This is a genomic window from Roseovarius nanhaiticus, from assembly GCF_900156535.1.
GTDB lineage: Bacteria > Pseudomonadota > Alphaproteobacteria > Rhodobacterales > Rhodobacteraceae > Roseovarius > Roseovarius nanhaiticus.
On sequence record NZ_FTNV01000003.1, the window covers coordinates 336443 to 393164 of the forward strand.

General features: G+C 64.0%; 53 protein-coding genes and 1 tRNA gene (2 of these 54 cut by a window edge). 37 read left to right on the top strand and 17 right to left on the bottom strand.

The annotated features are described in order from the left end of the window. On the top strand, nt 1-978 hold the 3' portion of the coding sequence (gene dxs, locus BW975_RS14785; protein ID WP_076535078.1) for a 1-deoxy-D-xylulose-5-phosphate synthase. The gene continues 933 nt to the left of window position 1, outside the view; only the last 978 of its 1911 coding nucleotides appear in the window; the start codon falls outside the window, past its left edge; the stop codon is at nt 976-978. 7 nt (nt 979-985) lie between these two features. On the opposite strand, the gene idi is transcribed toward dxs, so the two are convergent. The 6 genes from idi to BW975_RS14815 form a co-directional block, all read right to left on the bottom strand. After that, complete coding sequence (gene idi, locus BW975_RS14790) at nt 986-1504, bottom strand: isopentenyl-diphosphate Delta-isomerase (RefSeq protein ID WP_076535079.1); 519 nt, start codon at nt 1502-1504, stop codon at nt 986-988. After that, nucleotides 1501-2682 carry a geranylgeranyl diphosphate reductase gene (locus BW975_RS14795; protein WP_076535080.1) on the bottom strand — a complete coding sequence of 394 codons (1182 nt, stop codon included), beginning with the start codon at nt 2680-2682 and terminating at the stop codon, nt 1501-1503. The genes idi and BW975_RS14795 overlap by 4 nt, the downstream gene beginning before the upstream one ends. A 2-nt stretch (nt 2683-2684) precedes the next feature. Then, nucleotides 2685-3968 (bottom strand): BCD family MFS transporter, encoded by a 1284-nt coding sequence (locus BW975_RS14800; RefSeq protein WP_076535081.1) that lies wholly within the window; start codon nt 3966-3968, stop codon nt 2685-2687. Then, nucleotides 3965-4873 (bottom strand): chlorophyll synthase ChlG, encoded by a 909-nt coding sequence (chlG, locus tag BW975_RS14805; protein WP_076535082.1) that lies wholly within the window; start codon nt 4871-4873, stop codon nt 3965-3967. Before chlG ends, BW975_RS14800 begins: the two co-directional genes overlap by 4 nt. A 72-nt stretch (nt 4874-4945) precedes the next feature. Further along, nucleotides 4946-6361 carry a transcriptional regulator PpsR gene (ppsR, locus tag BW975_RS14810; protein ID WP_076535083.1) on the bottom strand — a complete coding sequence of 472 codons (1416 nt, stop codon included), beginning with the start codon at nt 6359-6361 and terminating at the stop codon, nt 4946-4948. Between the two features lie 57 nt (nt 6362-6418). Further along, nucleotides 6419-7318, bottom strand: a complete 900-nt coding sequence (locus tag BW975_RS14815; protein WP_083687131.1) for a cobalamin B12-binding domain-containing protein — start codon at nt 7316-7318, stop codon at nt 6419-6421. 215 nt (nt 7319-7533) lie between these two features. Here BW975_RS14815 and bchF point away from each other — a divergent pair, with 215 nt between their 5' ends. The 16 genes from bchF (at nt 7534) to BW975_RS14895 (ending at nt 24409) form a co-directional block, all read left to right on the top strand. Beyond that, on the top strand, nt 7534-8031 hold the full coding sequence (gene bchF, locus BW975_RS14820; RefSeq protein WP_076535084.1) for a 2-vinyl bacteriochlorophyllide hydratase: 498 nt from the start codon (nt 7534-7536) through the stop codon (nt 8029-8031). Continuing rightward, nucleotides 8028-9356, top strand: a complete 1329-nt coding sequence (locus tag BW975_RS14825) for a ferredoxin:protochlorophyllide reductase (ATP-dependent) subunit N (protein WP_076535085.1) — start codon at nt 8028-8030, stop codon at nt 9354-9356. Before bchF ends, BW975_RS14825 begins: the two co-directional genes overlap by 4 nt. After that, a complete protein-coding gene (gene bchB / locus BW975_RS14830; RefSeq protein WP_076535086.1) occupies nt 9353-10891 on the top strand; it encodes a ferredoxin:protochlorophyllide reductase (ATP-dependent) subunit B in 1539 nt (512 codons plus the stop codon). The genes BW975_RS14825 and bchB overlap by 4 nt, the downstream gene beginning before the upstream one ends. Continuing rightward, on the top strand, nt 10881-14423 hold the full coding sequence (locus BW975_RS14835; protein WP_076535087.1) for a magnesium chelatase subunit H: 3543 nt from the start codon (nt 10881-10883) through the stop codon (nt 14421-14423). The genes bchB and BW975_RS14835 overlap by 11 nt, the downstream gene beginning before the upstream one ends. An 18-nt stretch (nt 14424-14441) precedes the next feature. Continuing rightward, on the top strand, nt 14442-15338 hold the full coding sequence (bchL, locus tag BW975_RS14840) for a ferredoxin:protochlorophyllide reductase (ATP-dependent) iron-sulfur ATP-binding protein (RefSeq protein WP_076535088.1): 897 nt from the start codon (nt 14442-14444) through the stop codon (nt 15336-15338). Then, nucleotides 15338-16030: a magnesium protoporphyrin IX methyltransferase gene (bchM, locus tag BW975_RS14845; protein WP_076535089.1), complete on the top strand. Its 693-nt coding sequence runs from the start codon at nt 15338-15340 to the stop codon at nt 16028-16030. The genes bchL and bchM overlap by 1 nt, the downstream gene beginning before the upstream one ends. Further along, nucleotides 16027-17460 carry an MFS transporter gene (locus BW975_RS14850; protein ID WP_076535090.1) on the top strand — a complete coding sequence of 478 codons (1434 nt, stop codon included), beginning with the start codon at nt 16027-16029 and terminating at the stop codon, nt 17458-17460. The genes bchM and BW975_RS14850 overlap by 4 nt, the downstream gene beginning before the upstream one ends. Before the next feature lie 18 nt (nt 17461-17478). Continuing rightward, complete coding sequence (gene puhA, locus BW975_RS14855) at nt 17479-18252, top strand: photosynthetic reaction center subunit H (RefSeq protein ID WP_076535091.1); 774 nt, start codon at nt 17479-17481, stop codon at nt 18250-18252. Nucleotides 18253-18276: 24 nt separating this feature from the next. Continuing rightward, the gene (gene puhB, locus BW975_RS14860; protein ID WP_076535092.1) at nt 18277-18906 is read left to right on the top strand and encodes a photosynthetic complex putative assembly protein PuhB; all 630 of its coding nucleotides are present in this window, start codon (nt 18277-18279) and stop codon (nt 18904-18906) included. Nucleotides 18907-18912: 6 nt separating this feature from the next. Beyond that, entirely contained in the window at nt 18913-19395 is a 483-nt protein-coding gene (gene puhC / locus BW975_RS14865) for a photosynthetic complex assembly protein PuhC (RefSeq protein ID WP_076535093.1), read from the top strand. Between the two features lie 28 nt (nt 19396-19423). Next, on the top strand, nt 19424-19720 hold the full coding sequence (locus BW975_RS14870) for a hypothetical protein (RefSeq protein WP_076535094.1): 297 nt from the start codon (nt 19424-19426) through the stop codon (nt 19718-19720). Then, nucleotides 19717-20847 (top strand): magnesium-protoporphyrin IX monomethyl ester (oxidative) cyclase, encoded by a 1131-nt coding sequence (gene acsF, locus BW975_RS14875; protein ID WP_076535095.1) that lies wholly within the window; start codon nt 19717-19719, stop codon nt 20845-20847. Before BW975_RS14870 ends, acsF begins: the two co-directional genes overlap by 4 nt. Continuing rightward, nucleotides 20847-21656, top strand: a complete 810-nt coding sequence (puhE, locus tag BW975_RS14880) for a putative photosynthetic complex assembly protein PuhE (RefSeq protein WP_076535096.1) — start codon at nt 20847-20849, stop codon at nt 21654-21656. The genes acsF and puhE overlap by 1 nt, the downstream gene beginning before the upstream one ends. Beyond that, a complete protein-coding gene (gene hemA / locus BW975_RS14885; RefSeq protein ID WP_076535097.1) occupies nt 21646-22860 on the top strand; it encodes a 5-aminolevulinate synthase in 1215 nt (404 codons plus the stop codon). The genes puhE and hemA overlap by 11 nt, the downstream gene beginning before the upstream one ends. Nucleotides 22861-22991: 131 nt before the next feature. Continuing rightward, a complete protein-coding gene (locus BW975_RS14890; protein ID WP_076535098.1) occupies nt 22992-23435 on the top strand; it encodes a c-type cytochrome in 444 nt (147 codons plus the stop codon). Between the two features lie 179 nt (nt 23436-23614). Beyond that, nucleotides 23615-24409, top strand: coding sequence for a pyrroline-5-carboxylate reductase family protein (locus BW975_RS14895; RefSeq protein ID WP_076535099.1), 795 nt, complete (start codon nt 23615-23617; stop codon nt 24407-24409). 165 nt (nt 24410-24574) lie between these two features. On the opposite strand, the gene BW975_RS14900 is transcribed toward BW975_RS14895, so the two are convergent. The 3 genes from BW975_RS14900 to BW975_RS14910 form a co-directional block, all read right to left on the bottom strand. Then, on the bottom strand, nt 24575-26074 hold the full coding sequence (locus BW975_RS14900) for an NAD(P)(+) transhydrogenase (Re/Si-specific) subunit beta (protein ID WP_076535100.1): 1500 nt from the start codon (nt 26072-26074) through the stop codon (nt 24575-24577). A gap of 15 nt (nt 26075-26089) precedes the next feature. Further along, nucleotides 26090-27664, bottom strand: coding sequence for a Re/Si-specific NAD(P)(+) transhydrogenase subunit alpha (locus BW975_RS14905; RefSeq protein ID WP_076535101.1), 1575 nt, complete (start codon nt 27662-27664; stop codon nt 26090-26092). A 248-nt stretch (nt 27665-27912) separates the two neighbouring features. Next, nucleotides 27913-28002, bottom strand: a tRNA-Ser gene (locus BW975_RS14910). Nucleotides 28003-28326: 324 nt separating this feature from the next. Here BW975_RS14910 and BW975_RS14915 point away from each other — a divergent pair. From BW975_RS14915 to BW975_RS14940, 6 genes are all read left to right on the top strand, one after another. Next, nucleotides 28327-29034, top strand: coding sequence for a 50S ribosomal protein L21 (locus BW975_RS14915; RefSeq protein ID WP_076535102.1), 708 nt, complete (start codon nt 28327-28329; stop codon nt 29032-29034). An 11-nt stretch (nt 29035-29045) separates the two neighbouring features. After that, nucleotides 29046-29315: a 50S ribosomal protein L27 gene (gene rpmA, locus BW975_RS14920; RefSeq protein ID WP_076535103.1), complete on the top strand. Its 270-nt coding sequence runs from the start codon at nt 29046-29048 to the stop codon at nt 29313-29315. A gap of 220 nt (nt 29316-29535) precedes the next feature. Beyond that, complete coding sequence (locus BW975_RS14925) at nt 29536-30090, top strand: GNAT family N-acetyltransferase (protein ID WP_076535104.1); 555 nt, start codon at nt 29536-29538, stop codon at nt 30088-30090. 99 nt (nt 30091-30189) lie between these two features. After that, nucleotides 30190-31230, top strand: coding sequence for a GTPase ObgE (obgE, locus tag BW975_RS14930; RefSeq protein ID WP_076535105.1), 1041 nt, complete (start codon nt 30190-30192; stop codon nt 31228-31230). Next, nucleotides 31218-32324 carry a glutamate 5-kinase gene (proB, locus tag BW975_RS14935; RefSeq protein ID WP_076535106.1) on the top strand — a complete coding sequence of 369 codons (1107 nt, stop codon included), beginning with the start codon at nt 31218-31220 and terminating at the stop codon, nt 32322-32324. Before obgE ends, proB begins: the two co-directional genes overlap by 13 nt. A 20-nt stretch (nt 32325-32344) precedes the next feature. After that, a complete protein-coding gene (locus BW975_RS14940) occupies nt 32345-33610 on the top strand; it encodes a glutamate-5-semialdehyde dehydrogenase (RefSeq protein WP_076535107.1) in 1266 nt (421 codons plus the stop codon). Between the two features lie 22 nt (nt 33611-33632). On the opposite strand, the gene BW975_RS14945 is transcribed toward BW975_RS14940, so the two are convergent. Then, nucleotides 33633-34232 (bottom strand): histidine phosphotransferase family protein, encoded by a 600-nt coding sequence (locus tag BW975_RS14945; RefSeq protein ID WP_076535108.1) that lies wholly within the window; start codon nt 34230-34232, stop codon nt 33633-33635. Between the two features lie 63 nt (nt 34233-34295). Here BW975_RS14945 and BW975_RS14950 point away from each other — a divergent pair, with 63 nt between their 5' ends. The 3 genes from BW975_RS14950 (at nt 34296) to olsA (ending at nt 36264) form a co-directional block, all read left to right on the top strand. Further along, nucleotides 34296-34481, top strand: coding sequence for a DUF3553 domain-containing protein (locus BW975_RS14950; RefSeq protein WP_076535109.1), 186 nt, complete (start codon nt 34296-34298; stop codon nt 34479-34481). A 134-nt stretch (nt 34482-34615) separates the two neighbouring features. Next, complete coding sequence (gene olsB / locus BW975_RS14955; RefSeq protein WP_076535110.1) at nt 34616-35416, top strand: L-ornithine N(alpha)-acyltransferase; 801 nt, start codon at nt 34616-34618, stop codon at nt 35414-35416. Then, nucleotides 35413-36264, top strand: a complete 852-nt coding sequence (gene olsA, locus BW975_RS14960) for a lyso-ornithine lipid O-acyltransferase (protein WP_335743504.1) — start codon at nt 35413-35415, stop codon at nt 36262-36264. The genes olsB and olsA overlap by 4 nt, the downstream gene beginning before the upstream one ends. Before the next feature lie 6 nt (nt 36265-36270). Here olsA and BW975_RS14965 read toward each other — a convergent pair whose 3' ends face one another. Further along, nucleotides 36271-36891, bottom strand: a complete 621-nt coding sequence (locus BW975_RS14965; protein WP_076535111.1) for a thiamine phosphate synthase — start codon at nt 36889-36891, stop codon at nt 36271-36273. A gap of 174 nt (nt 36892-37065) precedes the next feature. Here BW975_RS14965 and BW975_RS14970 point away from each other — a divergent pair, with 174 nt between their 5' ends. The 3 genes from BW975_RS14970 to BW975_RS14980 are packed head-to-tail and all read left to right on the top strand — an operon-like array spanning nt 37066 to nt 40513. Continuing rightward, on the top strand, nt 37066-37821 hold the full coding sequence (locus BW975_RS14970; RefSeq protein ID WP_076535112.1) for an RNA methyltransferase: 756 nt from the start codon (nt 37066-37068) through the stop codon (nt 37819-37821). A gap of 60 nt (nt 37822-37881) precedes the next feature. Further along, entirely contained in the window at nt 37882-39033 is a 1152-nt protein-coding gene (gene ctaA, locus BW975_RS14975) for a heme A synthase (RefSeq protein WP_076535113.1), read from the top strand. A 1-nt stretch (nt 39034) separates the two neighbouring features. Beyond that, nucleotides 39035-40513, top strand: coding sequence for a carboxypeptidase M32 (locus BW975_RS14980; protein WP_076535114.1), 1479 nt, complete (start codon nt 39035-39037; stop codon nt 40511-40513). Between the two features lie 9 nt (nt 40514-40522). On the opposite strand, the gene BW975_RS14985 is transcribed toward BW975_RS14980, so the two are convergent. Both BW975_RS14985 and gyrA read right to left on the bottom strand, forming a co-directional pair. Next, entirely contained in the window at nt 40523-41113 is a 591-nt protein-coding gene (locus tag BW975_RS14985) for a hypothetical protein (RefSeq protein ID WP_076535115.1), read from the bottom strand. Next, complete coding sequence (gyrA, locus tag BW975_RS14990) at nt 41110-43854, bottom strand: DNA gyrase subunit A (RefSeq protein WP_076535276.1); 2745 nt, start codon at nt 43852-43854, stop codon at nt 41110-41112. The genes BW975_RS14985 and gyrA overlap by 4 nt, the downstream gene beginning before the upstream one ends. Before the next feature lie 222 nt (nt 43855-44076). Between gyrA and BW975_RS14995 the strand changes: the two genes are divergently transcribed. Beyond that, nucleotides 44077-44346, top strand: coding sequence for an usg protein (locus BW975_RS14995; protein WP_076535116.1), 270 nt, complete (start codon nt 44077-44079; stop codon nt 44344-44346). Nucleotides 44347-44385: 39 nt separating this feature from the next. Here BW975_RS14995 and BW975_RS15000 read toward each other — a convergent pair whose 3' ends face one another. Together BW975_RS15000 and hemB are read right to left on the bottom strand one after the other, a co-directional pair. Continuing rightward, nucleotides 44386-44949 (bottom strand): lipid-binding SYLF domain-containing protein, encoded by a 564-nt coding sequence (locus tag BW975_RS15000; protein WP_092746241.1) that lies wholly within the window; start codon nt 44947-44949, stop codon nt 44386-44388. A gap of 133 nt (nt 44950-45082) precedes the next feature. After that, the gene (gene hemB, locus BW975_RS15005) at nt 45083-46078 is read right to left on the bottom strand and encodes a porphobilinogen synthase (protein ID WP_076535277.1); all 996 of its coding nucleotides are present in this window, start codon (nt 46076-46078) and stop codon (nt 45083-45085) included. 168 nt (nt 46079-46246) lie between these two features. Between hemB and BW975_RS15010 the strand changes: the two genes are divergently transcribed. The 3 genes from BW975_RS15010 (at nt 46247) to nhaC (ending at nt 52201) form a co-directional block, all read left to right on the top strand. After that, nucleotides 46247-46771: a component of SufBCD complex gene (locus tag BW975_RS15010; RefSeq protein WP_092746240.1), complete on the top strand. Its 525-nt coding sequence runs from the start codon at nt 46247-46249 to the stop codon at nt 46769-46771. 109 nt (nt 46772-46880) lie between these two features. Then, a complete protein-coding gene (gene mfd / locus BW975_RS15015) occupies nt 46881-50405 on the top strand; it encodes a transcription-repair coupling factor (RefSeq protein ID WP_076535118.1) in 3525 nt (1174 codons plus the stop codon). A gap of 272 nt (nt 50406-50677) precedes the next feature. Continuing rightward, nucleotides 50678-52201 (top strand): Na+/H+ antiporter NhaC, encoded by a 1524-nt coding sequence (gene nhaC, locus BW975_RS15020; protein ID WP_076535119.1) that lies wholly within the window; start codon nt 50678-50680, stop codon nt 52199-52201. Between the two features lie 142 nt (nt 52202-52343). Here nhaC and BW975_RS15025 read toward each other — a convergent pair whose 3' ends face one another. After that, nucleotides 52344-52580: a hypothetical protein gene (locus BW975_RS15025; protein WP_076535120.1), complete on the bottom strand. Its 237-nt coding sequence runs from the start codon at nt 52578-52580 to the stop codon at nt 52344-52346. A 3-nt stretch (nt 52581-52583) separates the two neighbouring features. Further along, nucleotides 52584-53237 (bottom strand): alpha/beta hydrolase, encoded by a 654-nt coding sequence (locus BW975_RS15030; protein WP_076535121.1) that lies wholly within the window; start codon nt 53235-53237, stop codon nt 52584-52586. A gap of 193 nt (nt 53238-53430) precedes the next feature. Between BW975_RS15030 and iscR the strand changes: the two genes are divergently transcribed. The 4 genes in view from iscR to BW975_RS15050 are tightly spaced (at most 49 nt apart) and all read left to right on the top strand, a layout consistent with a single transcriptional unit that may run on beyond the window. Continuing rightward, on the top strand, nt 53431-53892 hold the full coding sequence (iscR, locus tag BW975_RS15035) for a Fe-S cluster assembly transcriptional regulator IscR (RefSeq protein ID WP_076535122.1): 462 nt from the start codon (nt 53431-53433) through the stop codon (nt 53890-53892). A 49-nt stretch (nt 53893-53941) separates the two neighbouring features. Next, nucleotides 53942-54994, top strand: a complete 1053-nt coding sequence (locus tag BW975_RS15040) for a cysteine desulfurase family protein (RefSeq protein ID WP_076535123.1) — start codon at nt 53942-53944, stop codon at nt 54992-54994. A gap of 23 nt (nt 54995-55017) precedes the next feature. Continuing rightward, on the top strand, nt 55018-56568 hold the full coding sequence (gene sufB / locus BW975_RS15045) for a Fe-S cluster assembly protein SufB (RefSeq protein WP_076535124.1): 1551 nt from the start codon (nt 55018-55020) through the stop codon (nt 56566-56568). Between the two features lie 48 nt (nt 56569-56616). After that, nucleotides 56617-56722, top strand: the 5' portion of a protein-coding gene (locus BW975_RS15050) for an FkbM family methyltransferase (RefSeq protein ID WP_244512579.1). Its footprint extends 677 nt past the window's final position; the window shows 106 of its 783 coding nt (coding positions 1-106); the start codon lies at nt 56617-56619; its stop codon lies beyond the right edge, outside the window.

The window sequence follows — 56722 nt, forward strand, 5'->3', positions numbered from 1 at the left end:
GCCAAATCCCGGCCCAATGCGCCCAGTTATACCAAGGTTTTCGGCGCGGCATTGGCCGATGAGGCGTCGCGCGATGCGCGCATTGTAGGCGTCACGGCGGCCATGCCTGCGGGCACGGGCCTCGACATTCTGGCGGATCGATATCCGGCGCGTGTGTTCGATGTCGGCATCGCCGAGCAGCATGGCGTGACCTTTGCCGCCGGTATGGCCGCGAGTGGCCTGAAGCCCTTTTGCGCGATTTATTCGACCTTCCTGCAGCGCGGGTACGATCAGGTGGTGCATGACGTGGCGCTGCAAAACCTGCCGGTGCGCTTTGCCATTGACCGCGCGGGCCTTGTGGGCGCGGATGGCGCGACCCATGCGGGCGCGTTCGATATCGGATACCTGACCGCGCTGCCGAATTTCACTGTGATGGCCGCCGGCGACGAGGCCGAGCTGATGCATATGGTGGCCACCGCCGCCGCGCATGATGCAGGACCGATCGCGTTTCGCTATCCGCGGGGCGAGGGGACGGGCGCGCCCCTGCCCGAGCGCGGGCAGATCCTCGAGATCGGCAAGGGCCGCATCGTGCGCGAAGGCAGCGATGTGGCGCTGCTCAGCTTCGGCGCGCATCTGGGTGAATGTCATGCAGCCGCGGCCCGGCTGGAGGCGCAGGGCATTTCGGCAACCATCGCCGATGCGCGCTTTGCCAAGCCGCTGGACCGCGCATTGATCCGGCAGCTCTTGCGCCATCATAAGGCGCTGATCACCGTCGAGCAGGGCGCGCGGGGCGGCTTTGGGGCCATGGTGCTGCACGATCTGGCGAATGACGGCCTTCTGGACGGGCGCTGCCAGCTGCGCACCATGACGCTGCCCGACCGCTTCATCGAGCAGGCGGCGCCTGACGCGATGTATGCGGATGCGGGCCTCAGATCGGTGGATATCGCGGCGATGGCCGCGCAGGCGATGGGCAGGGATATTCTGGCGGCGCGGCGCTAAACACGCCTCACGCGGCGAAAATCGCCTCGGCGTGATCGGCCAGATAGATGCGAAGCCACGGGGTGAAACGCTGCGGCGCTGCGGCGATCTCGGCGCTAAGCTCCGCAAGGTCGATCCAGCGCGCCTCGGCCACCTCATCGGGGTTCGGCACCAGCGGCATGCTCTTGGGCGCATCGGCGGTATAGATCTCGACGCGCTCATCCTCGATCAGGCCGCCGCCCACATCCGCGCGATAGCTGACGCGGCCCCGATGGCGCAGCGATAGTCCGGTAATGCCTAACTCCTCGCCAAGGCGGCGCCCGGCACAGTCCAACGCGGTCTCGCCCCAATTGGGATGCGTGCAGCAGGTATTCGCCCAAAGGCCCGGCGTGTGGTATTTCGACAGCGCGCGGCGCTGGATCAGCGTGCGCGTGCCGCGCATCACAAAAACCGAGATTGCCTTGTGCGGCAGGCCGCGCCGATGCACGTCCATCTTCTCGACGGGGGTCAGCGTATCGCCGACCCAGGCGGGGATCATCACACTCATGTTCGCGTCACTGCCACCAAACCGGTCAGGTGGGCAAGGTTCTTGATGCCGATCTTGAGATGGGCAAGGGGACGCGCCTTAACCAGCGCCTTGTTCATATAGGCCTCGAAGGTCAGGCGCTGTACGTCGACATCGTGGCACAGCGATACGAACCGCTCGCGCCGCTCGTCCGAGCGGTAATAGGCGCGCTGCATGGCGCCGAGAACGCGAAAAACGCCCTTATGCTCGCGCATGAAGAGCTTGCGGGCGAGTTGCAGATCACTGGCCCGGCCAGAGGTGAGGCATGCTGCCGCCGCCGTGGCGGCGACGCGGCCCCCGACCATGGCGTAATAGATGCCCTCGCCCGAGGAGGGCGCGACGACGCCTGCGGCATCGCCGGCAAGCACCACATCGTGGCCATTGTCCCATTTATCCAGGGGTTTCAGCGGAATCGGCGCGCCCTCGCGGCGGATGGTGCGGCAATGCTCCAGCCCCGAGGCGACGCGCAGCGCGGCGGTCGCCTGTTTCAGATCGACTCCCGGCACCTCGGTGCCCATGCCGACGCTGGCCTGCGCGCCATGCGGGAAAACCCAGCCGTAGAAATCGGGCGAAATGGCGCCGTCATAGATCACGTCGCAGCGCGCGGGGTCATAGCCGGGACCAGCCTCAGCCGGGGCCTCGATGATCTCGTGATAGGCGATCACATAGGGGATCTTGTCGCCGCCCGGCACTTCGTGGCGGCCCACATTCGAGCGCGCGCCATCGGCGCCGATGATCAGTCTGGTGCTCAGTGATTTCGTCTCGCCCGAGGCCTTGCAGCGGTAATTGACATGCGTGCCGCTATCGTTGCGTTCGATGCCGGTATAGGTGCCGGTGATCCGGTCGGCGCCCGCCCCCTCGGCACGGACGCGCAGGAATTCGTCGAAATGCTCGCGGTCGACCATGCCGACATAGCCGTTCTCGATGGGAATATCGACGCGGCGCCCGGTGGGCGAGATCATGCGCGCGGTGCTGATGCGTGCCACGATCTGTTCGTCCGGGATGTGAAAATCGCGGATCAGGCGGGGCGGCACGGCGCCGCCGCAGGGCTTGATCTTGCCCGCGCGGTCGATAAAGGCGACCTTGTGCCCCGAGCGGGCGAGGTCTTCGGCGGCTGTGGCGCCACTGGGGCCACCCCCTACGACGATGACGTCATACATTTTCATTCTCCCGCAACTGCATAGGGGTGGGCCGGCGCACGCGATATGATGCGCATCGCCATGAGGGCGGCCGCGATGAAAAGCGCCGCCTCGATCGTGAATACCGTCCCGAAGGCCTGCGCGTCGCCGATCTGCGCCAAACGCATCAGATCGACCAGCGCCGCGCCGGTCAGCCCGCCAAAGCCCGCAGCCACGGCCTGCGCCGCGCCCCAAAGGCCCATGCGCGTGCCCTCGCGCCGCGTGCGCCCTTCGCCTGCCAGCGCCATCATCGAGCCGATGGCCGCGACCGCGAACATGCCGTTGAAGAAGCCCAGCGTAATGACCAGCGGGCTGAGCAGAGCTACAATGCCGAGCGTACCGATCAGCGAGATCAGGCAGAGCGCCGCGCAAGAGCCGAGGCACCCTGCGATGACCCATGTGCGCAGCGCGCCGCGTTTCAGCCCCGTCGCCACGATGCCGACCAGCAGCATCCCGAGGAACGTGCCGCCGTTCTGCATGCCGCTGAGGCTGGTGGTTTGGCCGGGGGTGAGGCCGAAGACGAGGCCGGCAAAGGGCTCGAGGATCAATTCCTGCATGAAATAGGCGGTCATCGAGAGGAAAACGAAGATGGTGAAGGCTCGCGCGCGCGGCTCGGCCCAGATTTCAGCCAGACCCTCGCGAAAGGGCAGCGCCTCGGGCTCGGGCTGAACGGTCACGCGCGCCTCGATGCCCCAGACGGCGAGGAGGGTTACCGCGCAGACCATCAGCGACACGGCGCCAACGATCTTCAGCAGAAGGGCAGGCGAATAGGGGTGCAAGAGGCTGCCGACGACGCCCGCCGTCATGGCGATGCCGAAGATCATCATCAGCCAAGTGATGGTGGCCGCCGCCGCGCGGCGATGCGGCGCTGTGCCGGAGGCCAGAAGCGCCAGAAGCGATGTGCCCGACGCGCCCACCCCGAGGCCGATCAGCGCATAGGCCAGGATCGACAGCGCGAGGCCCGCCCAGTAGGATGATTGCAGCAGAACGACGCCGCAGGCGGCGCCGAAACCGCCCAGTGCCAGGATGGCCATGCCGCCGATGATGAAACGGGTGCGGTTGCCCCCGGTATCCGAGCGAAAGCCCCATTGCGGGCGCGTCAGCTGGATCCCGTAATGCAGCGCCACCAGAAGGCCGGGCAGGACGGCGGGCAGGGCCAGCTCGACCACCATCAGGCGGTTGAGCGTCGAGGTGGTCAGCACCACGATGGCGCCCAAGGCGGCCTGAACCAGCCCCAGCCGCGCGATCTGGATCCAGCCGAGCGTCATGGCGCAATCCCCAGCGTGCGGATCGCCAGCGCGGTGATCAGCATGCCCGCGACATAGAGCATGACGCCGGTTCCGTTATACCAGGGTGCGAGGCCCTTCGGGTCACGCAGAAGTTTGCGCATCGCCAGCATCTGCAGTCCCAGCACCGCCGCCACGCCGAGCGCGTGCAAGGGGCGGTCCCAGAGCATCAGAAGCGCGATCATGACCGCTTGCGGCACGGCCATGACGATGCAGGCGACGCGGGCCGCCGTCTCGGGTCCGAGAGTGGCGGGTAGCGAGCGGACACCCGTCTCAAGATCGCCTTTCAAAGCCTTGAAATCATTAAGAGTCATAATGCCATGTGCGCCGATAGAATAGAGCAGGGCGGCTGTGATCACATAAACGCTGGGCGCCCCGGCGGACATGACGGCGGCGCCGGTGAACCATGGCAGGCCCTCGTAGCAGAGCCCGACGAGGCCCGGCCCCCAGATGCCCGAGCGCTTGAGGCGCAAGGGCTGGGCCGAATAGGCCCAGGCACCCGCGACGCCGACCAAGGTGGCGCCGAAGCCCCAAGGCCCCAACTGCCAGCCGACGAGCAGCGCCAGCGCTGACATGGCCCAGGCGATCCAGAGGCCCCAGCGTCCGGGGATCTGGCCCGAGGGGATGCCGCGATGCGGCTCGTTGATGGCATCGACATGCCGGTCGCACCAGTCATTCGCAGCCTGACTCATGCCGCATACGATGGGACCGGCCAAGATGACGCCCAGCAGTATCGTGCCCCATTGCCCTGCAGGTGACACGCCCGCCGAAACGCAGCCGATCCCGTAGGCCAGCATGGGCGGCGCCCATGTGACCGGCTTGATCAGCCGCAGGACGGCCAGGGGGCGTGGGTAAGAGAGTGAGGGGGAGGAGGCGAGCGCGGTCATGCTGTAAACTTAGCCTGACATTCGCCGAGTCGGCAAGTGTAAACTTAGGCTGACAGCGGTCGCTCCGGCGGCTCAGCTTTCCTTGGCGAGCATGCCGTATTTGCGCAGCTTGACGTAAAGGGATTGGCGCGACAGGCCCAGCATGTCGGCGGCTGCAACGCGGTTGTTGTTGGTCAGCTGGATCGCCGTTTCAATACACATCTTTTCGACCACATCGGTGGTCTGGGACACGATTTCCTTGAGCGTGGCGCTGCCGACCAGTTCCATGATCGGGCGCGCGTCGTCATCGGTCGTGGGCAGGCCGGCGGGCAGGGGCGTTTCGCTGACCTGTGCATCGCGAAAGACGAACGCAAAGCAGGGCGCGTGGCCGTTGGAGAGGAGCGTGGCCGAGATCGTCACCGGGCGCTGACCGCCATATTCGCCAATCAGGCGTGTCGTATAGAGGCGCATGCTGCCGACGCGGGACGCGTGGTCCATCAGCACCTTCTGGTCGACATTGCCGCGAGACAGGAAATCCGACATCTGGCGGCTGCGCAGGCTACGCCCGTCTGTCGCATCGACAAGGTTCAGGAACGCCTCATTGGCCGAGGTGATCGCGCCCGTTCCATCCGTCATGACGATCCCGTCCGAGCCGTTTTCGCACAGTGCGATCAGGTTGCGGGTGTAGTCGTCATCGCGGGCAGGCTTGCCGCTGAAGGGGGTGAGGCGGCACAGAAACATCCGCTCGCCCGCGGCCCGGAAGAGGCTGGGGCTGATCCGCAAGTGGTCGCCGCTTTGCGCGACCTCGATTTCGAAGCCATCGTTGCCGTCTGTCTGGGCCGTGGAGAAAAGTCGGTCCATCAGATCTGGGCGGCTGAGGCCCTTGAGTTCTTGGGCGAGGCTGGTGTTCTGCAGCGCGTCACGCTTCTTGCCCAAGAGACGGGCGGCGGCGCTGTTCAGCTCGGTGATGCGGCCATCCGAGGCGCTCATGAAGATGATCGCATCGGTGGTGTGGCCCAAAAGAACCTGGAACCGCGTGTCGTATTCGCGGTGGCTCTCATAGTCTTTTTCCAGCGCGATCTGCGCCTTGACCAGCTGCTGTTGCAGCTCGGCCACTGGCTGCATATCGCGGCCCAGCATCAGGATCGTGTTGTCAGGGCCGATCTTGTTGAATGTGTAGTTTATCGGAAACTGCCATTTACGCTCATTGTCGTAATGGTTCAGCTCGACCGCGCGCGATACGGCACCAGCGTCCAGATACTCGGCCAGAGCGCGCTCGAATTTCGGAATGCTTTCTGCGCTCAGAACCTCTCGCACGTCGCGCTTGTCCCAATTCTTGAGATCGGCATAGGCGCGGCGGGACGGATTGGGCAGGACCGACAGTATCTTGCCCGTGGCCGAGATGACGATGGCGATATCTGCCAGCGAGCCGATGATGTCACCCAGAATATCTGGGCCAATCAACGGAATAGCGCCGCTATCCCAATATTTTGTCCCGCGAGACGTCATGTCGACACCAATCCTCTGATCGCATTGCTGATCGGACGTTCCCGCATCCGGTTGGAATTACTTTGGATGGCCGTGCAGTTTGCAAAATGAGAGAGCCTCTTCCAACTTATTAGTGATCTTGTCAACGCCCGAGACCTTGAGCGCCTTTTGCGTGCCTTCCACGATGTAGCCGCCCAGTATGACGGGAGGCGGCGGTGCGCAGGCGCTTTTTATCATTTTGACCACCTCGGTCAGGTCGGCCAGATCGTCCTCCATGCTTGCCGACACGAAGACGGCGTCGAATTGTGCATCCTTGATCGTATTGACCAGATCGACCGCCTCTTCGCCGATTGACAACTTGACCGAGTAGCCAAGACGTCTGAGCTGTCCGGCCAGCACCATTATACCCAACGTGTGATCGGCATCGCGCGACAACAAGAGCAGGACCGAAGTTTCCTGGCCATTCGAGTTCCAGCGCCGGTCGTCCGATTTGCCCGGGCCGATCTCGCGCAGCAGAAACTGAAGCCGCGAAGTGCCGATGGTGACGCTGGTAAAGCTGGCTTCATCCTCGCACCAATCGTCGCCCATGCGGCGGGCCACGGCGGGGATGTAGACATCACAGATATATTCCGCGGGCGTGCCATTCGCCACCAAGCGTTTCGCGAGTGCGCTGCATGCCAATGGGTCGTCGCCGACGGCTGCATCGAACAGCATTTCAATGTTGCGCGCGTCAGGACTGTCCCTCACGGCTTTGGCTCGCATGGCGACCTGCCCAAGCGCGTCTGCCGCGACCTTGCTGTAAGCCGCTCCCTGGCTCTCGGGCTTGGTCTCGGTCTTTCCGGCGTCTGTTTTGCCGGCGTCTGGTGTGCGAGCAGCTTTTCTATCGGACATTCCATTCATGATCGGCATCCCCTCCCTCACTGTGGGCGTCCCTCCTGCCGGGGCCAGAATGGGCCGATGCAGCATCCGCAGCGTCATAAATGATCCCTCGCATCCTGAAAAATGTCAAAGTAAATTGACAGTGAGACGCGCGGCGTCCTGAAGATTCTGGCAGGCCATTGTTTTGGCGAGGATATTTTGATCTGCTTGATTCCGTCTCCGGCTCTTGCCTTACACCCAACCTGTAAATCAAAGTTGACACATTGAGATTGCCGCGGATACTCTGAAACCAGTCAGACAGGTAAGGTTCAGAAATGCTGCCCGATTCCACGGTAACTGCGAATCCCCCACGGCTCTACTCGCCAGAAGAGCGGGCGCGCAGGGATGGGACACGCTGGACGCTGGTTCAGGGCATCCTGGCCCCCGCTCAATTCGCGATCTTTCTGATTTCCCTCGTTCTCGTGCTGAGATACCTCGGCACCGGCGAAGGCTACGGCGCCGCGACCGTTTCGGTCGTGATCAAGACCGCGGCGCTCTACCTCATCATGGTCACCGGCGCGATCTGGGAAAAGGTCGTCTTTGGCCAGTATCTCTTTGCGCCCGCGTTCTTCTGGGAGGATGTGTTCAGCTTCGCGGTCATCGCGCTGCACACTGCCTACCTAGTTGCGCTTTATGGCGGCATGCTGACGCCCGCGGGCCTGATGTGGCTCGCGCTTGCGGCCTACGGTGCCTACGTCATCAATGCGGGTCAGTTCATTCTCAAGCTCCGTGCGGCGCGCCTGCAAATGGCCGCGCCGGGGGTCGCTCAATGACCGGCTCCGCGCCACTTGCAGGCGGCGGTTGCCGCACCGCGCCCGTTCTCAAGGAGCGCGGCCAGCGCGAAGTTTTCTGCGGCCTGACCGGGATCATCTGGCTGCACCGCAAGATGCAGGACGCTTTCTTTCTGGTTGTAGGCAGCCGCACCTGCGCGCATCTGCTGCAATCGGCGGCGGGCGTCATGATCTTTGCCGAGCCGCGCTTTGCCACCGCCATCCTCGAAGAGGGCGATCTGGCCGGTCTCAACGATGCCCATGACGAGCTGGACCGCGAGGTGGCCCGCCTTCTGGCGCGGCGCCCCGATATACGTCAGCTGTTCCTTGTTGGCTCATGCCCCTCCGAAGTGATCAAGCTGGACCTTGGCCGCGCTGCCGAGCGCCTGACAGAAGCCTACGCGCCCAAGGTGCGCGTGCTGAATTACTCCGGCTCGGGCATCGAGACGACATTTACCCAAGGCGAGGATGCATGCCTTGCGTCGATGGTGCCCGTGCTGCCCGCGACGGACAAGCGCGAGCTGATGGTCGTTGGCGCGCTGCCCGACGTGGTCGAGGATCAGATGCTGGGCCTCTTGCGCGACTTGAGCATCAAGAATGTCCGCTGCCTGCCCGCGCGCAGCATCACATCAAACGTGGCGGTCGGGCCCAATACGGTCTTTGCGCTCAATCAACCCTTTCTTGGTGACACATGCGGCGCGCTCGAACGGCGCGGTGCGCGCCACATCCCGGCGCCGTTTCCCTTCGGTGAGGCAGGCACCACCGCCTGGCTGCGGGCCATCGCGGACGAATTCGGCGTCAGCGACGAAAGGTTCGCGGCGGCCACCGACGCCCCGCGCGCCCGTGCCAGCCGCGCCATTGCGCAGGCGTCCGAGCATCTGCAGGGCAAATCGGTCTTCTTCTTTCCCGACAGCCAGCTGGAAATTCCGTTGGCGCGCTTTCTGACCAATGAGTGCGGCATGACCGCTATCGAGGTTGGCAGCCCCTTTATCCACGACGCCATCGTCGGACCCGATCTGGAGCTGATGGAGGCTGGTCCCGTCATCTCCGAAGGTCAGGACGTCGATCTGCAACTGGACCGCGCGCGCGCCGCACGCCCCGATCTGACGGTCTGCGGCCTCGGTCTTGCCAACCCGCTGGAGGCCGAAGGGCTGACGACGAAATGGGCGATCGAGCTGGTTTTTACCCCGGTGCATTTCTACGAGCAGGCGGGCGATCTGGCTGGCCTCTTCTCGCGCCCGCTACGCCGCAAGGGTCTGATCTCTGGCCTTGATAAGCGCCTGGAGGCCGCAACACCTCCAATCTACGCGCAGGCAGGTGCGCGATGAAGCTGACGGTCTGGACATATGAAGGCCCGCCGCATGTCGGCGCCATGCGCGTCGCCACCGCGATGAAGGGCTTGCACTACGTGCTGCACGCACCGCAGGGCGATACCTATGCGGACCTGCTCTTCACCATGATCGAGCGGCGCAATCATCGCCCGCCCGTGACCTACACCACATTCCAGGCCCGCGATCTGGGCTCGGACACCGCGCAGCTTTTCCAGGATGCCTGCCGCGACGCCTACGAGCGGTTTCAGCCCGAGGCGATCATCGTTGGCGCGTCCTGCACCGCCGAGCTGATCCAGGACGATCCCGGGGGCCTCTCGGAGTTGATGGGCCTGCCCGTGCCGGTCATCCCGCTGGAGCTGCCCAGCTACCAGCGCAAGGAAAACTTTGGCGCGGATGAGACATTCCTGCAGATCGTGCGCCGCCTTGCGGGCAAGGTGGAGCGGACCAAGCGGATCTCCTGCAACATCCTCGGGCCGACGGCGCTGGGATTTCGCCACCGCGACGACATCACCGAGTTGACGGCGCTGCTGTACGACATCGGCATCGACGTGAATGTCGTGGCCCCGATGGATGCGACCCCCACCGACATCACCCGTCTGGGCGCCGCGCATTTCAACGTGCTGCTCTACCGCGAGACCGCCGAAAGCGCCGCGCGCTGGCTGGAGCGTGAGCACAAGCAGCCCTATACCAAGACCGTTCCCATCGGCGTCGGCGCCACGCGCGATTTTCTGGCTGAGGTGGCGGACCTCACCGGGCTGCCGTGCCGCGCGGAAGAGAGCCGCCTGCGCCTGCCATGGTATGCGCAATCGGTCGACAGCACTTACCTCACCGGCAAGCGGGTCTTTGTGTTCGGCGACGCCACCCATGTGCGCGCCGCCGCCCGGATCGCCTGCGACGAGATGGGTTTCGAGGTGGTCGGCCTTGGTTGCTACAACCGGGAATTTGCCCGCGATATCCGCGCCCTGGCGCGCGACATGAATGTCGATGCGCTGATCACCGACGACTATCTGGAGGTCGAGCGGACCATCGAGGCGCTTCAGCCCGAGATGATCCTCGGCACCCAGATGGAGCGGCATATCGGCAAGCGTCTGGGCATCCCCTGCGCCGTCATTTCCGCGCCTGTCCACGTGCAGGATTTCCCCGCGCGCTACTCGCCGCAGGTCGGTTTCGAGGGCGCGAACGTGATCTTCGACACCTGGGTGCATCCGCTGGTCATGGGGCTGGAAGAGCACCTTCTGCACATGTTCCGCGATGATTTCGAGTTCAACGATGCCGCGGGGCCCAGCCATCATGGCGGGCACAAGCCCGCCAATACCGGCGATGCGCCGCAGATGCCTGAGGTGGCCGCTGCCGCCGAGGCCGCGCCCGGCGAGATTGTCTGGCTCGACGCCGCCGAGCGCGAGCTGAAGAAAATACCCTTTTTCGTGCGCGGCAAGGCCCGCCGGAATACTGAAACCTTCGCACAATCCAAGGACTTGCAGGAAATCAGCGTCGATACGCTTTACGAGGCCAAGGCCCATTATGCGCGATGACATGAGCCACATCTACCGCGTCGTCATCGTGACGCTGGACCGCCACGCGGCGGGCCCGGCCGCCCGTGTCGCACCGCGCCTGACGGCCGATTATCCGGGGCTGGAGCTGAGCATTCACGCCGCCGCGGAATGGGCCGAAGACCCCGCCGCGCTGCAGGACGCCAAGGACGCGGTCGCACGGGCCGATATCCTGATCGTCAACATCCTGTTCCTCGAAGAGCATATCAACGCGATCCTGCCGGACCTTGAGGCACGCCGCCCGCATTGCGACGCCTTTGTCGGCATGGTGGCGGATGCGCAGATCGTGCGCCTGACGCGCATGGGCGATCTGGACATGGCCAAGCCCGCCTCGGCGACGATGGCCTTCCTCAAGAAGTTCAAGCCCGCGCCCAAGGCCAAGGGCGGGGCAGGCGCATCGCAGATGAAGATGCTGCGCCGCATCCCCAAGATCCTCAAGCTGATGCCGGGCAAGGCGCAGGATCTGCGCCAGTGGTTCCTGAGCATGCAGTATTGGCTGGGCGGCTCGGATGACAATGTCGAGAACATGGTGCGCAGCCTGATCTCGCGCTACGCGTCCAAGCCCGAATGGCGCGGAACGCGCGCGGCGCTGCCGGTGGAATATCCCGAGGTGGGTCTTTATCACCCGGACCTGGGCGCGCGGATCGTCACCGACATCAAAGATCTGCCCGCATGCGATGCGGGGCGTCCGACCATCGGCCTCGTTATGCTGCGCTCCTACATCCTGTCGGGCGATACCGCGCATTACGATGCCGTCATCCGCCGTCTTGAGGCGGATGGGATGCGCGTCATTCCTGCCTTCGCAGGCGGCCTCGATGCGCGCCCCGCGATGGATGCCTATTTTGCTGGCATCGACACGCTGGTGTCGCTGACAGGCTTCAGCCTGGTGGGCGGACCCGCTTACAATGACAGCGATGCGGCGGCGGTCACGCTGAACGGACTGGACGTGCCTTACGTCTCGGCCCAGCCGCTGGAATTTCAGACGCTGGACCAGTGGGCGCGCTCGGGCCAGGGCCTTGGCCCGGTCGAGACGACGATGCTGGTCGCGCTGCCCGAGCTGGATGGCGCCAGCAATCCCACGGTCTATGCAGGCCGCCACGGGGCAGGGGGCTGCACCGGTTGCGCGCATAAATGCGCCTCGGTCAGCCAGACCCGCGCCATGGCGCCCTGCCCCGAGCGGATCGGCGCCCTGTCGAACAAGGTGCGGCGCCTGGCAAAGCTTCGGGCCATGGGCAATGCGGACAAGAAAGTGGCCATCGTCCTCTTCGGCTTCCCGCCCAATGCGGGCGCCATCGGCACTGCCGCTTACCTGAGTGTCTTCGAGTCGCTGCAAAACACGCTTATGCGGATGCAAGCCGAGGGCTATGACGTGACACCTCCGGCGAATGTCGACGCCCTGCGCGCCGCCGTGCTGGAGGGCAATGCCGCCACCTACGGACAGGAGGCCAATGTCGCCGCCACGCTGAGCGCGGACCGGATCGTGTCCGAAACCCCCTGGCTGGACGAGATCGAGGCCGTCTGGGGACCCGCCCCGGGCAAGGTGCAGTCCGACGGGCTCGGCGTATTCATCCTTGGCGCCCAGTTCGGTAATGTTTTCGTCGGGGTGCAGCCCAGCTTTGGTTACGAGGGCGATCCGATGCGCCTTCTCTTCGAGCGTGGCTTTGCGCCGACCCATGCGTTTGCGGGCTTCTATCACTGGCTCAAGACCGACCTAGCCGCCGATGTGGTGCTGCATTTCGGCATGCATGGCGCGCTCGAGTTCATGCCGGGCAAGCAATCGGGCCTCTCAAGCGCCGATTGGCCCGACCGCCTGATCGGCGCGCTGCCCAATGTCTATCTTTATGCCGCGAACAACCCCAGCGAGGCGACGCTGGCCAAGCGCCGCTCGAATGCGGTGACGATCACGCATCTCACACCGCCGCTCTCCTCTGCCGGTCTCTACAAGGGGCTCGCCGCGCTCAAGGACAGCCTGATGCGCTGGCGCGAGATGCCGCAGCAGGATGGCGCGCGCGCCGAGCTTGAGACGCTGATCGCCGAGCAGGCGGAGGCGGTCGATCTCGATGGCACAGATCCCGGCGCGCTCTGGCGGACGCTGATCGAGACCGAGGCGGCGCTGATCCCCAACGGGCTGCATATCGTGGGCCGCAAGATGAGCGCCGAGGCCCGCGCCGACATGATTGCGCTGATGGGCCACTGCACCGAGGCCGAGCGCCGCATGGCCGACGCGCATCTGCAAGAGGAAACCGAGTTGAACGGCCTGATGCGCGCCCTTGCGGGCCGTTTCATTGCGCCGGTGCCGGGCGGTGATCTGATCCGCAACCCGTCAATCCTGCCGACGGGGCGCAACATTCACGCTTTCGATCCCTTCCGCATGCCCACCGCCTTTGCGATGCAGGACGGCGCCAAGCAGGCGCAGGCGCTGCTGGAGACGCATCCCGAGATGCCGCGCAGCATCGCGCTGGTCCTCTGGGGGTCCGACAATATCAAATCCGATGGCGGGCCTATCGCGCAGGCGCTGTCGCTGATGGGCTGCACGCCGCGTTTCGATGCCTATGGCCGCCTTTGCGGCGCGGATCTGATCCCGCTGGAGCAGTTGAGCCACCCGCGCATCGACGTGATCATGACGCTCTCGGGCATCTTCCGCGATCTTCTGCCGCTGCAAACCCGGATGCTGGCCGAGGCCGCGCTGAAATGTGCCGAGGCGGATGAGCCGCTGGACCAGAATTTCGTCCGCGCCCATGCGCTGGACTACGCCGCACGTGTGGGCTGTGACATGGCAACCGCCGCTCTGCGCGTCTTCTCGAATGCCGAGGGCGCCTATGGCTCGAACGTCAATCAGCTGGTCGACAGCTCTGCCTTCGGGGACGAGGACGAACTGGCCGATGCCTACCAGGCGCGCAAATCCTTTGCCTATGGCACGGATGGCAAGGCGGCGCAGAACACCTCGCTGCTGGAAAATGCGCTGAGCCATGTGGATCTGGCCTATCAGAACCTCGAGAGTGTCGAGCTGGGCGTCACGTCGGTCGATCACTATTTCGATACGCTCGGCGGCATCGCCCGCGCCGTCAAGCGTGCGCGGGGCGGGGCGGATACGCCCGTCTATATCGGCGATCAGACGCTGGGCGGCACGCATGTGCGCACGCTGGCCGCGCAAGTCAGCCTCGAGACACGCTCGCGCAGCCTGAACCCGAAATTCTATGAGGCGCTTCTGGAGCACGGCCATGAGGGCGTGCGCCAGATCGAGGCGCATATCACGAACACAGTGGGCTGGTCCGCGACGGCAGGTCAGGTGGAGCCTTGGGTCTACAAGCGCCTCACCGAGACTTTCGTGCTGGACACGGCGATGCGCGAAAGGCTGGCGGCGCTCAATCCGCGCGCCTCGATGCGCATGGCCAACAGGCTGATCGAGGCATCCGACCGCGCCTATTGGGCCCCGGATGCGGACACGTTGACCGAACTTCAGAACGCGGCTTACGCGCTTGAGGATCGGCTGGAAGGCATTGCGGCCGAATAGGCCCGGAAGGAGACCATAATGGCACTCGACAAGACCCCCCCGATGCTGCGAGGCGATGATGGCGAAGGCTCGGTGCAGGTGCATCAGGACGACAGCGCCAAGATCGAAGGCGCCAAGGTGTTTTCCGTCTACGGCAAGGGCGGCATCGGCAAATCGACCACCTCGTCGAACCTCAGCGCGGCGTTTTCCATGCTGGGCAAACGGGTGCTGCAGATCGGGTGCGACCCGAAGCATGACAGCACCTTCACCCTGACCGGCACGTTGGTGCCCACGGTGATTGACATCCTGAAAGAGGTGGATTTCCACCCCGAAGAACTGCGCGCCGAGGATTTCGTGTTCGAGGGCTTTAACGGCGTCAAATGCGTCGAAGCGGGTGGCCCGCCCGCCGGCACCGGCTGCGGCGGCTATGTCGTCGGGCAGACGGTCAAGTTGCTGAAACAGCACCATATGCTGGAGGACACGGACGTCGTGATCTTCGATGTGCTGGGCGATGTGGTCTGCGGCGGTTTTGCCGCGCCTTTGCAGCACGCGGACCGCGCGCTGATCGTCACGGCCAATGATTTCGACAGCATCTACGCGATGAACCGGATCATCGCGGCGGTTCAGGCCAAGTCCAAGAACTACAAGGTGCGCCTCGCGGGCTGTGTCGCCAACCGCTCGCGCGAGACCGACGAGGTCGACCGCTACTGCAAGACGGTGGGATTCAACCGGATCGCGCATATGCCCGATCTTGATGCAATCCGCCGCTCGCGCCTCAAGAAAAAGACCCTCTTCGAGATGCCTGATGACGAGGAGATCGTGCAGGTCCGCAAGGAATACATGCGCTTGGCCGAGACATTGTGGAACGGGACCGAACCGCTGGCCCCCGCGCCGCTGCCTGACCGCGAAATCTTTGAACTTCTGGGATTCGATTGATGGAAAGCGCCGCCACATACGAGCGCACACGCGCCCGGGTCGAGCATTATTTCGACCGTACCGCCACCCGCACATGGGAGCGTCTGACATCCGACGCGCCCGTGTCGGGCATCCGTGCGACCGTGCGGGCCGGGCGCGACCGGATGCGCGCCGTGATGCTGGCGCAGCTGCCGGACGACCTGAGCGGCGCGCGCATTCTCGATGCGGGCTGCGGCACGGGCGCGATGGCGGTCGAGCTGGCCGCGCGGGGCGCGGATGTCACCGCGATCGACATCTCGCCCGCGCTGATCGATATCGCCCGGCGGCGCTGCCCTGCGGATCTGCAAAGCCGCATCACCTTCGAGGCGGGCGACATGCTCAGTCCCGATCTGGGCGCGTTCGACTACGCGCTGGGGATGGACAGCATGATCTATTACGGCGCGGACGATATCGCCTCCGCCCTCGGGCGGCTGGCCCCGCGCCTTGCCCAGAGCTTCATCTTCACCCTTGCGCCGCGCACGCCGCTCTTGATGGCGATGTGGCGCGCGGGGCAGCTCTTCCCGCGGGCTGATCGCTCGCCCACGATGGTCCCGCATAATGTGCGCGGGATCCAGCGGGCGATGCGCAAGGCAGAGGTGCCGGGCAGTCTGCGCGCCATCGAGCGGGTGAATTCGGGCTTCTACATCTCGTCGGCATTGGAGTTTCGTCCATGATCCTGCCCACCAAAACCCTGAAAGGGCTGACAGCCCGCATGCTGCCCTTCGCGGATGCAGCAAGCGAGGGGCTGCCCATGGCGCAGCTTTTGCGCCTGTCGCTCTTTCAGGTGTCGGTCGGCATGGCGGCGGTGCTTTTGCTCGGCACGCTCAACCGCGTGATGATCGTCGAGCTGTCGGTGCCGGCGATGATCGTCGCGTTCTTCATCGCGATCCCGGTCCTCTCGGCGCCCTTCCGGGCGCTGCTCGGATTCCGGTCCGACAATCACCGCTCGGCCATCGGCTGGCGGCGGGTGCCGTACCTCTGGTTCGGCACGCTCTGGCAATTCGGGGGCCTCGCCATCATGCCGATGGGTCTCGTGCTCTTTACCGGGCGGCAGGCCATCGACGTGCCCTTCATCGCCGAGTTGGGGGCGGGCCTTGCCTTCCTTCTGACAGGCATCGGGATGCACATGACGCAGACCGCTGGCCTCGCGCTGGCCGCCGACCGCGCGGATGACGCAACGCGCCCGCGCGTCGTCGCACTTCTTTATGTGATGTTCCTCGTGGGCATGCTGATGTCGTCGATCATCCTCGGCACGCTTCTGCGCGATTTCAGCGAGCTGCGCCTCATTCAGGTGGTGCAGGGCGCTGCTGTCGTGACCATTGCGCTCAACATGCTGGCGCTCTGGAAGCAGGAAAAGATCAAGCCGATGACCAAGGCCGAGCGTGCCGCGCCCAAGCCCGAGTTCCGCGACGCCTGGTCCGATTTCATGGCGGGCGGCGATGCTGGGCGTCTTCTGGTGGTCGTCTTCCTGGGCACGATGGCGTTCAACATGCAGGACATCCTGCTGGAGCCCTTTGGTGGCGAGATCCTCGGCCTCAGCGTGTCTTCCACGACGCTTTTGACGGCGGTATGGGCGATCGGCGCGCTGGTGGCGTTCAGCATGGCGGCCCGCTGGCTGGGGCAGGGGCGCGATCCTTATCGCCTCGCGGGGCGCGGCCTGCTCGTGGGTCTTGGCGGGTTCAGCGCAGTGGTCTTTGCGGCGCCGATGGGGTCCAGCGCGATCTTCTTCGCGGGCGCCGCCGGGATCGGCTTTGGCGGCGGGCTTTTCGCGGTTTCGACGCTCAATGCGGCCATGACCATGTCGGCCCAAGGCGCCGCGGACCGGGGCCTTGCGCTTGGCGCCTGGGGCGCGGCGCAGGCGACGGCGGCGGGGCTTGCCATCTTTGCGGGCGGCGCGCTGCGCGATCTCGTTGGCACGCTGGCCATGTCGGGCCGTCTGGGTGAGGCGCTGACCAGCCCGGCAACCGGGTATTCCTTTGTCTACCACTTCGAGATCGGCCTTCTCTTCATCACGCTCATCGCTCTTGGCCCGTTGGTGCGGGTCCGGGCGCAACGTCAATCGCAAACGCAGCGGCCCATCGGCCTTGCGGATTTTCCGACATAACCCCGGAAGGACACCATCATGTTCAGTCAAACATTCTTCGGCGATTTCGACCTTGCCAGTGCCGCCATCTGGGGCTTCTGGCTGTTTTTCGCCCTGCTGGTCTATTACCTGCAAACCGAGAACATGCGCGAAGGCTATCCTCTGGAGGACGAGACCGGCCATGGCGAGCCGCGCGAGGGCCTTTTCTCACTGCCCAAGGACAAGACGTTTCTGCTGCCCCATGGGCGCGGCGAAGTCAGCGTGCCTTCGGGCCAGCGCGGCGACCGCGAAAACCTGGCGCTTGAGCGGTCTTCGGACAGCGCAGGCTCGCCCTATCTGCCCGTCGGCAACCCGATGGAGGCCGGTGTCGGCCCCGCATCCTGGGCACCGCGCCGCGACATCCCTGAGCTGGATGGCCACGGCCACGTCAAGATCAAGCCGATGAAATCCCTGCCGGAGTTCAAGGTCAGCGCCGGGCGCGACCCGCACGGCAAGCCGGTTGTTGCGGGCGATGGCGAGGTCGTTGGGCGCATCATCGACATGTGGGTCGATGTGCCCGAGGCGCTGGTGCGCTACCTCGTGGTCGACCTCAATCCCGAAGGCTCGGGCGAGACGCGCCTGATCCCGATCAACATGTGCCGCATCAAGAGCGACCGGGTGAAGGTCCGCTCGATCTACAGCACACAGTTTGCTGGCATCCCGCAGACCAAGAAGCCGGGCGAGATCACCATGCTGGAAGAGGAAAAGATCATGGCCTGGTTCGCGGGCGGCACGCTCTATGCCGATCCAAAGCGCGTCGAAGCGCAACTGTGATCCATCGTCAAAAGGAGGCCCGCCATGTCACATGATGATTTCAATTTCGAGCCGATCAGGGGCCTTCCCGAGGCGTTGCCCGAGGGCGAGCACATCTTGTGGCAGGGCCGCCCCAGTGCGCGGCGCCTTGCCATGGAGGCGCTGTCGCTGCCTTGGATCGCGGGCTATTTCGCGGTGCTGGCGCTCTGGCGGGTCGGGGTTTCGTCAACGCAGCTGCCGTTGGCGCAGGCCGTTTGGCACGCGGTACCGTTTCTCGTGATCGGCGCGCTTTGCTGCGCCGTGCTGATGGGGCTGGCTTTCGTGCAATCGCGCGCCACGGTTTACACCCTGACGAACAAGCGCGTCGCGATGCGCATCGGCGCCGCGCTGACCATGACGCTCAACCTGCCTTACACTCAGATCGGCACGGCCAGTCTGGAGGCGCGCAAATCCGGCACCGGGACCATCGCGTTCGAGCTGATGGGCGACACGCGTCTGTCATATGTGATGACCTGGCCGCATGTGCGCCCTTGGTTCATGGCCCGCACGCAGCCGGCGCTGCGCTGCATCCCGAACGCCGCGGAGGTCGCCGAGATCTTTGCCGAGGCGGCCGAGATCCGCACGGCGGTGCCCCAGGTCACACGCGGCGCGCCTGCCGCCATAGCAGCGGAGTAACCCCTGATGTCCGCCACCGAAATTCACCATCACACGCTGGATGCACGGCGCCGCCGCGCACCTGAAAAGGAGTTGGTGCCACGCTTTCTGGTCGTTGCGATGATTGCGCTGATGGGCCTGTCGCTGAGCCTTGTGGCCTATGCGCGGCTAACGGGCGCGCCGATGAGCGGCGCGCTTATCGAGGCGCCGGTCGCCGCCGAGCGCACCATCCGCATGGTCGGCACCCGCGAGGGCAGCGTGACCGTCCTGGGTGAGGACGGCGTTCAACTGGCGCATTCCTCAGACGACATGAAGGGCTTCATCGGGGTCGTCTGGCGCGTTCTGGCGCGCCACCGCTACGTGCAGGGCGTGCCCGACACGGCGCCCGTCACACTGATCCGCCGCGATAACGGGAATATCGCGATCCACGACACCGTAACCGATTGGTCGATCGAGCTGATCGGCTACGGTGCTGATAATGTCGCCGCCTTCGCCGGGCTGGTCGACTGAACCACTACCATCATAGGGAGGGAACCTGATGGGACTGATTACGAGAGAGAAAGAACAAGCGCCGTGCACTGTCACCGTCTCGCACCGCTTTGAGGAGCTGAGTGCGCATGTGCGCTTTGACAACGGCGCGGTCATCAACCCAGGTGACAGCGTGCTGGTCCACGGCGCCGAGATCATGGCGCCCTATGGCGAGATCGTCGAGGAGCACCGCACCGCCACCATCACCCGCGCCAGCAAGCTGGAGCAGCTTTGGACGCGCGCGACGGGCGATTTCGAATTCATGGAGCTCTGCGAGTTCTCCTTCTCCGAAGAGGTGATGGCATGAATACGCAAAACGTACCGCACTCCTCCACCGCCGCGACCGCCGAAGAGGCGATTGCCCGCCAGGAGGCGCTGCCGCCGCCGGATAACGAGGCGGCAACCGATGTGGCCATGCAGAACACGCTGCTGACGCCGCGTTTCTACACCACCGATTTCGAGGAAATGGACGCCATCGACGTCAGCCCCGTCCGCGAGGAATGGGACAAGATGATCGCCGGCATGAAGGCCGACCCCAACAAGGGCCATTTCAAGAAGAACGAGGACTGGGACGAGGTCGATTGGGACGGGATGGAGCCGAAGCTCAAGCGTGAGTTCATCGACTTCCTGATCTCAAGCTGCACGGCCGAGTTTTCGGGCTGCGTGCTCTATAAGGAAATGAAGCGCCGAGGCTCGAACGAGGATATCACGACCCTCTTTCAGCTGATGGCACGCGACGAGGCGCGCCATGCTGGCTTCATCAACGATGCGCTGCGCGAGGCGGGTATTGCGGTGAATCTCGGGTTTCTGACACGGCAGAAAAAATACACCTATTTCCGGCCGAAATTCATCTATTACGCTACCTATTTGAGCGAAAAGATCGGCTATGCGCGGTATATCACCATCTATCGCCATCTCGAGGCGCATCCCGAATATCGCTTCCATCCGATCTTCAAGTGGTTCCGCGAATGGTGCAATGACGAGTTCAGCCATGGCGAGGCCTTCGCCCTTCTGCTGCGCACCGATCCCAAGCTGACGCAAAGCTTTGCCAACAAGCTCTGGATCAAGTTCTTTCTGACTGCCGTCTATGGCACGATGTGGGTGCGCGATCATCAGCGCCCGGTGTTCCACGACGCGCTGGGGGTGGACGTGACCTGGTATGGCCAGGAGGTGTTCCGCAAGACGTCGGAAATCTCCAAGCAGGCGTTTCCCTTTACGCTGGACATCGACCATCCGCGCTGGCGGCCCAACCTGGACCGGCTGCAGGCGGCATCGGTGCAAGTGGCCAAGGGCAAGGCCAAGGGCGGCGTTACAGGCACAGCGTCGCGCGTGGCGGGGATGGCCAAGGCGGCCTTCGCCTTTGCGGCCCTCTATACCATTCCGTCCATCCCGAACGCGCTGCCGGAAACCAGCCGGCTCGAGCCGGCCTACTGATGTTTGCGGAAATCTGGATCGCGGCCTTCACGGCCCTTTTCGTCTGGTGGTTCTCCACCGGAGCGATCCTGATTGCGGTGCGCCGGGCCGACCGGGGCGGGCCGGGCGCGCATCTGATGAACACGCTGCTGGGTCTGCCGCTTCTGGTGCTGGGCCTCGCGCTTGTTTCCACGACATCGGGCGGGGGCGGTATCGCGCCCGCCTATGCGGGATTTCTGGGCGCGCTGGCGATCTGGGGCTGGATCGAGCTGGCGTTCCTGTCGGGCGTCATCACCGGCCCCGAGCGGCGCGGCTGCCCGCCGGGCCTGGCGCCCGGCGCGCGCTTCATGCGGGCCTGGTGGACGGTGGCCTATCACGAACTGGCCCTGCTGGCGGGCCTCGTCATTGTCGCGGTGCTCAGCTATGGGCAGACGACGGATGTGGCGCTCTGGACCTATCTGATCCTCTTCATCGCGCGCATCTCGGCCAAGCTGAACGTCTTTTTCGGCGTGCCGCGCATCAATACCGAATTTGTGCCCAGCCCGCTGGTGCATCTGACCAGTTATTTCCGCCAGCGCCCGGTGACGCTGATGTTTCCCGTCTCGATCACCATTCTCAGCGCAGGGACCACATGCTTCCTGCGTGTTCTCTGGGCCGCCGAGAGCGATGGGGCCATTGTGGCCGCGACGCTGCTTGTCACCCTGTCGACCCTCGCCCTTGTCGAGCATTGGCTGATGATCGTGCCCTTGCCCGACGCGAAATTGTGGCGCTGGATGCTGCCTGCGTCCTCGGGATCCACCTCAAAAGAAAGCAAGACCCATGGACTTTGACAGCCTGTTCCAAGCGCAGATCGACACACTTAAGCACGAGGGCAATTACCGCGTCTTTGCCGAGCTTGAGCGCAAATGTGGCAAGTTTCCTCGCGCGGCCAGCCACGGCGCAGAGGGGGTGCAGGATGTCACGGTCTGGTGCTCGAACGATTATCTGGGCATGGGGCAAAATCCGAAAGTGATCGACGCGATGTGCGAGGCGGTCCAGCGTACCGGCACCGGGGCAGGGGGGACGCGCAACATCTCGGGCACGAACCACGATCATCTCCTCTTGGAGGCCGAGCTGGCCGATCTGCACGGCAAGGAGGCGGCGCTGCTCTTTACCTCGGGCTATGTGTCGAACTGGGCCGCGCTCTCGACCCTTGGCAGTCGGCTGAAGGATTGTGTGATCCTGTCGGATGCGGGCAACCATGCCAGCATGATCGAAGGCATCCGGCACAGCCGCGCGACCAAGATCCTGTGGAAGCACAACGACGTCGCCGATTTGGAGGCCAAGCTGCAGGTGCTGCCCGCTGATGTGCCCAAGATCATCGCCTTCGAATCTGTCTATTCCATGGATGGCGATATCTGCCCCATGCGCGAGATCGTCGAGCTGGCCGAGAAATACGGCGCGATGACCTATCTCGATGAGGTGCACGCCGTTGGCCTTTACGGCCCGCGCGGCGGCGGCATCTCCGAGCGCGAAGGGCTGGCGGACCGCATCACCCTGATCGAGGGCACGCTGGGCAAGGCATTCGGCGTGGTCGGCGGGTACATCACCGGCTCGGCGCCCCTATGTGATTTCATCCGCTCCTTCGCCAGCGGCTTTATCTTTACCACCGCTCTGCCGCCCGCCGTGGCCACCGCAGCGCGCTGTTCGATCGCGCATCTCAAGCAATCCAGCTGGGAGCGGATGCAGCAGCGGCGGCAGGTCGCCAATCTGCGTGCGCGGCTCGACGCGGCGGGCATTCCGCATATGGCCAATGACAGTCACATCATTCCGGTGCTGATCAAGGATCCGGTCAAGACCAAGATGCTGGCCGATACGCTGATGCGGGATTGGGGCATCTATGTGCAGCCGATCAACTACCCCACGGTGCCCAAGGGGACCGAGCGTTTGCGCTTTACCCCGTCGCCACTGCACACCGACGCGGATATCGATTATCTGATGAGCGCGCTTATCATGCTGTGGAAGCAATGCGCGATTTCCCGCGCAGTTGCCTGACACCCTCGGCGCCTCGTGAGGGGCGCCGGGAATATATGGAACCGCAAGCCATCATCGGGGTTTACCTCGTAACCGTTTCCGCTAGCTTCTAGCCATACTGCCAGTCTCGACACATGAACGGAGGACCATACATGTTCAGATCAGCCCTAATCACCACCGCCCTTCTGGCCGCACCGGCCTATGCGCAGGACGTGCCCAGCGGTGACGCCGCTGCAGGCGAGTCGGTCTTCAACCAGTGCCAGGCGTGCCACGTCGTCGAAAACGGCGTCGGCGAAGTTCTTGCAGGCCGCAACGGCAAGGTCGGTCCCAACCTTTATGGTATCTCCGGCCGGACACTCGGTTCGGTAGAGGACTTCCGATATTCCAAGTCGCTGGTGGCTGCAGGGGAAGAGGCAGGCCTTGAGTGGAACGAAGAAAATTTCGTTGGCTACGTCCAGGACCCGACAGGCTGGCTGAAAGAAAAACTCGACGACAACCGCGCCCGCGGCAACATGGCCTACAAGCTGCGCTCTGAAGAAGATGCGGCCAATGTTTGGGCTTACATAGTCTCGCTGGATCCCGAAGCAGGTTCGTAAGAGCTGCCAAGGTTTTACGTGGAAGGCCCTCGGAGTGATCCGGGGGCCTTTTTGCATCTAGGCCTTGGGTGGTGGTGCATGTCGGCCCGGAGCCGGTTTTGGCCACCACTTTTTTTAACATTTGACATGAACTCGCGTTTTTCCAGAAGATAGGACTTAAACGCAAAGAGAGAAACTCAATGGGACCCACTGGCAACGCCATCGGTATCATCGGTGGGTCCGGAATGCTCGGATCGGCGATTACGAGTGCGCTTCTCGGAAGCGAGGCGTTTGCACAGTCGCGTTTTTGGATTTCTAACAGAAGTGGTAATGCTCCTGCGGTCGAACAAAGTTCGATTGTTCACGTCACGAAGGACAATCAGGCGCTGGTGGACGCCTGCGATGTCATTATTTTGTGTGTCCCACCCGCTCGATTTCCTGACATCGACATCTGCGCATCCAATAAGTTGATCATCTCAGTGATGGCCGGTGTGACCATTGATGAACTGAAATCAAAGACAGCGGCTGTTCGTGTCGTACGGGCCATGAGCAGTCCTGCCGCTTCCTTGTTTTTGGCGTACGCACCTTGGACAGCAAGCGCCGAGATTACGCCGGACGACCGAGATATCGTTCCAAAAATCTTTGGAGCGTGCGGGATAACGGATGAGGTTTTCGACGAGCAGCAGCTCGATCACTTCACCGCAATGACTGGCCCGGTACCCGGTTTTGTCGCCTATTTTGCCAAATGCATGGTGGACCATGCCACAAGTCAAGGTATCGCTGCTGACGTAGCTGACCGGGCCATTCGTCAACTTTTCCTCGCGGGCGGAACAATGCTAGCTGCCGATCGCGGCAGCCCTGCCGATCATGTACGTCAGATGATTGACTATGCTGGGACGACTGCCGCAGGATTAACTGCAATGGAGCGATCGACCTTGTCCAAAACAATCAGTGACGGGCTTCTGGCGGCAGCAGACAAGGCAAGAACGATTTAGCAAAACACGGCAATTCAAATGTGTGTTTTGGGATGTGGTAGGAACCTTCAAATAGTTTCCCAACGTTTGCTTCATCCTGCTTTGCTGACAATCCCCACGCTCTCCGCTCCATGGCAAAAGGCCCCCGACTTCCGCCGGGGGCCTCATATTCAGCCGCTCACATTCTCACTCGATCTGCGGCAGCAGCCCGCTGATCGACGCCTTGGCGTCGCCATAGAACATGCGGGTGTTTTCCTTGTAGAAAAGCGGGTTTTCGATGCCGGAATATCCGGTGCCCTGGCCGCGCTTTAGGACAAAGACCTGCCGTGCCTCCCAGACGCGCAAGACCGGCATGCCGGCGATGGGCGAGTTGGGATCATCCTGCGCCGCAGGGTTCACGATATCGTTCGAGCCGATGACGATCACCACGTCGGTATCCTTCAGGTCGTCGTTGATCTCGTCCATCTCCAGAACGATGTCGTAGGGCACCTTGGCCTCGGCCAGAAGCACGTTCATATGGCCGGGCAGGCGGCCCGCGACGGGGTGAATGGCAAAGCGCACGTTCTTGCCCTTGGCGCGCAGCTTGGTCACCAGATCCGACACCGCGCCCTGCGCCTGCGCCACGGCCATGCCGTAGCCCGGCACGATGATGACGCTGGACGCCTCGTTGAGGGCCGTTGCCACGCCGCCCTCGTCGATGGCCACCTGCTCGCCCTCGACCTCCATCGCGGGGCCGGAAGCGCCGCCAAAGCCGCCGAGGATGACCGACACGAAGGAACGGTTCATCGCCTTGCACATGATGTAACTGAGGATCGCACCCGACGAGCCGACCAGCGCGCCGACCACGATCAAAAGGTCATTGCCAAGGCTGAAGCCGATCGCCGCCGCCGCCCAGCCCGAATAGGAGTTGAGCATCGACACGACGACAGGCATGTCCGCGCCGCCGATCCCCATGATCAGGTGATAACCGATGAAAAGCGCGGCCAGCGTCATCAGGAAGAGCGGGAAAAAGCCGCCGGTGGAGAAATACCAGAAGAGGCAGATCAGCGACAGGCCCGCGGCGGCGGCATTGAGGGCATGACCGCCCGGCAGCTTTTTCGCGGCCGTATCAACGCGCCCCGCCAGCTTGCCGTAGGCGATGACCGAACCGGTGAAGGTGATCGCACCGATAAAGATGCCGAGGAAGAGCTCGACCCGCAGGATATTGATCTCGACGGCGCTCTTCTTGGCGACGAGGGCGGCGAAGCCGTTGAAGCCGTCGATCAGTGCCGCACGGTCGGCGATGGTCGCCGCGGTGGCGTCCGCTGCAAGGTTCGGAAAGCTGAGACCGGCATCCGCAAAAATGCCCGCAACGCGTACCAGCTCGATATGGGCGTTGAGGCCCACGATGATGGCGGCAAGGCCGACAAGGCTGTGCATGGCGGCCACCAGCTCGGGCATCTGCGTCATCTGCACCCGTGTGGCCAGTTGCCAGCCGATCACACCGCCAAGCGCGATGAGGATCAGCGACAGCAGCCAAAGGCCCGAGCCCGGCCCGACAAGCGTGGCAAGAACGGCCAGCGCCATGCCCGCGATGCCGTACCAGACCGCGCGCTTGGCGCTTTCCTGGCCGGACAAGCCGCCAAGGCTGAGGATGAAAAGGACGGCCGCGACGACGTAGGCGGCGATGGTGAATCCGTATTCCATTCGGGGCGCCCTTTCTTAGGATTTTTGGAACATGGCAAGCATGCGCCGCGTGACAAGGAAGCCGCCGAAGATGTTGATTCCGGCCATGAATACCGCCAGTGCGGACAGGATGATCACCAGCCACGAGCCAGATCCGATCTGCATGAGCGCGCCCAGGATGATGATCGACGAAATGGCGTTGGTGATCGCCATCAGTGGGGTATGCAGGCTATGCGCGACGCCCCAGATCACCTGGAAGCCGATGAAGACGGCCAGAACGAACACGATGAAATGCTGCAGGAAGCTGACCGGCGCGACCATGCCAACGCCCAGCATCAACAGCGCGCCGACGCCCAGAAGGATGACTTGGTTCTTGGTCTGGGCCTTGAACGCAGCCACTTCCTGCGCGCGCTTTTGCTCGGGTGTCAGCTCGGGCGCCGCGGGCTTCTTTGGCTTGGCCGCGATGGCGTTCACCTTGGGGGGCGGCGGTGGATATGTGATCTCGCCCGCATGCACCACGGTGGCGCCGCGAATGACGTCGTCGTCCATGTTGTGAATGGGCGTGCCGTCTTTCTCGGGGGTCAGGTCCGCCATCATGTGCCGGATGTTGGTGGCGTAAAGGCTGGAGGATTGCGCGGCCATGCGGCTGGGATAATCGGTATAGCCGACGATGGTGACGCCGTTCTCGGTGACGATTTTCTCGTCCATCACCGTCAGCTTGCAGTTACCGCCCTTTTCGGCCGCAAGGTCCACGATGACCGAGCCGCGCTTCATCGACTTGACCATATCCTCGGTCCAAAGCTCGGGCGCGTCGCGGCCGGGGATGAGGGCGGTGGTGATGACGATGTCGATATCGGGCGCCAGTTCGCGGAACTTGGCCAGCTGCGCCTCGCGGAATTCGGGGCTGGAGACCGAGGCATAGCCGCCCGTTTTGGCGCCGTCCTGCTGGTCCTCCTCGAAATCGAGATAGACGAATTCGGCGCCCATGCTCTCGACCTGCTCGGCCACTTCGGGGCGCACATCGAAGGCCAGGGTGACCGCACCCAGTGAGGTGGAAGTGCCGATCGCGGCAAGGCCCGCGACGCCGGCGCCGATGACAAGAACACGGGCAGGGGGCACCTTGCCCGCTGCGGTGATCTGTCCGGTAAAGAAGCGTCCGAAATTGCTGCTGGCTTCGATCACGGCGCGGTAGCCCGCGATGTTGGCCATGGACGACAGCGCATCCATCTTTTGCGCGCGGCTGATGCGCGGCACCATCTCCATCGCGATGACGCTGGCCCCTGAGGCGCGCGCGGCCTCCATGCCCTTGTCATTGGTTGCGGGATTGAAGAACGAGATCAGCGTGTGATCCTTGGTCAGCCGCTTGACCTCGGCCGGGCTGGGCGGGCGCACCTTGGCGATGATGTCCGCGCCCTTCCAAAGCGCCGCGGCGGTCTTGACCACCTCGACGCCGGCCTCCTTGTAGGCGGCATCGGAAAACCCGGCGAGCTTGCCCGCTCCGGTCTCGATCAGGCACTCATAGCCCAGCTTTTGCAGTTGGATCGCGCTTTCGGGGGTCATGGCGACACGGGCTTCGCCGTCGAATACTTCTTTTGGGGCACCGATCTTCACGTGTCTTCACCATCCTTCTTGTCGGCGCCGCAGCAGGGCGCACGTCGCAAGGCCTGCGCGCAGGCTGCTTGCGAAAGTTTCAATGCTTTGACGTATTACTATGCATTTGTTGCGCGTCTTAGCAACGGCTTCACCGCGCATACGACGATGCCGCCGCGCGTTGTGTAAGATAGGACGACACGCTTGGCGAGATAGGCGCCATGGCGGCCACCATACTCTTGCCAAATGATGCGTCTTTGCCTGGAAAATGGCGGAGAGACAGGGATTCGAACCCTGGGAAGGCTTGCACCCTCAACGGTTTTCGAGACCGCCCCGTTCGACCACTCCGGCACCTCTCCGCGGGGGTCTGGTGGCCGCGTCCTAGAATGGATTATGAAGGCCTGCAAGGGGGTTTGTCGATTTTCACATAAAATCGCGGCCCGCACAGTGCGAAGCCTGGGTGCGCACTGACATTCGCGGCCTCGATCCTTATAGAGAAAAGACGGCAAAACCTGCTTGACTTGGACGCGTCATCGCCCGATAAGCCCCCATCCCGGCAGGGGCGAGCCTTGCATGGGGCGATATTCTATGACGCCGAAGAGGCGCGCTGTCCAAGGTGGTCATCAGGCCGCGAACACCCGAGTAAGGGGACCGGCGGACGCGGAAAAGTGAAGGAAAGACAGATGTTTGCGGTTCTCAAAACCGGGGGCAAGCAATACCGGGTCCAGTCCGGCGATTTGCTGCGTGTCGAAAAGCTGGCGGCTGCCGCCGGCGAAAAGGTTCAATTCAACGAGATTCTGATGCTGGGTGGCGACAGCCCCGTCGTCGGTGCGCCTTTGATCGACGGTGCCTGCGTGCAGGCCGAGGTCATTGACCAGGTCAAGGGTGACAAGGTCATCCACTTCGTCAAGCGCCGCCGCAAGCACGGCTCGCAGCGGACCAAGGGCCACCGCCAGCAGCTGACGCTGTTGCGTGTGACCGACATCATGGACAAGGGCGCCGACAAATCGGGCGTCAAGGCCGCAATCGGTGCAGGCTCGGTGTCTGGTGCGGCAGTCGTGTCCGATGGCCAGTATGCCAAGAACAAGACGCAGCAGGCCGAGATGAGCAAGCGCGTGACCAAGGGTCAGGCGGATGAGAAGTCGGCCGAGACCAAAGCCGCGCCGAAGAAGGCCGCCAAGGCGGATGCCGGCGCAGATGATCTCAAGCAGCTGTCGGGCGTCGGTCCCGCGCTGGAGAAAAAGCTGCATGAGGCAGGCGTGACCAGCTTTGCGCAGATCGCGGCATGGTCCGAGGCGGATGTTGCCGAGATGGACGAGAAACTGTCGTTCAAGGGCCGGATCGAGCGTGAAGGCTGGGTCGAGCAGGCCAAAGAACTGACCAAAGGTTAAGGAGAGACCAAATGGCACATAAAAAAGCAGGCGGTTCATCCCGTAACGGTCGCGACAGCGCGGGTCGCCGTCTTGGCGTCAAAAAGTATGGTGGCGAAGCTGTCATCCCCGGTAACATCATCATGCGCCAGCGCGGCACCAAGATGTGGCCGGGCACGGGCGTTGGTCTTGGCAAGGACCACACGATCTTTGCCACGGTCGAGGGCCATGTGAAGTTTCACACCGGTCTGAAAGGTCGCAAGTTCATTTCCGTGACGCCCCTGCAGGACGCCGCTGAATAAGCCGATCTTCCCATTCGGGTAAGCACAGAAGGGATCGGCGCCCAGCGCCGGTCCTTTTTTGTCTTTCTTGGCGCGCCGCTCATCAGCCAGATGCCGCGCAATGGCCTTATTTCAGTGCAACTTTTCTTAGGATCCGTGCGCTATCACGGCAAAGCCTTCAAGGCCTCCTGCCGCACGCCTATATGCATTTCACGACCGCTTCTGGAAAGGGGCTCTGCACATGATCTTTGAACGGCCCGACCTTGCGCCCCATGGTCTCGAGGGTGCGATCCCCGCAGGGGCCTATGACCTGCGGCCCGTGCGTCCTTCGGATACGGGGCTGATCGCGCTTTATACCGGCGATCTGCGCGTGGCGCAGGCGACGTCTTCGATTCCCCATCCGCTGCCGCCCGGCACGACCGAGGCGTTCATCGCCCGCGTCATGGCGCCCGGCAGCATCGAAAAGGCATGGACCATCGATGGCACCCGCGCCGGCATGGGCGAGGTAATGGGCGTGATCAGCCTGACCGAGCTTGATATCGGACAATGCGAGATCGGCTATTGGGTGGCGCCGGTGTTTTGGAACGCGGGCGTCGCGTCCTCTGCCGTTGGCGCATTGATTGCGGCCAACCCGCTGGCGTGCCGCACTATTTTCGCCACGGTGCAGCAGGGCAATCCGGCGTCGGCGCGGGTTTTGACGAATTGCGGCTTTACCTATCTAGGGGATGCCGAATCCTATTGCCTCGCGCGGGGCGGTACCGTTCCCACCTGGACCTATAGCCGGAAACTGGATTGAGCCGGGCCGGCCCTTTGCGTATTGAGGCGCCAGCCGATGCTGCGCGCCTTTGCCGCGCCTTCCTCCGCCGTGCCATCTCTGCCAAGCAGGAGCGATAAGATGAAATTTCTGGATCTCGCCAAAGTCTATATCCGGTCCGGCGGCGGCGGCGGTGGCTGCGTCAGCTTTCGCCGCGAGAAATATATCGAATTCGGCGGCCCCGATGGCGGTGACGGCGGCGATGGCGGCTCGGTCTATGCCGAGGCGGTCGATGGTCTGAACACGCTGATCGATTTTCGCTATCAGCAACATTTCTTTGCCCGAAGCGGCCAGCCCGGCATGGGCAAGCAGCGCACCGGCAAGGATGGCGACGATATCGTGCTGCGCGTGCCCGTCGGCACCGAGATCCTCGACGAAGATCAGGAGACGGTGATTGCCGACATGACCGAGCTGGGTCAGCGCGTTGAATTGGCGCGCGGCGGCAATGGCGGCTTTGGCAACCTGCATTTCAAATCCTCGACCAATCAGGCACCCCGCCGGGCCAACCCCGGCCAGGAGGGGGTCGAGCGTACCATCTGGCTGCGGCTGAAGCTGATTGCCGATGTCGGTCTTTTGGGAATGCCCAACGCGGGCAAATCGACCTTTCTGGCGGCCACGTCCAACGCGCGGCCCAAGATCGCGGATTACCCCTTTACCACGCTCCATCCCAATCTGGGCGTTGTGGGCGTTGACAACGTCGAATTCGTCGTGGCCGACATTCCCGGCCTCATCGACGGCGCCAGCGAGGGCAGGGGTCTGGGCGATCTTTTCCTCGGCCATGTCGAGCGGTGCGCGATCCTTCTGCACCTCGTCGACGGCACCTCGCAGACGGTGGCCGAGGATTATCAGACGATCATCACCGAGATCGAGGCCTATGACGGCCCGCTGGCCTCGAAGCCGCGCCTGACCGTGCTGAACAAGATCGACGCGCTTGACGAAGATGCGCTGGCCGAGGCGAAGGCCGAGTTGGAAGAGGCGTCGGGCGGCCCTGTGATGACCATGTCGGGCGTCTCGGGCGATGGCGTCACGGATGTTCTGCGCGCCCTGCGCAGCGAGATCGACGATGACCGGCTGCGTCACCGCAAGGCCGGCGAAGACGAGCCCGCGCCGTGGCAGCCCTGAGCAAGGCGCGCCGCGTCGTCGTCAAGATCGGCTCGGCCCTTCTGGTGGACCGGGCGGCGGGCCATTTGCGCGCCGAATGGCTCGAGGGGCTTTGCGATGACGTGGCGCGGCTGCGTGCGCGCGGCGTCAATGTGGTGCTGGTGTCGTCTGGGTCCATCGCGCTGGGGCGAGGCACGCTGGACCTGCCCCAAGGCGCGCTGACGCTGGAGCAGAGCCAGGCCGCCGCCGCCGTGGGCCAGATCCGTCTCGCGGGCGCCTATCAAGCGGCGCTGGCTGCGCGCGGTCTGACCGCGGCGCAGGTGCTTCTGACGCTGGAGGACAGCGCGGACCGGCGGCGTTACCTCAATACGCGCGCCACGCTCGAGCAGCTCTTGCGCCTTGGGGCGGTCCCCATCGTCAACGAGAATGACACCGTCGCCACGGACGAGATCCGCTACGGCGACAACGATCGCCTTGCGGCGCAGGTCGCGGTGACGGCGGGGGCCGACCAGCTCATTTTGCTGAGCGATGTGGACGGGTTCTATTCCGGCAATCCCGGCCTTGATGCCGCCGCGCGCCGTTTCGACAGGGTCGACGCCATCACCCCCGAGATTGAGGCAATGGCGGGCGATCCGCTCTCGGGGCTCAGCAAGGGCGGGATGAAAACCAAACTGATGGCCGCCCGCGCCGCGATGGCAGCAGGCTGCGACATGGCGATCACCCAAGGCGACGTATTGCGGCCCATCGCGGCGCTTGAGGCGGGCGCGAATGCGACCTGGTTCACCGCCCAAGGCACGCCGCAGCAGCGCCGCAAGGCCTGGATCGGTGCGATGAAGCCCAAGGGCCGCCTGGTGATTGACGCCGGCGCCCAGCGGGCCATCCACGGGGGCAGCAGCCTGCTGCCCGCGGGCGTGACCGGCGTGTCGGGCGCGTTTCGGCGCGGCGACGCCATCGAGATTATCGGCGAGGCGGGCGAGACGCTGGGTCTTGGCCTGACGCGCTATGACGCGGCCGATGCGGGCCGGATAAAGGGCCTGCGCTCGGATGTCATTGAGGATGTTCTGGGCTATCCTGCGCGCGCCGCACTGATTCACCGCGACGATATGGCGTTCTGACGCCGCAAGGAGCCCGACGCATGGCACAGACCGAAGACATCCCAGCCCTGATGGCCCGCATCGGCGCCTGCGCGCGCGCCGCCGCCACGGAAATGGCCGTGACCGAGGCCGGCCGCAAGGATATGGCCCTGCGCGGCGCGGCAGATGCTGTCTGGGCGCGCCGCGCGGCGATCATCGAGGCCAACGCCAAGGACATGGCCGCCGCCCGCGACAAGGGACTGAGCGCCGCGATGATCGACCGCCTCATGCTGGATGAGGGCCGCGTGCGTGCCATCGCGGACGGGCTGCGCGCCGTGGCGGATCAGGACGATCCGGTGGGCCGCGTCTTGGCCGAGTGGAGCCAGCCGAGCGGCATCAATATTCGGCGCGTCTCGACGCCTCTCGGCGTCGTCGGCGTCATTTACGAATCGCGCCCGAATGTCACCGCGGATGCCGGCGCGCTTTGCCTCAAGGCCGGGAATGCCTGCATCCTGCGCGGCGGATCCGAGAGCTATCACAGCTCCCGCGCCATTCATGCTTGCCTCAAGCAGGGCCTGCGCGAGGCGGGCCTGCCCGAAGAAGCGATCCAGTTGGTCCCTACGCGTGACCGGGCGGCGGTACAGGAAATGCTGACCATGACAGGCAGCATCGATGTGATCGTGCCGCGGGGCGGCAAGGCGCTCGTCGGGCTGGTGCAGCGCGAGGCGCGTGTGCCGGTTTTTGCCCATCTGGACGGCATCGTGCATATCTATGTCGACGCCACGGCGGATGCCGAAAAAGCGATGCGCGTCGTGCTGAACTCCAAGACGCGGCGCACGGGCGTTTGCGGCGCAGCCGAATGCCTGCTGATCCACCGTGATCTGGTGGGCGGTCTGGGCAATGACCTGGTGCGCGCGCTGATCGAGGCGGGCATCGAGGTGCGCGCGGACGAAGCCTTGAGCGCGATCGAGGGGACCGTGCGCGCGAGCGAAGCGGATTGGGGCTGCGAATATCTGGACAGCATCATCGCGGCGCGTGTCGTCGGTGATCTGGGCCTCGCCATCGGCCATATCGCGGAATACGGCTCGCACCATACCGATTGCATCATCAGCGAGGATCCGGCGGCGGTGCAGAAATTCCAGGCGGAGGTCGACAGCGCCATCGTCATGCACAACGCCTCGACGCAATTCGCGGATGGCGGCGAATTTGGCATGGGCGCCGAGATCGGCATCGCCACAGGCAAGCTGCATGCGCGCGGCCCGGTGGGCGCGGCGCAGCTGACCAGCTTCAAATACCTGGTGGTCGGGGATGGCACGGTTCGGGGCTAGCCCCGCCGCAACGCTCGCTTGATCAGAAACTGACCGACACGCTGCCGTTCATCTGCACATCCGCGCGGCGGCCCATCTCGGCCAAGAGGCCCGGCAGCAGGGCGAATTGCACCTGCGCGGCGGGTAGATCATCCACGTCCAACGGCTCGGGCGCGGTCAGACGCGCCCAGTATTCCGGCTTTGGCTCGGCACGATCTCCGATGGCCGTGATGCGCAGTGCGTCGGCACCGCCCTCGACACGGATCGTGCCACCATAGGGGATCGCCTGCTCGGCGCATAGAATGGCAAGAAAGGCCGCCTGCGCCATCTGGCGCGGCAAGGCGCCGGGCACCTGCCAGTCGCACGCGATCTTGGCGGTGTAGACGCCATCGACAATGCCACGCATTTCGCGCTCGGCCATGCTTTGCCCCTCGGATGTGAGGCCGAAGGCGACGCGAAAAAAGCGCAGCCGCGCGTTGGCATTCGCGGCGCTGTCCGCAACGAGCGCCATCTCGGGGCCGTCGGGAACGCCGGCCATGCCCAAAAGCTCCAGCCCGTTCGAAATGGCGCCGACGGGGCTGATCAAATCGTGGCAGATACGCGAGCCTATCAGGGCGGCCAAATTACGGTTAGGCTGGGTCATGAGGATCCTTTCGGACGGGCCGCTATTCGGCCCCGGCGGGGGGCCAAGGGCAGAGGCACACAAATGAGTGATTTCGCGGCATTTCTGGAGCCGGGCATGCGGGTCGAGGCGCCCAGCCAGCCCGAATGGGGTGTGGGGCAGGTACAATCGAATGTCGGGGGCAAGGTCACGGTCAATTTCCCCGATGCGGGCAAGGTGGTGATCGATACCAGCCGCGTCATGCTGCTGCCGGTCTTTGATCCGTCATGATGGTTACGAAATGATTAACTGATCCCGATATTTGCGCAACCCACGCGTGTATTTCCTTTCGTTCCATGGCAATGTTGCCTTTGGCGCGTGCCGGCCATAGAAACGGGGGTCAAATGAATTGTCGCCGAGGCGCCATGCAGAACGCCGCGTCCAGCACCGGGCCAACGCTTCGTCACGTCCCCGATTTTCAGCTGCGCCTCGCGGCGGATGTCGCCGAGGTGCGTGCGGCGCAGCGCCTGCGCTATCGCGTCTTCGTGGACGAGTTGGGCGGCGGCGGCCCGATGGTTGACCATGCGGAGGGGCTGGAGGCGGATTCCCACGATGACTGGGTCGATCATCTGCTGCTTCTGGATCGTGCCTTGCCCGGCGACGCGGCCGATCAGGTGGTCGGCGTCTATCGCCTCTTGCGAGCGGATCAGGCGACGCGTGCCGGGCGGTTCTACTCGGAATCCGAGTATGACCTCACGCCCTTGCGCCAAAGCGGACGTACCCTGCTGGAGCTGGGGCGGTCCTGCGTCGATGCGCGCTATCGTGGGGGCAAGGCACTGATGCATCTGTGGCAGGGTCTTGGCGCCTATGTCGAGGAGCACGGGATCGACTTGCTCTTCGGGGTGGCCAGCTTTCACGGAACGGACGTGACCGCGCTGGCCGAACCGCTCTCGCTGCTGCATCACCGCCATCTGGCGCCGCCCGAGATGCGCCCGCGCTCGCTGCGTCATCAACCGATGGATTTGATCGCACCGGAGGCGCTGGACCGCCGCCGCGCGATGGTGCAGGTGCCGCCTCTGATCAAGGCGTATCTGCGGCTTGGCGGTTATGTCGGTGATGGCGCCTATATCGATGGCGATTTCAACACGGTCGACGTGTGTCTTGTGATGGATACCGAGCGGCTGGGGGCTGGGCACCGCGCGCTTTATGCGGCGGACCGCGGATGACCATGTCCCAGCGCGAGGCGCCCATCCCCGACTGGCCCCGGCGTGACGGACCTGAGATGCCGCCCATGACGCTTGCGGCCAAGCTGCGTGCGGGGCTTCGCATGACAGCTTTGTTAATCGTACTGATTGTACTCTTGCCGACGCTTTTGTTGATCCGAGCGGTGGAGCGGCCGATTTGCGGGCAGGGACGCCCCGTCTCGCCTTATATCGTGCAGGCGTTCTTTCGGGCGTGTCTGTTCATCCTGCGGATCCGCGTGACGGTCGACGGGCGGCCCATGCGGCTGCCGGGGGCGGTGGTGGGCAATCATGCCTCATGGCTTGACATCTTTGCGCTGAACGCGTGGCACCGGGTGTTCTTCATCTCGAAATCCGAGGTGGCCGGCTGGCCCGGTATCGGTTTTCTGGCCAAAGCCGCCGGAACACTCTTTATCCGGCGCGCGGCGCGCGAGGCGCAGGCGCAGACCGCCGCACTGGCCGCGCGACTGGAGGACGGCCATCAGCTGCTTTTCTTTCCCGAAGGCACCTCGACCGATGGTCTGCGGGTGCTGCCCTTCAAGGCGACGCTTTTCGAGGCGTTCTTTGCGCCGGGGCTGCGCGAGGCGGCCTATATCCAGCCGGTGACGGTGATCTACACCGCGCCGAAGGACACCGATCCGGCCTTTTACGGCTGGTTCGGGGATATGGATTTTGCACCGCATTTCGCCGCGGTTCTGGCCGCGCGCCATGGCGGCGAGGTGCGGCTGGTCTATCACGCGCCGCTCAAAGTGTCTGATTTCGCGGATCGCAAGGCCCTGTCGCGCGCCGCCGAAGCCATGGTGCGCAGCGCGATGCCGGGTGGCGGGCGCTGACTTGGGTCAGCCCATCGCGCGGATAAGCGTGCCGAGCGCGGCGGCAGGATCGTCCTCGGCCCAGATCTCGTCACCGATGCCGAAGAAATCGGTCAGCTGCGCCAGCTCGCCGATGCGGGTGGCATCCAGCGCGCCCTCGGCTACGACCGGGATCTCGATCATCTCGGACCACCACTTAAAGAGCTCGTCCTCTGCCTGCGCGCCATCGCCAAGGCCGCTGGCCCCGGCTGGCCCGAAGGCAACGTAATCGGCGCCGGCCTCGCCCGCGCTCATCCCCTCGTGCCGGGTCTGGGCACAATAGGCGCCCACGATGGCATCAGGCCCCAGCGCCTTGCGTGCCTTGCGGACCGAGCGGGCGCCATCCATCAGGTGAACCCCGTCGAGGCCCAGCCGCTCGGACAGAGAAATATGGCTTTGAAGCACGACAGCCACGTCGCGGGCATGCGCGATCTCGCGGCAAGCATCGGCCGCGCGCGCGATGCGGTCTTCGTCATGGCTGGCCAGCGCGAGGCGCAGGCAGGCAACCTCGTGCGCGTCGAGTACTGCGGCCAGTTGCGTGGTAAATTGGCTCAGCTCGAAGTCTGGCGGGGTGATCAGATAGATCTGCGGCGTCTCTTGGTCGCTCATGGCGCGCTCCTGGGGTCTGTGCTTGGCCCCGCGTATAGCGCGACTTTTCGGTCGGCGCCACAGGTGGCGCGCGGCGATGCCTCCGGCGGGGATATTTGAAGCAAGAAGAAGGGCCGGGGGCTTTTCAAGTCGGGGGGAGGGCGGTATCACCCGCTCTGATTGCGAGGTTTGTTCATGCCCACCGATACGCCACAGCCCAGTTTCGTTCTGGTGCGCCCCCAGATGGGCGAAAATATCGGCGCTGCGGCGCGGGCGATGTGGAATTTCGGGCTGGACAGGATGCGCATCGTGGATCCGCGCGACGGTTGGCCCAATCCTGCGGCGACTGCGATGGCCAGCGGTGCGGGGCGGCTTCTGGACGAGGCGCAGCTGGCTCCGGACCTGCCCAGCGCGCTGAGCGATTGCCATTATGTCTATGCCACGACCGCACGGGGCCGCGAGTTGACCAAGCCAATTCTGAGCCCCGAAGAGGCGATGCAGGACGCGGCGCGCCGGATCGCCGACGGCCAGAAGGTGGCCGTGATGTTCGGCCCCGAGCGCTCGGGGCTGGAAAACGAGGATGTCGTGCGCGCAAGCGCGATCATCACCGTGCCGGTCAATCCCGATTTTCCCAGTCTCAACCTCGCGCAATGCGTTCTGCTGACCGCATACGAGTGGCGCCGCGCCAGTGCCGCCGTGCCGGAGGGCCGCGTTCACATGCACAACACCGAGTGGGCCAGCCAGACCGAGATCGAGGCACTGGCGGTGCATTACGAGGACCGGATGCAGGAGGCCGGCTTTTTCTACCCCGATCACAAGGCCACGAGCATGCGCCAGACGCTGCGCAATTTCTGGAGCCGGATGCCGCTGACGCAGGCCGATACGCGGCTTTTGCACGGTATCCTGCGTCAGATGGTCCGCTGGAAGGATCGCGGGGACGGCGGCGCTTGAAGGGGCAGGGTGGGCGCACTAATCTGCGCATCGCGTCAGATAGGGTAAGGAGCGCCGGAAATGGCTGAAAAGCGAAGCATTTTTCAGGAGGTCGCGGATGGTGCGTCCGGCGGCGCCGAGCGTCCGCAGCCCAGAGGTGGCATGATCGACGCCGGCAAGCGTGGCGCGCGTCGCGGCATCCGGCTGTGGTTGATGGCGCTATTCGCGCTGGTCGTTGTGATGATCGCCGTCGGCGGTCTGACCCGACTTACCGACAGTGGCCTTTCCATCACCGAATGGCGCCCGCTGACCGGGGCGATCCCGCCGATGAGCACCGCTGACTGGGAGGCGGAATTTGCCCTCTATCAGCAGATCCCCGAGTTTCAGAAGCAGAATAGCTGGATGAGTCTTGAGGATTTCAAGGTGATCTATTGGTGGGAATGGGGCCACCGGCAGCTGGGCCGCGTGATCGGCCTTGTCTGGGCCGTAGGCTTTTTCGGCTTTTTGGCGGCGCGGCAGATCCCGGCAGGCTGGACGCGGCGGCTGCTGTTTCTGGGCGTGCTTGGCGGCGCGCAGGGCGCAGTGGGCTGGTGGATGGTCTATTCCGGCCTCGGTGATGGGCGGCTTGATGTGGCCTCTTACCGCTTGGCGACGCATCTGGGCCTTGCCTTCGTCATCCTTGGCTTCATCACCTGGTACGTGCTGCTTCTGTCGCGCCCCGAGCGGGACATCCTACAGGCGCGGAGGTCGCGTGAGAGCAGACTTTTCAGCCTTGGCACGGGCTGGATGCATTTCACCTTCCTGCAGATCCTGATCGGCGCGCTGGTCGCCGGGATCGACGCCGGGCGCACCTACACAACCTGGCCGCTCATGGGAGGCGGCCTCTGGCCCGGCAACATGATGGTGCTCGAGCCGTGGTGGCGGAACTTCTTTGAAAATCCCGGCACGGTGCAATTCATCCACCGCATGACGGGTTATGCGCTGCTCGCGTTTTCGGTGATGGCACTGCTGCGAGGCCGGCGCAGCGCGCATAACGCGACACGCAATGCTTTCACGCTGGCCTTCACCGTTTTGGTCGCGCAAATTGCCCTGGGGATCGTGACCGTGGTGCTGGCCGCGCCGTGGGAGGTGGCGATCCTGCACCAGTTCCTGGCTGTGATCTTGTGGGTGCTGGTCATTCGCGCGCGCTTTCATGCAGGCTACCCGGTGGCGCAATCCGTAAGAGGAAAATGATATGACCGCCTATGACGATCTCATGGCGCATCAGCGCCAGACCGAGGCGCTGGCGCAGATTGCGGGCAGGCTCAGCTGGGACCGCGAGACGGTGATGCCGCGCGGCGCCGCCGCGCAGCGCTCGGAAGAGGCGGGCGCGCTCAGCGAGGTGCTGCACGCGCGCCGCACCGATCCGCGCATCGGGGACTGGCTGGAGGCGGCGAGCGGCGAGGCGCTGGATCAGGCGGGGGAGGCGCAGCTGCGTCACATTCGGCGCAGCTATGAGCGCACGCAGCGCGTGCCGTGTGACCTGGCCGCGCGCATCGCAAAATTCACGGCGCTCAGCCAAGGCCGCTGGGCCGAGGCGCGCGAGGCCGATGACTTTGCGGCCTTTGCGCCGGTTCTGGCCGAGGTCGTGGCCCTGCGCCGCGAGGAGGGGGCCGCGCTGGCCGATGGCGGCGACATCTATGATGCCATGCTGGACGATTATGAGCCGGGGGCCAAGGCCGTTGATCTCGAGGCGATGTTCGGCGCATTGCGTCCAGGTCTGATCGCGCTGCGTGAGGCCGCGCTGGGGGCCGCTGCGGCGCCTGTCGTCTCTGGGCAATTCGATGTGCAGACTCAGATGCGCCTTGCGCGGCAACTGGCCAAGGTGTGCGGCTATGACATGACGCGCGGGCGCATCGACAAGGCGGTGCATCCCTTCTCCAGCGGGTCGGGCGACGATGTGCGCATCACCACCCGCACCAGCGATGACGAGCCGTTCAATTGCATATATTCCACGATGCATGAGGCAGGCCACGCGATCTATGAGCAGTCGATTGATCCGGCCTATGCATTGACCCCGCTGGGCGCGGGTGTGTCTATGGGCGTCCATGAAAGCCAAAGCCGCATCGTCGAAAATCAGCTGGGTCGCAGCCGCGCCTTCACGGGCTGGCTCTATGGCCAGCTGCGCGATGCTTTCGGCGATTTCGGGATCGACGGCCCGGATGCGTTCTATGCCGCCGCCAACAGCCTGCATCGCGGCTATATCCGCACCGAGGCCGATGAGGTGCAGTACAATCTGCACATCCTCATGCGGTTTGATCTGGAACGGGCGCTTGTTTCGGGCGATCTGGCGCCGGGCGATCTCGAGGAGGCTTGGAATGCGCGTTTCCTGCGCGATTTCGGCTATGCGGTGCCGCGCGCTTCGCAGGGCTGTTTGCAGGATGTGCATTGGTCGGTGGGCCTCTTTGGGTATTTCCCGACCTACTCACTGGGGAATGTCTACGCGGGCTGCCTGGCCGAGGCGCTGAGGCAGGCGGTGCCGACACTGGACGATCAGTTGGCGGACGGCGACATGAGCGCCGCGATGGCATGGCTCCGCGAGAATGTGCAGCAGCATGGCGGGCTTTACACCCCGCGCGAGTTGATCACGCGCGCTTGTGGGGCCGAGCCGTCAGAGGCACCGCTGATGAATTATCTTGAGCAGAAATTCGGCGCGCTTTATCCGGCGGGGTAGGTGCCGCCCCTAGCCGCGCTTGCGGTAGGCGTCCCTTGCGCGCGCGGCTTCTTCGCGCGCGGCGGCCACATCGGACGACGCGTTTCCCAGGATCGAGGTGATATCGCTGGCAAGTGGCCCGAGCGGCGCGCCCGTGCGCCTTGCGCGATCCAGGATGTCATAGGCGACGTCGAAATCGTCGCCTTGGATCTCGTAGACGCTGAGCAGCGACCCCGCCGCATCGAGATACTGTGCGCGCCGCGGCGATGGCGCGGCGCCCGGCGCGCCGGTGACACCCGCCGCAATATCGAGCGCGCCATAACCTTCTTCGGCCAAGCGGCGCGCGGCGCTGCCGCAGGTCTCGAGCCGGTCAAGCTCGGCGTCGATACCGGCGCGATCCGTGAGTTGGGTTACCTCAGCCAGACGCGAGGCGCAGTTGGAAGCGTTGAGCTGCGCAGCCTCGACCGCGGCATCGACCGGGACCATGACCGCATTGCGCATTGTGGGCGTTTCGCCGCCGCCGCCGCCCAGATGGTGCCAGACCGCCACGCCCGAGACGGCGAGGATCGCGGCACTGGCCAGCGCCGCGGCGATCAGCGTGCCGCGGCGCGGCGTGCTCATTCGGTCTCGGGCGCGGCCGTTTCTGCCGCGCCATTCTCGACATCGGCCTCATCCGTCTGCTCGGCGATCCATGCCACGCTAACAACGATTTCGTTCTTGCCTGTGTTGAAGACCTTGACCCCACCCGCGCTGCGCGAGCGGAACGAGATACCCTCGACCGGCACGCGGATCGACTGGCCCTTGGACGTTGCCAGCATGATCTGATCCTCGAGCGTTACGGGGAAGCTGGCCACGAGGGCGCCGCCGCGCATTGCCTTGTCCATTGCCGTGACGCCCATGCCGCCGCGCCCGCGAATTGGATAGTCATGGCTGGAGCTCAGCTTGCCACTGCCCTGCTCGGATATGGTCAGAATGAGGGTTTCGGCCTCTTTCATCTCATTGAACTGCTCTTGAGAGAGCGGGGCGTCGGCGTTGCCCTCTTCCTCGGCGGCATCCATTTCTTCGTCGGTCAGACCGGCCTGCTGGCGGCGCATCTTGAGATAGGCGGCGCGGTCGTCCGAGGTTGCCTCGAAATGCGGGATGATCGACATCGACACGACGCTGTCGTCGCCGGTCAGCCTGATGCCGCGCACACCCAAGCTGGCGCGGCTGTTGAAGACGCGCACATCGGTCGCCCGGAAGCGGATGGCGCGGCCCGAGGAGGTGACCAACATCACATCATCGTCGTTCGAAGCGATGCGCGCATTGATCAGCGTGATCCCGGCGTTCTCTTCCTCAAAGCGCATGGCGATCTTGCCGTTCGATCGCACATTGGTGAAATCCGACAGCTTGTTGCGGCGCACCGTGCCTGCGGAAGTGGCAAACACCACCTGTAGATCGTCCCACTCACTCTCGTCGCGGTCGACGGGCATGATCGCGGCGATCGAGACGCCCGTGGGGATGGGCAGGATATTGACGATCGCCTTGCCCTTGGACGTGCGGCCCCCTTGCGGCAGGCGCCAAGTCTTGAGCTTGTAGACCATGCCATCGGTCGTGAAGAAGAGCAGCTGCGTATGCGTGTTGGCCACAAAGAGGGTGGTGACCACATCCTCGTCCTTGGTGGCCATGCCGCCCACACCCTTGCCGCCGCGCTTTTGTGCGCGGAAATCGGCCAGCGCGGTGCGCTTGATGTAGCCGCCAGAGGTGACCGTGACGACCATTTCTTCACGCTCGATCAGATCCTCATCGTCCATGTCGCCGGACCAGTCAACGATCTGGGTGCGGCGCGGCACGGCAAAGAGGTCACGCACCTCGCTCAGCTCGTTTGCGATGATCTCCATGATCCGCTCGCGGCTGGCGAGGATGGCGAGGTATTCCTTGATCTTGCCGGCCAGCTCTTGCAGCTCGTCGGTGACTTCCTTGACGCCCAGTTGCGTCAGGCGCTGAAGGCGCAGTTCCAGAATGGCGCGCGCCTGTGCCTCGGAGAGGTTGTAGGTGCCGTCATCGTTGGCGGTATGCGTGGGATCGTCGATCAGCGCGATATATTCCAGGATATCGCCCGCGGGCCAGCGGCGGGTCATCAGCTTTTGGCGCGCGTCGGCGGCGTCGGCGGACGAGCGGATGGTCGCGACCACCTCGTCGACATTGCTGACGGCGACGGCCAGACCGCACAGGATATGGCTGCGCTCGCGCGCCTTACGCAGTTCATAGGCGGTGCGGCGAGCGACGACATCCTCGCGGAAGTCGATGAAGGAGGTCAGGAACCGGCGCAGCGTCAGCTGCTCGGGGCGCCCGCCATTTAGGGCCAGCATGTTGCAGCCGAAATAGGTCTGCATGGGCGTGAAGCGGAAGAGCTGGTTCAGCACGACTTCGGCGGTCGCATCGCGCTTCAGCTCGACCACGACGCGCACGCCGTTGCGGTCGCTCTCGTCCTGCACATGGGCGATGCCCTCGATCCGCTTTTCGCGGGCGGCTTCGGCGATGCGCTCGATCATGGTGGCCTTGTTCACCTGATAGGGGATCTCGTCGATAATGATCGCCCAGCGGTCCTTGCGGATCTCCTCGGTGCGGGTCTTGGCGCGCACGATGACGCTGCCACGGCCCTCCAGATACGCCTTCCGCGCGCCGGTGCGGCCCAGCATGATGCCGCCGGTGGGGAAGTCGGGTCCGGGGATATAATCGATAAGGTCTTCGGAGCTGAGATCCGGGTTCTCGATCAGCGCGAGCGTCGCGTCGATCACCTCGCCCAGATTGTGGGGCGGGATGTTGGTCGCCATGCCGACGGCGATACCGCCCGCGCCATTGACCAGCATATTGGGAAAGCGCGCGGGCAGAACGGTCGGCTCGCGGTCCTTGCCGTCATAGTTATCCTGAAAATCGACGGTTTCCTTGTCGATATCGGCCAAGAGATAGGCCGCCGGCTTGTCCATGCGCACCTCGGTATAGCGCATGGCGGCGGCGTTATCGCCATCCATCGAGCCGAAATTGCCCTGACCGTCCAGCAGCGGCAGCGACATCGAGAAATCCTGCGCCATCCGCACCAGCGCGTCATAGATCGCAGAGTCGCCGTGCGGGTGGTATTTACCCATTACGTCGCCCACGGCGCGGGCTGATTTGCGGTAAGGTTTGTCATGCGTATTGCCGCCCTCCCACATCGCATAAAGGATACGGCGATGGACAGGTTTCAGGCCGTCGCGCAGATCGGGGATCGCGCGGCTGACGATGACGGACATGGCATAATCGAGATACGACGTCTTCATCTCATCCGCGATCGAGACGCGCGGGCCATCATAGGCCGGGCGCTCGGGGCGGTTTTCTTCCATGTCTTCGGGGGGTTGCGGCGTATCGGTCAAGTCGGTGCCCATCCTGTCGCGTCAAACTATATGCAGTGCGCAGAGGTATATCACCGCCATGATATGGGGTGCAATGGCGCATGGGCGTGGTGTTTGGCAGCCACCAAGAGAGCCTGCTAACAACCTGTTTTTATTGAAAAGTAATTTCTTTCGGGCATCATCATTAAAGGGGCAAGTGCAGGAGCAGAAAACATGCCGATGAGCGAGACTGAAATGATGCTGAAAGGTTACGGGCTGACCACTGCGGAATTCTTCTATGGGATGCCCGATTACGTCCATGTGCTGAACAGTTATGTCTGGCAGGATTACGACATCGCGCCGGACCACCCCAAACTGTTTCAATTCGTCGAATTCTGGCAACGCGAGTTGGACGGCCCGCTGCATTCGGTGCGTTTTACCCATCGCAAGATGATTGCGCCGGGCGAGTGGCGCAATGTGACGGGGGAATTCACGCTGCATTGATGGGCGCCGCCGGGGCCGTGCCCCGGCGAGCGGACCGGATCAGGGAATGATGCGGGTGTACTTCATGCCTTCGAGCGATGCGCCAGCGGCAAGGCCTGCCTGGCCAAAGACGACGGCGATCACGGGCGAGATCGACGTGGTCGTCTCGGCGCGCAAGTTCTCGGCGGTGTCCTTGAACACGTATTCGATATCCGCGCCCGCGGCCCAGCCGGACGAGCGCCGGAAATTGGCCAGAGCGGCAGGGGTCATGAAGAACAGAACATGCGCGAATTGCTGCGCGCCGATCTGCAAGCCGACACTGCCCTTGGTGGCGGAATAGTAATCGACGGTCTGCCCATTGATCTGCAGAGCGCCGCGCCCGTATCCGCCGCCAAGGCCAAGGCTGGCCTCGGTGATCAGTGGCATGACCAGCATGCCTGCGGATTTCTCGGCCAGCGACTGCGTGCCGGGGTAGCGATCGTAGAGATAGCGCACGGTGGTGTTGACACGCGCGTCGATTTCCTGCGGGCCGCGGCTGCCGATGCCGTTGCCGCAAGCGGCCGTCATAAGCCCGGCGCTGCCGAGCGCGCCCAGGGTAAAGCCGCGTCTGGTGAGAATGCTCATGGATCTATGCCTGTTCGTTGCCTGAATACCGCCGGCTGTTTGGCAGCCGATCTGGCAAAACTATAGGCGGCGCGCCGCGCATTGTCACGCGCGGGCTGGCTTTTGGGCGAATTACCGCGCGAAAATGCGGGTCTTAGCGCAGGAGGCGGGCCATCGCGGGGGCGAAGTAGGTCAGAACGCCGTCGCAACCCGCGCGTTTGAAGGCCATCAGGCTCTCTTGCATGGCGCGCTCGCCATCGATCCAGCCGTTCTGCGCCGCCGCCGCGATCATCGCGTACTCGCCGCTGACCTGATAGGCGTACGTGGGCGCGGCGAACGTGTCCTTGGCCCGGCGGCAAATGTCGAGATAGGGCATGCCCGGCTTGACCATCACCGCATCGGCGCCTTCGGCCAGATCGCGGGCGATCATGCGCAGCGCCTCGTCCGAATTGGCCGGGTCCATCTGGTAGGTGCGCTTATCGCCCTTGAGCGCGCCCGAGGCGCCCACCGCGTCGCGGAACGGGCCGTAAAAGGCGCTGGCGTATTTCGCGGCATAGCTGAGCAGGATGATGTCCTGATGGCCCGCGCGCTCCAGCGCGGTGCGGATTGCGCCGATACGCCCGTCCATCATGTCCGACGGGCCGATGATGTCGACGCCCGCCTCGGCCTGCGCCAGCGCCTGTTTCACCAGCGCCTCCACCGTCTCGTCATTGACGATCACGCCGTCGCGGACAAAGCCGTCATGGCCGGTGTCCGAGTACGGATCAAGTGCGACATCCGCCATCACCATCATGTCCGGCACCGCGGCCTTGATGGCGCGCGTCGCGCGGTTGCTGAGGTTCTCGGGGTTCCAGGCCTCGGCGCAATCGGCGGTGCGCTTCTCGGGGCCGCTATAGGGAAAGAGGCAGATGGCCGGGATGCCCAGATCTGCGGCCTCGCGCGCGGCCTCGGCCACGCGGTCCACGCTGAGGCGATTGACGCCGGGCATGGATGTGACAGGCTCGCTGATATTCTCGCCGTCGCGCACGAAGACGGGCCAGATCAGATCGCCAACCGACAGCGCGTTCTCGGCGCCAAGTGCGCGCAGGCCGGGTGTGCGGCGCATCCGGCGGGGACGGGCAGCGGGAAAGGGGGCGGAGCTGGATTTCATGGGCATCACCTGGCTGTTGGCTGTGGCGCCCACTTGGTTACACGGATGGGCCGCCATCTCAAGGGCCGGCACGCGCCTGGCGTCGGGGCTCTTTGGCCTGAAACCCGCGCTTTCGATCCGCGCGGAAACGCATTAAGAGAGGCGGCAACTTGGCCGAGCGGGGATGACGTGGACTGGTACTCAACGGTTTTCGAATTGATCGACATGCGCAGTTTCAGCAACCTGTGGTTCTGGATCGCGCTTGCGGTGCTGTGGTCCTCGACCAGCCATTATGTTCTGGGCGTGCCGTGGGACATGATCACACGCGCCCGCAAGGGGCACGAGCAGGCTATGGCGGATATGAACGCGCTGGCCGCGATCAACAGCCGGCGGATCCTCTATATCGGGCGCGAGTCGGGGCTGTTGCTGACCGGCTTCATTTTTTTCGTCCTCACTGGGGCATTTTTAATGGGCTGGGTCTATGACCGCGAATTCGCGCAGGCCGTGCTGCTGCTCATGCTGCCGATGTCGCTGGTCTGGCTCTTGTCGGTGCGCACTGCCAACCGGATCGAAGCCGAGGCGCTGGAGGGCGAAGCGCTGATTTCGACCTTCAATCGGCACCGCCTTCTGGTGCAGTTGATCGGCATGGTCTCGATCTTCGTCACCGCGATGTGGGGCATGTATCAGAACATGACGACCTCGGCACTCGGGTGAGGGCGCCCGCATGGAATGCGCTTCTTTTCAGTGACATTCCACCGCGCGGTGCTAGATGCCGCCCCGAGCCGATACCCACGCATGATAACGCCGAACCGATAGTGAGCCGATGACAGCAAAAACCAGCACCCTCACCGTTTCGGGCGCCCCCGAAGGTTTCGATGCGCGGCTCGTGCTGGACGAGGTGGCGCGCGCGGGCGGCCCCGTCATGCATATTGCCCGCGATGACAAGCGGATGGCGGCCATGGCCTCGGCGCTGGCGTTCTTTCAGCCGGGCATGCCGGTGATGCAGTTCCCGGCCTGGGACTGCCTGCCGTTCGATCGCGTGTCGCCCAACCCGGATATTTCGGCCGCGCGCATGGCGACACTGGCAGGGCTAGTGCATGGCATGCCGGGGCAGTTCGTGCTGCTGACAACGCTCAGCGCGGCGATGCAGCGGATCCCGGCGCGGGACGTGCTGAAGGACGCGGCCTTTACGGCTCAGGTGGGCAAGCGCATCGACGAGGCGGCGCTGCGCGCCTTTCTGGTGCGCATGGGCTTTACCCAGACGCCCACGGTGACCGAGCCGGGCGATTACGCCGTACGCGGCGGGATCATCGACATTTACCCGCCCACCAGCGCGCGCGGCGGCGCCGAAGGTGGTGGCCCAGTACGGCTGGACCTTTTCGGCGACGTTCTGGATGGCTTGCGCCGGTTCGATCCGGTCAGTCAGCGCACGACCGAAAAGCTCGACATGATCGAGCTGGCGCCGGTCTCGGAGGTGATCCTCGACGAGGCCGCCGTGATGCGTTTTCGTCAGAATTACCGGATCGAGTTCGGCTCGGCAGGCACGGACGATCCGCTTTACGAGGCGATCAGCGCGGGGCGCAAGACGCAAGGGGCCGAGCATTGGCTGCCGTTCTTTCATGACAGGCTGGAGACGGTGTTCGACTATCTGCAAGGTGCGCCCGTCCTGATGGATGATGGGGTGGCGCCCGCACGCGCCGCGCGCTGGGACAGCATCACCGATCAGTACGAGGCGCGGCGCCACGCGATGACCGCCAAGGGGCGCGGCGACAGCGTCTACAAGCCCGTGCAGCCGGGCCTGCTCTATCTGGATGACGCCGCGTGGGACGCGGCGATGGCGCCGCACCGCGCGGTGCAGTTGCGCGCGCTACCGCAGGCGACGGGCGCGGGCGTGACCGATGCGGGCGGGCGCATCGGGCGCAATTTCGCGCCCGAGCGGCAGCAGGAAAACCTGAGCCTTTTCGGCGCCTTGAGGGACCATATTCAGGCAAAGATGGACAAGGGTCCGGTGCTTGTCGCCAGCTATACCGAAGGCGCGCGCGAGCGGATGGAGGGCCTTCTGGAGGATGAGGGTCTTGTTGGCCCCGTTACAGTCACCTCGGCCGAGCGGCTGGGCAAGACGGGTTTGCATCTGGCGGTCTGGCCCATCGATGCGGGCTTTGAAGGGCCCTTCGACAAAAAGCACCTGACGGTGATCTCGGAACAGGACATCCTCGGCGATCGTCTGATCCGCGCGCCCAAGCGCAAGCGCCGCGCCGAAAATTTCCTGAGCGAGGCCAACAGCCTGACGCCCGGCGATCTGGTGGTGCATGTCGATTTCGGGATCGGGCGGTATCTGGGCCTTGAGGTTGTCTCGGCCCTGGGCGCCGCGCATGAATGCATCGTGCTGGAATATGCCGAGGCGTCCAAGCTCTATCTGCCGGTCGAGAATGTCGAGCTGCTCAGCCGCTATGGCCACGAAGAGGGCCTGCTGGACAAGTTGGGCGGCGGCGCATGGCAGGCCAAGAAGGCCAAGCTGAAAGAGCGCATCCGCGAGATGGCCGATCGTCTGATCCGCATCGCCGCCGAGCGTGCGCTGCGCAGCGCCCCGGTACTGGAGCCCGAGCATCACGCGTGGGAGGAATTTTCGGCCCGCTTCCCCTATGAGGAGACGGACGACCAGCTGCGCGCCATCGAGGATGTGATGGCCGATCTGCAGGCGGGCACGCCGATGGATCGCCTGATTTGCGGCGATGTGGGCTTCGGCAAGACCGAGGTGGCGATGCGCGCGGCGTTTGCGGCGGCCATGTCGGGCATGCAAGTCGCCGTGATCGCGCCCACGACCTTGCTGGCACGCCAGCATTACAAGAGTTTCGCCGAACGGTTCCGCGGTTTTCCCATCAACGTGCGGCCCCTGTCGCGGTTTGTCTCGGCCAAGGACGCGGCGGCGACGCGCGAGGGGTTGGCCAAGGGGCAGGTCGATATCGTCGTCGGCACCCACGCCCTTTTGGCGAAATCGGTCAAGTTCCAAAACCTCGGCCTGCTCATCATCGACGAGGAGCAGCGGTTTGGCGTCGCGCACAAGGAACGGCTGAAGGCGCTGCGCAGCGACGTGCATGTGCTGACCCTGACAGCCACACCCATCCCCCGGACGCTGCAACTGTCGCTCTCGGGCGTGCGCGATCTCAGCATCATCGGCACGCCCCCGGTCGACCGCCTGTCGATCCGCACCTATGTCAGCGAATTCGACACGGTGACGATCCGCGAGGCGCTTTTGCGTGAGCATTACAGGGGCGGGCAAAGCTTCTTCGTGGTGCCGCGCATCTCCGACATCTCCGAGATCGAGGCGTTTCTGGATAACGAGCTGCCGGAGCTCAGCCATGTCATCGCGCATGGCCAGATGGCCGCGGGCGAGCTGGATACCCGGATGAATGCCTTCTACGACGGCAAGTATGACGTGCTGCTGGCGACGACCATCGTCGAGTCGGGCCTTGATATCCCGACCGCCAACACGATGATCATCCACCGCGCGGATATGTTCGGCCTCAGCCAGCTTTACCAGATCCGGGGGCGCGTGGGCCGGTCCAAGACGCGCGCCTACGCGTATCTGACGACCAAGCCGCGCGCGCCACTGACCACGACCGCCGAGAAACGCCTGCGTGTGCTGGGCAGTCTCGACACGCTGGGTGCGGGCTTTACGCTGGCCTCTCAGGATCTCGATATTCGCGGCGCCGGCAACCTTCTGGGCGAGGAGCAGTCGGGCCAGATGCGCGATGTGGGCTACGAGCTTTACCAGTCGATGCTGGAAGAGGCGGTGGCCAAGATCAAGGCAGGCGATACGGATGGCCTGCTGAGCGACGATGGCCAATGGGCGCCGCAGATCAATCTGGGCGTCCCGGTGCTGATCCCCGAGGAGTATGTGCCTGATCTCGACGTGCGCCTCGGCCTCTATCGCCGCCTCAGCAGCCTGGATACGAAGGTCGAGCTGGAAGGCTTTGCCGCCGAGTTGATCGACCGTTTCGGCCCGCTGCCGAAGGAGGTGAATACCCTGATCCTCGTGGTGCGTATCAAGGGCATGTGCCGCAAGGCCGGCATCGCCAAGCTGGATGGCGGCCCCAAGGGCGCGACGATCCAGTTCCACCAGGACAAGTTCGCGTCGCCCGAGGGGCTGGTCGAGTTCATCAAGGAGCAAAACGGTCTCGCCAAGGTCAAGGACAACAAGATCGTCGTACGGCGCGACTGGGCCAAGGACAGCGACAAGATCAAGGGCGCCTTCTCGATCGCGCGCGATCTGGCGCAGAAGGTGGCGGACAAGACCCGCGCCCAGAAGGCGGCCAAGACCGGCGCGGGTGAAAAGAGGAACGCCTGAAATCGCCCTTTTTCTTGGTCGGCGCGCTGGAAACTGAACGCGCCTGCCACGCGGGACGGCCCAACTAAATTCGCGATGCACGAAATTCCCCCTGTTGCGGCGGCGGAAGGCATGTTCTGCTATGGGTTGCAAAGGGACTTTCGCCAAAAGCGCAGAGCGCCCTAGCTTTTCTACCGCTGGCTCGTGATTGGGCCGAAGATCAAAATGTCCACGCGGCGCAAGGTGCCGCTGGCAATAACAGGACAGAGATCACCAACAAAGGAGACCGATCCATGTCATCGGACGATATCAATCCACGCAAGCCATCGCTGGGCCTCGCGCTCGTGCCGGTGGTGTTGACGCTGGCGGTATTGGGCATCCAGCTCTTTTACTTCGGCGACTTTACCCCGCACATCCCGCTGGCCATTGGCCTCGCAATCACCGCGATTGTAGGTCTCTATCTGGGCCATGACTGGGGCAACATGGAAGACGGCGTTTTCCGCGTCATCAATGTCTCGCTGCCGTCGGTATCTGTTCTGATCGTTGTCGGTATGATTATCGGAGTGTGGATCGCTTCGGGCACTGTGCCGACGCTGATCTACTACGGTCTCCTGATCCTCTCGCCTCAGATCTTTCTTGCGGCCTCTATGATCATGTGCGCGGTGGTGTCGGTATCCCTTGGCACCAGCTGGGGCACGGTCGGAACCGTTGGCCTCGCGCTGATGGGTATCGGCGCTGGCTTCGATATTCCGATGTACTGGACGGCAGGCGCGGTCGTCTCCGGCGCCTTTTTCGGGGACAAGATTTCGCCGCTGTCGGACACGACCAATCTGGCACCGGCGGTGACGGGCGTGAACCTCTTCGATCACATCCGCAACATGATGCCCACCACGGTGCCCGCCATGCTGATCGCGCTGGGCGTCTATATCTGGGCGGGCTATGCGCTGATCGGCGAGGGCACGGCCTCGTTCGAGCGGATCGACAGCATCACCAATGCTTTGAACGAATACTTCGCCATCTCGCCCTGGCTGCTGGTGCCTGCGCTGCTGGTGCTGGCGCTGGCAATCATGAAAAAGCCGCCAATTCCGTCGCTGTTCGCGGGCGTCGTCGCCGGTGCGATCACGGCGATGATCGCGCAGGGATCGTCGCTGCACGACACGTTCGGCTATGCCAATAGCGGGTATTCCATCGAGACCGGCATCGCCGAAATCGACAGCTTGCTGAACCGGGGCGGCATCCAGTCGATGATGTGGACAATCTCCCTGATCCTCATCGCGCTGGGTTTTGGCGGCGCGCTCGAGCGGACGGGCTGTCTTCAGGCGATCATCGCGGCGATCCTGTCAAAGGTGCATTCCTTTGCAGGAGTGCAGACGGCGGCCATCGCCACGTCGACGGCGACGAACCTGGTGGCGGGCGATCCTTACCTGTCGATCGCGCTGCCGGGCCGCATGTATGCGCCGGTTTACCGGGGCATGGGCCGCTCGACACTCAACCTCAGCCGCGCGACCGAAGAAGGCGGCACCCTGATGTCGCCACTGATCCCGTGGAACGCAGGTGGCGCGTTCGTCATCTCGGCGCTGGGCCTTGGGGTGATCGACGGCAATTTCGAGAACCTGCTTTATATTCCGCTGGCCTTCGCCTGCTGGATGACGCCGGTGATCGGGATCTTCTACGCCTGGACCGGGCTCTTCTCGCCCATGGCAAGCGAGGCAGAGAAGCAGGACTGGCGCGACAATGATCGCGCGGTCGCCGATCTCAGCGAATACGGCTATGACGACCCGCTCGCCGATGCACCCGCCAGGGCGCCGGCCGAGTAGCGGCTGAAAGCTGTCTAAAACAAGTTAACCCGCGTCTGATGCCAGGCGCGGGTTTATTCATGCGCCCAAGCAGGGGCGCGTCTTTTCTTCTTGCATCAAATATCCCCGCCGGAGGCTCCGCCATCGGCAAGGCGCGCAGGCTTCAGCCCTTCTGGCCTTGGGCATCCTTGAACGCGCGCACCCGGTCGGCCAGCATCTTGCGCGCTTTGGTGTTGGCGCGGCGCACACGGACGGCGGTCAGAAACGCCTCTTCGGCGGTCTGCGATGTGGCGCCCATCATGTTGGCCAGATCGTCGATGATGCGCTCGTCGCCGGTGATCTCCTCGGCCTTCAGCGCGTCGATGGCCAACTGGTCGGCCAGATCCTCGGCGACACCCATGGCCTAGCGTGTCCCTTCGGTCAGGCGGCGCTTGACGTAGGACGTGACGGTTTCGATCATCGGGTCCATATGCGGATCCTCAAAGAAGTGACCGGCTCCGGGCACTTCCTCGTGCTGGATCGTGATGCCCTGCTGATCGTGCAGCTTGTTGACCAGCGCGGTCGTGTCGGCGGGGGGCGCGACGCGGTCATTGGCGCCGTTGATGATGAGACCCGAGGAGGGGCAGGGCGCGAGGAACGAGAAATCGTACATGTTCGCCGGGGGCGAGACGCTGATGAAGCCGGTGATCTCGGGGCGGCGCATCAGAAGCTGCATGCCGATCCACGCGCCGAAGGAGAAGCCCGCGACCCAGCAATGCTTGGAATTGGCATTCATGCTTTGCAGATAGTCGAGCGCCGAGGCGGCATCGCTGAGTTCGCCCACGCCCTGATCGTACTCGCCCTGGCTGCGGCCCACGCCGCGAAAATTGAAGCGCAGAACGGTAAAGCCCATGCGGTGAAAGGCGTAATGCAGATTGTAGACGACCTTGTTGTTCATCGTGCCGCCAAATTGCGGGTGCGGATGCAGCACGATGGCGATTGGCGCGTCCTTTTCCTTCTGCGGATGATAGCGGCCTTCTAGACGGCCTTCGGGGCCGGGAAAGATAACCTCGGGCATGCGGCGTTCCTTGCTGCGAGAACTTCGGGCGCGGCAAATCCCGTTGACGGGGCGGCCTGCGCGCCTTAGAACAATTCTAAACTGATGGCCGAGCGCGTTGACACGCGGGGCCAGACCGATAGGGCTTGGCGCGTGATAAGCGCCGGGGCCCTCAAGGTCAATCCATTCGCAGCCGCGTCGAGGGGGGAAGGCCATGAAACTCAGCACCAAGGGGCGCTATGCCATGGTCGCTCTGTCGGATATCGCGCTCCAGCCCGAAGGCACGTTGGTCACGCTGGGCGAGGTTTCGCGCCGGCAGAGCATTTCGCTGCCCTATCTTGAACAGCTCTTCGTCAAGCTGCGCCGCGCCGATCTGGTGACCTCCGTTCGGGGGCCGGGCGGCGGATATCGCCTGGCGCGGCCAACGTCCGAAATCCGCGTGTCCGAGATCCTGGCCGCGGTCGATGAAACGGTGGATGCGCTGCATAAGGGCGCTGGCGCCTCGGGCGGCGCATCGGGCAGCCGCGCGCAATCCATGACCAACCGGTTGTGGGAAGGGCTGAGCGCGCAGGTCTATGTCTATCTGCATCAGACCCGGCTGAGCGACGTGGTGGGCAACTCGCTGGCCCCGTGCCCGGCGGTGCCTTCGCTGTTCAATATCGTGGACGAAGATTGATGGCTTGCCTGCGGCGTGAGTATTTCGGGAACATTGAAAGCGGGCCTCTATGAAGGGGCGCGTTTACCTCGACTATAATGCCACCGCGCCTTTGAGGCCTGAGGCACGGAGCGCGATGATCGCGGCGATGGATCTGCTTGGCAATCCTTCGAGCGTGCACTCCGAAGGCCGCGCCGCCAAGGCGCTGGTTGAGCGGGCGCGCGCGCAGGTGGCTGCAGCAATGGGCGCCGACGGGGCCGACGTGATCTTTACCTCTGGCGCGACCGAGGCGGCGGCGCTCGCTTGTGCCGGGCGGGATCTGAGCGCGGCCCTGATCGAGCATGAGGCGGTCGCGGCCTGGACGGATGGCGCCTTGGCTGTGTCCTCAGGCGGGGCGGTGAACGTTCTGAATCCGGCGCGGACGGCGCTTCAACTGGCCAATTCCGAGACGGGTGTGGTGCAAACGCTGCCCGAGGGCATTGCGGTCAGCGATATGACGCAAGCCTTCGGCAAGCTGCGGGTTGGATTTAACGAGAGCGGCGCGCGGATGGCGCTGATCTCGGCGCATAAGTTGGGTGGGCCGAAGGGTATCGGCGCGCTGGTTGTGCGGCGTGGCACGGAGGTGCCGGCGCAGATCAGGGGCGGGGGCCAGGAGATGGGTCGACGCTCGGGCACCGAGAACATCATCGGCATCGCCGGTTTCGGCGCGGCAGCAGAGGCCGCGGCGCAGGATCTGACCAACGGCACCTGGGACCGGGTGGAGAAACTTAGAAACATTCTAGAAAAGACCATTGCAGCTGGCGCGAATAAGACTATTTTTGTCGGGAAAGGATCTGTGCGCTTGCCGAACACCTCCTGCGTCCTCACGCCCGGCTGGAAGGGCGAGACGCAGGTGATGGCGCTGGATCTGGCGGGGTTCGCCGTTTCCGCAGGCTCGGCCTGCTCCAGTGGCAAGGTGCGCGCCAGCGCGGTGCTGCGGGCCATGGGCCATGACGAGGCGGACGCCGCTTGTGCCATTCGCGTCTCGCTGGGGCCGCAGACGACCGAGGACGAGATCACGCGCTTTGCCGAAAGCTGGCTGGCGCTCCATGACAGACACTGCGCCCGGGCGGGCGCGCATTGAGATTGAGACGGGGAGATCAGGATATGACAGCACTCGATGATGCACCGGTGGGCACCAAGGCGCACCAGGACGTAGCGAAAGAAGGCGTCGATCAGGACACTGTCGACCGCGTTCGCGAGGTTGGCGGCGCCTACAAGCATGGCTGGTCGACCGATATTGAAATGGAGTACGCGCCAAAGGGCCTGACGCCCGATATCGTCAAGCTGATTTCGGAGAAGAACGAAGAGCCCGAGTGGATGACCGAGTGGCGCCTCGAGGCCTACAAGACCTGGCTGACCAAGAAAGAGCCTAACTGGGCGATGGTCGACTATCCCGAAATCGACTTTCAGGAGCAGTATTACTACGCGCGCCCCAAGTCGATGATGGTCAAGCCCAAGTCGCTGGACGAGGTCGATCCCAAGCTTCTGGCCACCTACAGCAAGCTGGGCATCCCCTTGAAAGAGCAGGCCATTCTGGCAGGTGTCGAGGGCGCGGGCGAAATGCCCGCCGAGGCGCGCAAGGTGGCTGTGGACGCGGTGTTCGACTCCGTGTCGGTGGGCACGACCTTCCAGAAAGAGCTGCTTGAGGCTGGGGTCATCTTTTGCTCGATCTCGGAGGCGATCCGCGAATATCCGGATCTGGTGAAGAAGTATCTGGGCTCGGTCGTGCCGGTGAATGACAACTTCTATGCCACGCTCAATTCGGCGGTCTTTTCGGATGGCTCGTTCGTGTACGTGCCGCCGGGCGTACGCTGCCCGATGGAGCTGAGCACCTATTTCCGTATCAACGCCGAGAATACCGGCCAGTTCGAGCGGACGCTGATCATCGCCGACAAGGGCAGCTATGTCAGCTATCTCGAGGGCTGCACGGCGCCCCAGCGCGACGAGAGCCAGCTTCACGCGGCGGTCGTCGAGATCATCGTCGAGGAGGATGCCGAGGTGAAATACTCGACGGTCCAGAACTGGTATCCGGGCGACGAGAACGGCAAGGGCGGCATCTACAACTTCGTCACCAAGCGAGCCGATTGCCGTGGCGATCGGGCCAAGGTGATGTGGACGCAGGTCGAAACTGGGTCCGCCGTGACTTGGAAGTATCCCAGCTGCATCCTGCGCGGTGACGACAGCCAAGGCGAGTTCTATTCCATCGCCATCGCCAACAACATGCAGCAGGCTGACACCGGCACCAAGATGATCCATCTGGGCAAGCGCACCAAATCGCGTATCGTGTCCAAGGGGATCAGCGCGGGCAAAGCGCAGAACACCTACCGCGGGCTGGTAAGTATGCACCCCAAGGCCAAGGAATCGCGGAATTATACGCAATGTGACAGCCTGCTCATCGGCGACAAATGTGGCGCGCACACGGTGCCCTATATCGAGGTCAAGAATAACTCGTCTCGCGTCGAGCATGAGGCGACGACATCCAAGGTCGACGATGACCAGATGTTCTATTGCCGCCAGCGCGGCATGGACGAGGAGGAGGCGGTGGCGCTTGTGGTCAACGGCTTCTGCCGCGACGTGTTGCAGGCGCTGCCGATGGAGTTCGCCATGGAAGCGCAGCAGTTGGTCGCGATCTCGCTGGAAGGCTCGGTGGGCTGATCCAGTGTTCGGGATGGTGGACATAACGCGGCTCGGCGGGGCGGCACGATGAACGATGTCGTGCTGCCTCTGCCCGAGCGTACGGACGAGACGTATTTCGATGCCCCGGCCGCGTTTGATGCGTTGGCTGCTGGCCAGCCAGTGGCCTTTCCGC

What these genes read in the sequence shown, in the direction of transcription:
- BW975_RS14940 (WP_076535107.1), top strand. Translation starts at nt 32,345, where the DNA reads ATGGCACAGACCGAAGACATCCCAGCCCTGATGGCCCGCATCGGCGCC.
- BW975_RS14980 (WP_076535114.1), top strand. Translation starts at nt 39,035, where the DNA reads ATGACCGCCTATGACGATCTCATGGCGCATCAGCGCCAGACCGAGGCG.
- obgE (WP_076535105.1), top strand. Translation starts at nt 30,190, where the DNA reads ATGAAATTTCTGGATCTCGCCAAAGTCTATATCCGGTCCGGCGGCGGC.
- BW975_RS15040 (WP_076535123.1), top strand. Translation starts at nt 53,942, where the DNA reads ATGAAGGGGCGCGTTTACCTCGACTATAATGCCACCGCGCCTTTGAGG.
- gyrA (WP_076535276.1), bottom strand. Translation starts at nt 43,854, where the DNA reads ATGGAAGAAAACCGCCCCGAGCGCCCGGCCTATGATGGCCCGCGCGTC.
- BW975_RS14915 (WP_076535102.1), top strand. Translation starts at nt 28,327, where the DNA reads ATGTTTGCGGTTCTCAAAACCGGGGGCAAGCAATACCGGGTCCAGTCC.
- BW975_RS14850 (WP_076535090.1), top strand. Translation starts at nt 16,027, where the DNA reads ATGATCCTGCCCACCAAAACCCTGAAAGGGCTGACAGCCCGCATGCTG.
- olsA (WP_335743504.1), top strand. Translation starts at nt 35,413, where the DNA reads ATGACCATGTCCCAGCGCGAGGCGCCCATCCCCGACTGGCCCCGGCGT.
- mfd (WP_076535118.1), top strand. Translation starts at nt 46,881, where the DNA reads ATGACAGCAAAAACCAGCACCCTCACCGTTTCGGGCGCCCCCGAAGGT.
- nhaC (WP_076535119.1), top strand. Translation starts at nt 50,678, where the DNA reads ATGTCATCGGACGATATCAATCCACGCAAGCCATCGCTGGGCCTCGCG.
- acsF (WP_076535095.1), top strand. Translation starts at nt 19,717, where the DNA reads ATGAATACGCAAAACGTACCGCACTCCTCCACCGCCGCGACCGCCGAA.
- BW975_RS14900 (WP_076535100.1), bottom strand. Translation starts at nt 26,074, where the DNA reads ATGGAATACGGATTCACCATCGCCGCCTACGTCGTCGCGGCCGTCCTT.
- BW975_RS14795 (WP_076535080.1), bottom strand. Translation starts at nt 2,682, where the DNA reads ATGTATGACGTCATCGTCGTAGGGGGTGGCCCCAGTGGCGCCACAGCC.
- BW975_RS14945 (WP_076535108.1), bottom strand. Translation starts at nt 34,232, where the DNA reads ATGACCCAGCCTAACCGTAATTTGGCCGCCCTGATAGGCTCGCGTATC.
- BW975_RS15000 (WP_092746241.1), bottom strand. Translation starts at nt 44,949, where the DNA reads ATGAGCATTCTCACCAGACGCGGCTTTACCCTGGGCGCGCTCGGCAGC.
- ppsR (WP_076535083.1), bottom strand. Translation starts at nt 6,361, where the DNA reads ATGACGTCTCGCGGGACAAAATATTGGGATAGCGGCGCTATTCCGTTG.
- bchL (WP_076535088.1), top strand. Translation starts at nt 14,442, where the DNA reads ATGGCACTCGACAAGACCCCCCCGATGCTGCGAGGCGATGATGGCGAA.
- BW975_RS14835 (WP_076535087.1), top strand. Translation starts at nt 10,881, where the DNA reads ATGCGCGATGACATGAGCCACATCTACCGCGTCGTCATCGTGACGCTG.
- bchM (WP_076535089.1), top strand. Translation starts at nt 15,338, where the DNA reads ATGGAAAGCGCCGCCACATACGAGCGCACACGCGCCCGGGTCGAGCAT.
- BW975_RS14895 (WP_076535099.1), top strand. Translation starts at nt 23,615, where the DNA reads ATGGGACCCACTGGCAACGCCATCGGTATCATCGGTGGGTCCGGAATG.
- puhA (WP_076535091.1), top strand. Translation starts at nt 17,479, where the DNA reads ATGTTCAGTCAAACATTCTTCGGCGATTTCGACCTTGCCAGTGCCGCC.
- BW975_RS14950 (WP_076535109.1), top strand. Translation starts at nt 34,296, where the DNA reads ATGAGTGATTTCGCGGCATTTCTGGAGCCGGGCATGCGGGTCGAGGCG.
- ctaA (WP_076535113.1), top strand. Translation starts at nt 37,882, where the DNA reads ATGGCTGAAAAGCGAAGCATTTTTCAGGAGGTCGCGGATGGTGCGTCC.
- BW975_RS14985 (WP_076535115.1), bottom strand. Translation starts at nt 41,113, where the DNA reads ATGAGCACGCCGCGCCGCGGCACGCTGATCGCCGCGGCGCTGGCCAGT.
- BW975_RS14815 (WP_083687131.1), bottom strand. Translation starts at nt 7,318, where the DNA reads ATGACGCTGCGGATGCTGCATCGGCCCATTCTGGCCCCGGCAGGAGGG.
- hemB (WP_076535277.1), bottom strand. Translation starts at nt 46,078, where the DNA reads ATGAAATCCAGCTCCGCCCCCTTTCCCGCTGCCCGTCCCCGCCGGATG.
- BW975_RS14970 (WP_076535112.1), top strand. Translation starts at nt 37,066, where the DNA reads ATGCCCACCGATACGCCACAGCCCAGTTTCGTTCTGGTGCGCCCCCAG.
- BW975_RS15030 (WP_076535121.1), bottom strand. Translation starts at nt 53,237, where the DNA reads ATGCCCGAGGTTATCTTTCCCGGCCCCGAAGGCCGTCTAGAAGGCCGC.
- iscR (WP_076535122.1), top strand. Translation starts at nt 53,431, where the DNA reads ATGAAACTCAGCACCAAGGGGCGCTATGCCATGGTCGCTCTGTCGGAT.
- chlG (WP_076535082.1), bottom strand. Translation starts at nt 4,873, where the DNA reads ATGACCGCGCTCGCCTCCTCCCCCTCACTCTCTTACCCACGCCCCCTG.
- bchB (WP_076535086.1), top strand. Translation starts at nt 9,353, where the DNA reads ATGAAGCTGACGGTCTGGACATATGAAGGCCCGCCGCATGTCGGCGCC.
- BW975_RS14890 (WP_076535098.1), top strand. Translation starts at nt 22,992, where the DNA reads ATGTTCAGATCAGCCCTAATCACCACCGCCCTTCTGGCCGCACCGGCC.
- BW975_RS14965 (WP_076535111.1), bottom strand. Translation starts at nt 36,891, where the DNA reads ATGAGCGACCAAGAGACGCCGCAGATCTATCTGATCACCCCGCCAGAC.
- puhE (WP_076535096.1), top strand. Translation starts at nt 20,847, where the DNA reads ATGTTTGCGGAAATCTGGATCGCGGCCTTCACGGCCCTTTTCGTCTGG.
- puhB (WP_076535092.1), top strand. Translation starts at nt 18,277, where the DNA reads ATGTCACATGATGATTTCAATTTCGAGCCGATCAGGGGCCTTCCCGAG.
- BW975_RS14800 (WP_076535081.1), bottom strand. Translation starts at nt 3,968, where the DNA reads ATGACGCTCGGCTGGATCCAGATCGCGCGGCTGGGGCTGGTTCAGGCC.
- hemA (WP_076535097.1), top strand. Translation starts at nt 21,646, where the DNA reads ATGGACTTTGACAGCCTGTTCCAAGCGCAGATCGACACACTTAAGCAC.
- sufB (WP_076535124.1), top strand. Translation starts at nt 55,018, where the DNA reads ATGACAGCACTCGATGATGCACCGGTGGGCACCAAGGCGCACCAGGAC.
- rpmA (WP_076535103.1), top strand. Translation starts at nt 29,046, where the DNA reads ATGGCACATAAAAAAGCAGGCGGTTCATCCCGTAACGGTCGCGACAGC.
- BW975_RS14995 (WP_076535116.1), top strand. Translation starts at nt 44,077, where the DNA reads ATGCCGATGAGCGAGACTGAAATGATGCTGAAAGGTTACGGGCTGACC.
- puhC (WP_076535093.1), top strand. Translation starts at nt 18,913, where the DNA reads ATGTCCGCCACCGAAATTCACCATCACACGCTGGATGCACGGCGCCGC.
- BW975_RS15025 (WP_076535120.1), bottom strand. Translation starts at nt 52,580, where the DNA reads ATGGGTGTCGCCGAGGATCTGGCCGACCAGTTGGCCATCGACGCGCTG.
- idi (WP_076535079.1), bottom strand. Translation starts at nt 1,504, where the DNA reads ATGAGTGTGATGATCCCCGCCTGGGTCGGCGATACGCTGACCCCCGTC.
- bchF (WP_076535084.1), top strand. Translation starts at nt 7,534, where the DNA reads ATGCTGCCCGATTCCACGGTAACTGCGAATCCCCCACGGCTCTACTCG.
- BW975_RS14925 (WP_076535104.1), top strand. Translation starts at nt 29,536, where the DNA reads ATGATCTTTGAACGGCCCGACCTTGCGCCCCATGGTCTCGAGGGTGCG.
- BW975_RS14870 (WP_076535094.1), top strand. Translation starts at nt 19,424, where the DNA reads ATGGGACTGATTACGAGAGAGAAAGAACAAGCGCCGTGCACTGTCACC.
- BW975_RS14825 (WP_076535085.1), top strand. Translation starts at nt 8,028, where the DNA reads ATGACCGGCTCCGCGCCACTTGCAGGCGGCGGTTGCCGCACCGCGCCC.
- olsB (WP_076535110.1), top strand. Translation starts at nt 34,616, where the DNA reads ATGCAGAACGCCGCGTCCAGCACCGGGCCAACGCTTCGTCACGTCCCC.